This window comes from Pseudomonas sp. BMS12, from assembly GCF_001592875.1.
Lineage (GTDB): Bacteria > Pseudomonadota > Gammaproteobacteria > Pseudomonadales > Pseudomonadaceae > Aquipseudomonas.
Map to the genome: position 1 here is coordinate 47,323 of NZ_LSOF01000006.1, position 57,016 is coordinate 104,338.

Sequence of the window (57,016 nt, forward strand, 5' to 3'; positions counted from 1 at the left end):
AAGGGGCGGCCGCGAGCGTAGCTTGCGGACGTCCAAGTGAGCGGAGCGAACGACTTGAGACAATTGTTAGGCTCGGAGTTGAGCCGAACACTGATGCCGCAAACCCCGCATTTGCTTTACCGCAATGGCCTTGCAGGCGGTGCGACGGCTGCAGCCATGAACTTAATTGACTGCTTATTTGCTGCACGTTTTTGAAGATGGCCTGCGCGCTTTCCATGCGTTTACTTTCCTGATGGCTCTTGTTGCCTAACGTTTGGTTAAGGGGCGGGCTTTAGCCCGTCCCAGCGAGCGGAGCGAGCGATTTGAACCATTTGTTAGAAGCGGCTAAATGACCCACAGAATATCTTGCCCCTCGATAGAAATTTGCATGCATTCATACCCGCCGTTATCTGCCATGAGCTGCATTTCCATTCCATTTTCTAAACGCAAAATAATACTATTTTCTTGCAGCTGCCAGTCGACCATAGCAACGTTAAAAACTTCATAGAAGGTTGCGTCAGGCCATGTACCTTCTTCCCACTGTGCAATAGTTTTGCCATGGGATTTGAGAATTACTTGCGACTGGATAGTAAAGTTAACCTTGCCGAAGCTGAATTGGATATCGAATGGCCCAATGCGTAGCTGCGTTGTGCATTGGCCTATTGCTTCCGACAAGTCTAATTTTGGGGGTATTTGATACATAGCTTCTAACGTTTGGTTAAGAGGCGGGCTTTAGCCCGTCCCAGTGAGCGAAGCGAACGGTTTGAACCATTTGTTAGGCGCTATCTGATGTTGGAATTTCCATAGGGACTCTGGAGTCATACCCCATCTGCATTGTCATTATTTCCCCTTTACGCACGCGGCTATCCATCCAATCCAAAACAGAACGCGTTGGCTCACCATAACGAGCAGGATCAGGATGGCCGGGTACAGGGAAAGGGTGAATCGAAATAGACTGCCCACTCATTTGGGCGTCATGACTCTCAGATGGTAATGGAACTTGAAATACTTCGTTTCCGTAACCAAGAACAAGGAAAGCATACGGGTAACCCGTAACAGTTTTTTTGCGGCGCAAAACTAAAGCTGCAATGAAATCGTTTGGCATAGGCCCCGGCTGGAAGGCGTAAATAACGGGGCACTTGTTCAAGTACGCTTTAGAGTGATCGGTATCCCTAATCCACGCCATTAACCCAATGAAATTGGGAATTTCATCACCAGGCAGCAGCGTAACCCCAATTTTCATGAATGCTTTCAGTACGGCCACAGGAGTATAAGAGTCTCTCCTTAGTTTGAACGTGACCGTTTTGTTCTCCTCATCAACCTCGAAAATTGGATCATTTTCATTGGCCGTGACATTGAGCCTGCTTTGGTCGTATTCGATTCTCCAACCTGGCGCCTTTCCGCCTTTCTTTAGCGTAGGCACGCCACTTTTTCCTCTGATACGAATAAGGGTGCGCATTGGTTTTGACCAGTTCCCTAGATCATTTTCTATTCCTTTACCAAACCCTTCATTGCACGTATCACACTCATAGGAGCTTACAATGCTTTTATTTCCCAATAGCTCAGGTATGGCGTGAGCGACTTTCTTGAAAGTCACTTCCTGCGGCTGTTTTCCACAGAAGCGACACTTACGATTCTCCATGTCACCCAAAATTACTTTATCGCCAGGACGGACCAGCCATTGCCCAACTATGTCGTAGTTCTTTTCATAGAAATCAATGTTCGCCTCTTGACTCTGCATGACTCTTCCCCGGCTATGTGTGGCGTAGGCGCCTAACGTTTGGTTAAGGGGCCGGCTTTAGCCGGTCCCAGTGAGCGGAGCGAGCGATTTGAACCAATTGTTATGCATTAACTATTGGGACCAGAGGAAAAAAATAGAAAAACAACCGATTGCTAGGGGAAAGAAAATGTCTAGCGTATTTCTAGCTAGCGACCAAAATAAAAAGCTGAGACCGTGTCGATGTGTTATTGATGAGTGATTGTTTTTGACATGCTTCATGAAATCTTTATAGCCCATTGACGCTCTTGCGTCAGGAAATTCTGCCTTGTGTGCTTTGTATACAGCCAGCTTTCCGTCTACTTGCATGTATAAGAAAAATTTAACAAGGTAGTAGATAACGATAAGGCCTATAAAATTGGGGATTATATTGAGCTTTTCCTCTGAGATGGTTATTCCGAGAGGTGTAACAGATGTTGGTACAAGATCACCTTTTAATATCATAAAAAGTGATGTTGAGAAGATCAGTAAATTTCTACGAACTTTTCTTGTTAGCTCACTTAATGGGCTATCCAAAAATATTTCTTGGTAATCGCTCATTGCGGTTCCTGGAAAAGCATAACGGTTAAGCTAACGGGCAGACAAAAGCGTAGCTTTTGGCTGTCCGGCGAACGAAGTGAGCGACGTTGAGCGTATTGTTATGTTTCACTCCTGCATGACTCCCCAACCATCTTTCTGGCCACCAAACTTCTTGGCTCCAGCTTCAAGGTCGCTTTCCCATTCTGTGATTTCACTATGGGTTGGGGCGTGCATGATTTTGACTACTACATCCCATAGGTTTTTCTTGTTGGGTTGTACTTTGGCGTGAATTTTGTGTTTCTGCAGCATCGCTGCAAATTGCACTGCAGAATCTTTTGACTCGAAAACATGGTAGTAGTCGAAGATATATTCTTTGTTGAAGTCGAAGTCTGAGTCTTGCATTCGGCGGAGAACATCACCATTTTCGTCATTGGGAAACTGCACGATTCCTCCTTGAAACATAACGCTTTGCTCACCTGCACATACTGCGGAGAACGTTTTTGTGTAAAATGGAGCGCAGCGACAGACACAAAAACGAGCGTAGCAGTATGTGTCAGCGTGTAGCAACTTGTTACATTATTGACCGGCCAACTCTAGTTCGTTTATGAGCCGCATATCTATTCCTGTTATTTCTACAAACTTCTTTTCCGAAATATGAATCCAATTTGGGACAAGATCTTCCGTGAACTGAACGATTGAAAATTCATTTTCCCAAGGTCGTAAGCCTATCGTTTTTGGCCAGTGATCAACCCACATCATGGGAGGGCTCTTAGGCTTACTGCTAGTCTCTTCGTACTTTCTTTTAAAATCCCAAAGAGCCTTTGTAATTTGAACAGCCAAAGTCCAATACTTTTTGCTATCTAGATTTTTAGCCATTTCTTGGACAAGAGTAAACCGCTCTTCAGAGGTAGAATCAGGATTGTCAATACTTTGCTCGAAAAGCTTTGACTTAACATCCACATAAATATGCTCGATGACATTAGTTGTGGAGGTAGTATAATTTTCCGGTAAAGCAGAACAAACACCAACATACCTGGATTCATCTTCATCAGTAAAAATTCTTATCCGGCATATACCCTTGTTTGCAAGAACAAACCCTTCGTACTCATGCCGAAAGTCTTTAATTAATTTCAACCTCTACCTCCATTAGAATGTAACTAGTGTTTATACGACATGCCTAGGACTAGGCATTGTGTTTGATACTGGGTGCTTGTGGGTATTACTGGGCATTCTTGATGTCCATATCTAGGCATTATGTCCGAATGATTCTGCCGGCCAGCCCGAGACTCTCTGCCTCGCTCTGTGCGATCAGCCAGACCTGGTTGTTTTTGTCCCATTTGCCGCCGGCGTTTTTGATCTGGCGCTGCAGGTCGTTCTCGTGGAAGAAGATGCGCAGGGCGACTATGGGATCGGCGGCTTGGGGTTGGGTTTGGAACAGGGCGTATTTCTGTTCGACGATCAATTCGACCGTGGTGTAGCTGGTGTTGGTTTTGCGGTCGAGGCGGTAGCGTACGGCGACGAGTTGGTTGCCGTAGCGTTCGACCAGGCGTTTGGTGCCGTTCTTTCCAGGCTTGAGGGTTTTGACAACATCCATATTGTCACCGGGGGAGTGCGGTTGAGTGAAACCGCAGTCTGCCCCAGTGATGGCCATTTGCTCAAGCCGACGGCGAAGCGGGGCACCGTCGGCTGTGTGGGCGCTCAGTCCTGCAGCTGTGGCAGGTCGCGATAGAGCTCTAGTGCCTGCGGGTTGGCGAGGGCGTCGGTGTTTTTCACCGGTTTGCCGTGCACCACGTTGCGTACGGCCAGTTCGACGATCTTGCCGCTGATGGTGCGAGGAATATCGGCGACCTGGATGATCTTCGCCGGTACATGGCGAGGTGTGGTGTTGGCGCGGATGACCTCGCGAATCTGCGCCTGCAGTTCGTCGTTCAGCATGAGGCCTTCGCGCAGGCGCACGAACAGCACCACGCGCACGTCGCCGTCCCAGTCTTGGCCGATGGCGATGGACTCCAGCACTTGTTCGACTTTTTCCACCTGGCGATAGATCTCGGCGGTGCCGATGCGCACGCCGCCGGGGTTGAGCACGGCGTCGGAGCGGCCGTGGATGACCAGGCCGCCGTGTTCGGTTTGCTCGGCGTAATCGCCGTGGGCCCAGACGCCGGGGAAGGTATCGAAGTAGGCTGCGTGGAACTTGGCTCCATCGTCATCCTTCCAGAAACCGACCGGCATGGCGGGGAAGTGCCGGGCGCAGACCAGTTCGCCTTTCTCCCCTGTGACCGGCTTGCCGTCGTCATTCCAAACCTGCACGTCCATGCCCAGTCCCTTGCATTGCAGTTCGCCACGCCATACCGGCAGCACCGGATTGCCGAGGGCGAAGCAGGAGACGATGTCGGTGCCGCCGGAGATGGAGGAGAGGCAGACATCGCTTTTGATGTCGCGGTAGACGTACTCGAAGCTCTCGTGAGCCAGTGGCGAACCTGTAGAGAGAACGGCTTTCAAGCGGCTGAGCTTGTGCGTCTCGCGTGGCTTGGCGCCGGCCTTTTCCAGGGCGGCGATGAACTTGGCGCTGGTACCGAAGATGCTGATGTCCTCGGCGTCTATCAGGTCGATCAGGCGTTCCGCTGTGGGATGGAAGGGCGAGCCATCGAACAGCACCAGCGTGGCGCCCAGGGCCAGTCCGGAGACCAGCCAGTTCCACATCATCCAGCCGCAGGTGGTGTAGTAGAACAGCGTGTCGTCGCGGTGCAGATCGGTATGCAGCCCCAGCTCTTTAACATGCTGCAGTAGGGTACCGCCGACACCATGGACGATGCACTTGGGCACGCCGGTGGTGCCACTGGAGTAGAGGATGTACAGCGGTTGTTCGAACGGCACCGGGGTGAACCGCGGCTCACCGCCCGCCTGGTAGAAGTCGTGCCACAGGCTGACCTGGGCCGGTGTCTTGAAGTCAGCTGGCGTGGTGGCCTGATTGGAATAGGGCACTACCACCAGGTGCTGCAGGCTGGGCAGGCGTTCGAGGATTTCGTTTAGTTTGCTGGTCAGGTCCAGGTTCTTGCCGGCGTAGCGGTAACCGGCGGCGGCGATCAGCACCTTGGGTTCGATCTGGCCGAAACGGTCGATCACGCCCTGGGTGCCGAAGTCTGGCGAGCAGCTGGACCAGGTGGCGCCGAGGCTGGCGGTGGCGAGCATGCCGACCACGGTTTGCCAGGTATTGGGCATAAAGGCGGCCACTCGATCGCCAACCCCGACACCGGCCGCCTGCAGGCTCTGCTGCAGGCCGGCGACATGGGCGGCAAGTTCGGCGTAGGTCAGTTGCTCGCGCGAGCCATCTTCACCGATAGCCACCAGTGCCGGATGCTCATCACGTCTACGCAGCAGGTGTTCGGCAAAGTTCAGGGTGGCGCCGGGAAACCAATGGGCGCTGGGCATGGTGTTGCCTTCGCGCAGCACGCACTCGGGCTGGGCGCTGAAGCGGATGTCGAAGAAATCGACGATGGCCTGCCAGAAGGTTTCGCGCTGGTTCACGCTCCAGGCGTGCAGAGTCGGGTAGTCGGCCAGTTGCTGGCCATGACGCTGGTTGACGAAGTGGCGGAAAGCATCGAGGCGGGTGGCGGCGATGCGTTCGGCGGAAGGGGTCCAGAGGGGAGCGTTCATCGAGACATCCAATCAGGCAAGAAAATAGAAGCAGCCGGCGATGACGAGGCCGGAGTACACCAGGGCGATCAGGCAGTAGCCCATGATGTCGCGCGCACCGAGGCCGACGATGCCGAGCAGCGGCAGGGCCCAGAACGGTTGAATCATGTTAGTCCAGGCGTCGCCCCAGGCGATGGCCATGGCGGTGACCGCCGGCGCGACGCCGAGGGCCTGGCCAGCCGGTAGCATGATCGGCCCTTGCACGGCCCACTGGCCGCCACCGGATGGCACGAAGACGTTGACCACGCCGGCGCTGAGGAAGGCCAGCAGCGGGAAGCTGTCCGCCGAGGATCCCTGGATGAACAGCTGGCTGATCTGCCCGGCCAGCGACACGCCATCGGCGTTGGTGCCGGTCATCATGCCCATGATCCCGGCGTAGAAGGGGAACAGCAGGACGATGCCGCCGATGCCGCGCACGCTGATGTCCACGGCGCGCATGTAGCGCTCCGGCGAACCGTGCAGCAGCAGCCCGAAAAACAGGAAGATGCCGATCACCGTATTGAGGTCGAGGGCGAACCCCTTGGCCATGAAGTGGCCGATATAGAACAGCGCAGCCATGGCCACCAGGGCCAGACCCAGCAGGCGGCTGTCATCCAGGCGCTGGGCAGGAGTGTCGCGGGGTGGCAGTTCGCCTTCCGGTTCGGCCAGCAGGGCGGGGTCTGCGACCTTGCACTCCGTGGGGCTCGGATGCATGGCGCGGTTGAGCAGCGGCAGGCCGATCACCAGCAAGGCGATGATGGTCAGGTTGAGCGGAGTGAACAGGGTCATGCCGACGCCGATGGGCGCCTCGATCACGCCGCCGCTGATCCTGACCAGGTCGGCCCCGCCGCCGGCCAGCGCCAGCGGAATCGAGCCTGAGAGGCCGCCGTGCCAGATCAGGAAGCCCGAGTAGGCCGAGGCCACCAGCAAGGGGTAATCCACGCCCTTGACCTGACGGGCCAGCGCGCGCGCCATTACCGCGCCGATCACCAGGCCGAAGCCCCAGTTGATCCAGCAGCCGAGCAGGGCGATCAGGGTAATCATCAGGATCGCTTGGGTCGGGCTGCGCGGAATCGACGCCAAACGATCGAGCAGGCGGCGCAGTGGTGGCGCGCTGGCCAGGGCGTGGCCGGTGACGAAGATCAGGCCCATCTGCATGGCGAAGGCCAGCAGGGTCCAGAAACCGGCGTTCCAGTGCTTGACCATGGTCGGCAGGCCTTGCTGGGTGCTGAGCATGGCCAACGCCAGGACAAACAGAGTAAGCAGGGCGGAGAACACGAAGGGCGAGGGCAGGTAGCGCTGAACCAGCTGCACACTCCAGTGGGTGATGCGAGCAAACATGGGATTGACCTCATTTTTGTTGTTGTCGAGCGAAGCATCAGGGCGGCCAGGTTACGCTGCCTGAGCGGCAGCCCCTGCCAGGCCAGGTGGAGTTCAGCGTGCCAGCCAACCTCCATCCATGTTCCAGGCCGCGCCACGCACCTGCACGGCGGCATCGCTGCAGAGGAACAGGGTCAGCTCGCCGAGCTGCTCGGGGGTGACGAAATCCAGCGAGGGCTGTTTCTCCGCCAGCAACTCCTCGCGAGCGCGGGCGCTGTCGCCATCCACGGTGCGGTCGTCGATCTGCTTCTGCACCAGCGGAGTGAGCACCCAGCCGGGGCAGATGGCGTTGCAGGTGATGCCGGTGGTGGCGGTTTCCAGGGCCACGCTCTTGGTCAGGCCGACCAGGCCGTGCTTTGCCGCCACATAGGCGCTTTTGCCGGCGGAGGCGGCCAGGCCGTGGGCCGAGGCGATGTTGATGATGCGCCCCCAATTGCGTTCACGCATGCCGGGCAGAAACAGGCGCGTGGTGTGGAAGGCGGAGCTGAGGTTGATGGCGATGATCGCGTTCCAGCGCTCCACCGGAAACGCTTCGACCGGCGCCACGTGCTGGATGCCGGCATTGTTGACCAGGATATCGACGCCGCCGAAGGTGGCCTCGGCAAAGGCTGCCAGGGCCTCGATTTCCTCGACCTTGCTCATGTCCGCCGGGTGATGCTCGGCCCGCACGCCGTGACTACGCACGGCTACAAGGGCGGCAGCACTGTCACCGAAACCATTGAGCAGCAGGTCGGCGCCGGCCTCGGCCAGTTTCAGGGCGAGGCCCAGACCAATCCCGCTGGTGGAGCCGGTGACCAGGGCGGTCTTGCCTTGCAGGTTCATGTTGCTTCTCCTTGCCGCGCTGCGTAGGAATATTTTGAAAGCCGTCATTCCCGCTCAGGCGGAAATCCAGAAGCCCGTGGCACCTGGGCTCCCGCCTTCGCGGGAGCGACAGCAAGGGTGTTCTGCACACTAGGGGAACGCTGAAATAGTCGTCATTCCCGCGCAGGTGGGAATCCAACCCCCCCTAAGTAACTGAGCTCCCGCCTTCGCGAGAGTGACGGTAAATGGCATGTCAGAAGATCCCTAGACGATACCGGTGGCGTAGAAGGTGGCGATCACCACGAACACCGCCAGGGTCTTGATCAGGGTAATACCGAAAATGTCCTTGTAGGCCTCGCGGTGGGTCAACCCGGTGACTGCCAGCAGGGTGATCACCGCGCCGTTGTGCGGCAGGGTATCCATACCACCGGACGCCATCGACGCCACCCGGTGCAGCACTTCCAGGGGAATATTCGCGGCGTTGGCGGCGGCGATGAAAGTGTCGGACATGGCCGCCAGGGCGATGCTCATACCGCCCGACGCCGAGCCGGTGATGCCGGCCAGCAGGGTGACGGTGACGGCCTCGTTGACCAGCGGATTGGGGATGCTCTTCAAGGCATCGGCCAGCACCAGGAAACCGGGCAGGGAGGCAATCACTGCGCCGAAGCCGTATTCCGAGGCGGTGTTCATCGACGCCAGCAGTGCGCCGCCGACGGCGGTTCTGGTGCCCTCGGCGAGCTTGGCGCGAATCGCGCGGAAACCACAGATCAGCACCAGCAGAATGCCGAGGAGCAGTGCGGCCTGTACGGCCCAGATTCCGGTGAGCTTGGCCACTTCACTGGTAACCGGCTGCGCCATGCCGGCCAGTTGCAGGCTGTGCGTCTTGCCATACAGCTCAGGAATCCAGCGGGTGAACAGCAGGTTGGCGACGCCCACCAGGAGCAGAGGCGACAGTGCCAGCCAGGGGTTGGGCAGGGCGATATCGTCCGGCGTTTCCGGCTCGTTGCGCAGCTCGGTGCCGTAGCCTTCGCCGTTGCGCCTGGCCTTGTTCAGCTGGCGGCGCAGATAGAGCATGCCGCTGCCGAACACGAACAGGGTACCGACCAGGCCCAGCCAGGGGGCGGCCCAGGAGGTGGTGCCGAAGAAGGTGGTGGGGATGATGTTCTGGATCTGCGGCGTACCCGGCAGCGCATCCATGGTGAAGGTGAACGCGCCGAGGGCAATGGTGGCGGGAATCAGGCGCTTGGGAATGTTGCTCTGGCGGAACATCTCGGCGGCGAAGGGGTACACGGCGAACACCACCACGAACAGCGATACACCGCCATAGGTGAGCAGGGCGCAGACCAGCACGATCACCAGCATGGCCTGGCTGGTGCCGAGCAGGTGGATGGCGGCGGCGACGATGGAGCGCGAGAAGCCGGACAGTTCGATCAGCTTGCCGAACACGGCGCCGAGCAGGAATACCGGGAAGTACAGCTTGATGAAGCCGACCATTTTCTCCATGAAGATGCCGGTGAAGGCGGGGGCCACCGCGGAAGGGTCGGTCAGTAGCACTGCACCGAGGGCCGCGATGGGGGCGAAGAGGATGACGCTGTAGCCGCGATAGGCGGCGAGCATCAGCAAGGCAAGGGCCGCGAGGGCGATGATCACACTCATGGAGCTATCTCCTGGCGCCGCGTCGATGCGCAGCATTCATTGTTGTTGTCGGCGACCGGAGCGGGCGCGTAGCAGGGGATAGCGACTTCCATGCCAAATTGCTAAGTCATTGAAAAGTATGATGTATTTTTAATTTAAAACCTGCGGTTCGGCATCTTTGTCTCTATTTTGAGACGGCGACTCCACGGCAATCTTTCTGTACCGCCGTAATCTCGGGCCTGTCTCCGAACGTGGACAAGTCTCTGTTTCAGGACGCCAGGCCCAGGCTAAGCATCTTCTTGTACAGCGTGGATCGACCCAGACCGAGGCGCCGCGCGGCCTCGGGCACATTGTTGGCGGTTTCGGCGAGGGCCTGGCGGATTAGCTCGCGCTCGAAGGTTTCACGGGCTCTGTAGAAGTCGCCAACGGCCGCCGAGTGTGCGGCGCTCGCCACTTTCGGCAGCGGGCTGAGGCGGCCAATGGCGGTGCGCAGGGCGGCCGCGCTCAGCAGCGGCTCGTCGCCAAGCAGGGCGGCACGCTCCAGCACGTTGCGCAGTTCACGGATATTGCCTGGCCAGGCGTGGCTGGACAGCAGGGCCAGGGCGTCGGCATCCAGGTCATGCTGGCCCGGCAGTTCCTCAAGTACGGCTTCGCACAGCGCCGGTAGATCGTCGAGGCGCTCGCGCAGCGGTGGCAGCGGGATCGGCAGCACGTTCAGGCGGTAGTAGAGGTCCGCCCGAAAGCGCCCCTCGGCCACTGCCGATTCCAGGTCCAGCGAGGTGGCGGCGATCAGACGTACATCACTGCGGCGGATCTCGTTGGAGCCGACCGGTTCGAACTCCTTTTCCTGCAGCACACGCAACAGCTTGCTCTGCAGGGGCAGCGGCATGTCACCGATCTCGTCGAGGAACAGGGTGCCGCCCTGGGCAATCTGCAGCTTGCCGGGGCGGCCCTTGCGATCGGCGCCGGTGAAGGCGCCCGGCGCGGTGCCGAAGAACTCGGCTTCCAGCAGGTTCTCGGGGATGGCCGCGCAGTTGACCCCGACGAAGGGCTTGTGCGCTCGCGGTGAAGCACTGTGGATGGCATGGGCCAGCAGCTCCTTGCCGGTACCGGTTTCGCCCAGGAGCAGCACCGGTGAGTCGCTGGTTGCTCCACGTCGTGCGCGCCGCTTGACCTCCAGGCTCGCCGGGCTACTGCCAATGAAGTGGGCAAAGCTGTACTTGGCCTGGCGCGCTTGCAGCAACGAACGGGTCGAGGCCAGCTCCTCCTGGATCTGCATGAAGCGCGTCACCAGCGGCGCCAGGCTCTTCAACTGGTCGAACAGGGCGAAGCCGATGGCGCCGATCACCGTGCCGGCGTCGTCGTGGATCGGCAGGCGCATTACCACCAGCGGGCCGCCCGGAGTGTCGAGCATGTCCAGCAGGATCGGCTGGCCGGTTTCCACCACCTGGCGCAACAGGCTGCTGGGGATGACCTTTTCCACCTCCTGACCGATGGCCTGCGCGGCATCCGCCAGCCCATAACGACGGGCGTAGCGCTCGTTCATCCAGACGATGCGCGCGTCCTTGTCGACGATCACCGTGCCTTCGCTGGACTGCTCGACGATCTCGAACAGCGAACGGATCGCCAGCAGGCGTACGTGCTGGTAGTCGCGCAGGGTGGTGGCGTCTTTCATCGGTACTCTCGGCGGGCGATAGGAGGGGGCAGAGCTTAGCGTTCGCTGGCCATCGGGCAATCTGACCTTGGTCGCAGCGCCGGGGTTCAGCGCGCCGCCAGCCGGGCGCGCGCTACCCGCGAGCCGTTGTCGCGGCCGAGCACCTGACAGATGCGCGCGCCGGCGTCGATCAGCTTGTCCAGGTCGATGCCGGTGTGGATGCCCAGGCCCTGCAGCAGGTAGAGCACGTCCTCGGTGGCGACGTTGCCGGTGGCGCCCTTGGCGTAGGGGCAGCCGCCCAGGCCGGCGACCGAGCTGTCGAACACGCTGATGCCTTCCAGCAGGCTCGCGTAGATATTGGCCAGGGCCTGACCGTAGGTGTCGTGGAAGTGCCCGGCGAGCTTGTCGCGCGAGATGTCGCGGCCGACCACTTCGAACAATTGGCGGGTCTTGCCGGCGGTGCCGGTGCCGATGGTGTCGCCCAGCGAGACTTCGTAGCAGCCCATGGCCAACAGCTCCCGCGCCACCGCCGCAACCTGCTCGGGCGCCACGTCGCCCTCGTAGGGGCAGCCGAGAACGCAGGACACATAGCCGCGCACGCTGATGCCCTGGGCCTTGGCGGCGTCCATCACAGGCACGAAGCGCTCCAGGCTCTCGGCGATCGAACAGTTGATGTTCTTCTGCGAGAAGGCCTCACTGGCGGCGGCGAACACCGCGACTTCCTTGACCCCGGCTTCGACTGCGGCCTCGAAGCCCTTGAGGTTGGGCGTTAGCGCCCCGTAGACCACGCCAGGCTTCTGCTGGATGCCGGCGAACACCTCGGCGCTGCCGGCCATCTGCGGCACCCACTTGGGCGAGACGAAGCTGCCGACTTCGATATAGCCCAGGCCGGCGGCGGTCAGATCGTCAGTGAGACGCACCTTGTCGGCCACGCTGATCGGTTGTTTCTCGTTCTGCAGGCCGTCGCGCGGGCCGACTTCGACCAGACGCACGTGTTGGGGCAGGTTCATGGATTTCCTCGCAAATTGGTTTGGCGCCCCGCTCCAGAGGGTAAGGAGTGGGGCGCCCGAGTAGCAGCTGAGTTGCCTGTTATGCCCTCACCCTAACCCTCTCCCGGAGGGAGAGGGAATAGCGTGTTGCATCAGGCTTCTTCCAGCTCCACCAATACGGTGCCTTCGCTGACCATGTCACCCTCGGCGCAGAACAGCGCCTTGACGGTGCCCGCCTGGGCGGCGCGGATGCTGTGTTCCATCTTCATGGCCTCCAGCACCACCAGCGCGGTGCCGGCTTCCACGGTTTGGCCGGGCTCGACCAGCACGCGGACGATGCTGCCGTTCATGGGGGCGGTCAGGCCGCCATGCTGGGCATGGCTGGCTTCGACCTCGGCGATCGGATCGACGCAGCGTACCTCGTGCAGCTTGCCGCTCCAGTCCAGGTACAGCGCATTGCCGCGACGAATCGCCCGGTGCGCGCGGCGCAGGCCGTCCTGCTCGATCCACAGCTGCTCGCCCTGCAGGTGCGAGCGCAGCGGGCCGCGCAGGTGCACAGTGCTGCGTTGTTCGCCGCAGCTCAGGTGCAGGTCTGTTTCCGTCACCAGGCCGGAGCGCCAGCCGCTATGGCCGCTCCATGGGGAGTAGTAATCCTCGTGGGCACGCCGCGGCGCCTCGCTTTGCAGCCAGGCTTCGGCGGCCAGCTGCCAGAACTCGCCGGGCAACTCGCTCGCGGCCGGCAGCAGCTCGGCCTGGTGGCGTGGGATAAAGCCGGTATCCAGTTCAGCGTTGGCGAAGGCCGGGTGGGCCAGTACGCGGCGCAGGAAGGGCAGGTTGCTGGCGAAGCCGCCGACAGCAGTCTCGTCGAGCATGGCCAGCAGGCGCTGACGGGCCTGCTCGCGGTCCTCGCCCCAGGCGATCAGCTTGGCCAGCATGGGGTCGTAGAAGGGCGAGACGGTGTCGCCCTCGGTCACGCCGCTGTCCACGCGGCGGCCTTCGCCGGCGACCGGCTCGCGATACAGCTTGAGGTCGCCGGAGGCGGGCAGGAAGTCCTGCTCGGTGTCCTCGGCGTACAGGCGCACCTCGATGGCATGGCCATTGAGCGGCACCTGCTCCTGGGTAATCGGCAGCGCTTCGCCACGGGCCACGCGAATCTGCCAGGCCACCAGGTCGAGGCCGGTGATGGCCTCGGTGACCGGGTGTTCAACTTGGAGCCGCGTATTCATCTCCATGAAGAAGAACTGGCCGCGGGCATCCAGCAGGAACTCCACGGTACCGGCGCCGACATAGCCGATGGCCTGGGCGGCCTTGACCGCCGCCTCGCCCATGGCGCGGCGCAGCTCGGGCGACAGGCCCGGAGCCGGAGCTTCTTCGACCACTTTCTGGTGGCGGCGCTGGATCGAGCAGTCGCGCTCGTTGAGGTACAGGCAGTTGCCGTGGCTGTCGGCGAATACCTGGATCTCCACGTGGCGCGGCTGCAGCACGTATTTTTCCACCAGCATGCGCGAGTCGCCGAAGGCCGACTGGGCTTCGCGCTGGGCAGAGGCCAGAGTCTCAGCCAGCTCGGATTCGCGTTCGACCACCTTCATGCCCTTGCCACCGCCACCGGCGGCGGCCTTGAGCAGCACCGGATAGCCGATACGTTCGGCGGCGACGCGGAAGGTTTCCACGTCCTGCGCCTCGCCGTGGTAGCCGGGCACCAGCGGCACGCCGGCGTCCTCCATCAGCCCCTTGGCCGCGGACTTGCTGCCCATGGCGTCGATGGCCGACGCCGGTGGGCCGAGAAATACCAGCCCGGCTGCCTCAATGGCGCGGGCGAAGCCGGCGTTCTCGGAGAGGAAGCCGTAACCCGGATGGATGGCCTGGGCGCCACTGGCCTTGGCCGCGGCGATGATCTTGTCGACCAGCAGGTAGCTCTCGGCCGGCTTGGCGCCGCCGAGGTTGATCGCGATGTCGGCCTCGCGCACATGGCGTGCCTGGGCGTCGATGGCGCTGTGCACGGCCACGGTCTTCAGGCCCTGGGCCTTGGCGGTGCGCATCACCCGGCAGGCGATCTCGCCGCGGTTGGCGACCAGCAGGGTGTCGATGTGCTTGTGGCTCATGCTTGTGGCTCCTGCCAGGCGGGCGTGCGTTTTTCCAGGAAGGCGTTGAGTCCCTCCTGGCCTTCCGGGCTGACGCGGATGCGGGCGATGGCGTTCTCGGTGTAGCGGCGCAGGGCAGGGCTGAGCACGCCGCTGGCCACTTCGCGTAGCAGGTCCTTGCTGGCCTGCATGGCCTGCGGGCTGTTGAGCAGCAGGTTGCCGATCCAACTCTCGACCTGAGCGTCCAGCTCGGCGGCAGGATACGCCTCGGCCAGCAGGCCCAGCTCGCGGGCGCGGCTGCCGGAGAAACGCTCGGCGGTCAGCGCATAACGGCGCGCGACGCGTTCGCCGAGGGCCTGGACCACGAAGGGGCTGATCACGGCCGGGGCCAGGCCGATGCGTACTTCGGACAGCGAGAAAAGCGCATCCTCGCTGCCGATGGCCATGTCGCAGCAACTGACCAGGCCTACCGCGCCGCCGAAGGCTGCGCCCTGGACCACGGCCAGGGTCGGAATCTTCAGGCCGTTGAGGTTGTACATCAGCTCGGCCAGCTCGCGGGCGTCATTCAGGTTGGCGTTGTAGTCGAGCTTGGCGCTGGCCTGCATCCAGGCCAGGTCGGCGCCGGCGGAGAAGTGCTTGCCGCGCCCGCGCAGCAGCAGGAAGCGCAGGCTCTTGTCGGCGCCGATGGCGTCGATGGCGAGGATCAGCTCGCGGATCATCTCGGCATTGAAGGCGTTGTTCTTGTCCGGACGGCTCAGCCAAAGGGTGGCGAAGCCGCGCGGGTCTGTTTCCAGCTGTACGGTGGTGAAGTCGGTCATGGCGGCTCCAGGTATTCGGCTTTTGCTCCCTCTCCCACTGGGAGAGGGTTGGGGTGAGGGTATAGGGCGAGTTGCACATGGCATCCCTCACCCCCGGCCCCTCTCCCAAAGGGAGAGGGGAGTCAAAGGTCTTACATGCGGAACACCCCGAAGGTGGTCGGCTCGATGGGTGCATTGAGGCTGGCGGATAGGGCCAGGCCGAGCACGTCGCGGGTCTGCGCCGGGTCGATCACGCCGTCGTCCCACAGGCGGGCGCTGGAGTAGTAGGCGTGGGCCTGCTGTTCGTACTGGGCGACGATGGGCTGCTTGATGCGCGCCTCTTCTTCGTCGCTGAACGGGTGGCCGGCACGGGCGGCCTGCTCGCGCTTGACCTGTACCAAGACGCCTGCGGCCTGCTCGGCACCCATCACGCCGATCCGCGCGTTGGGCCACATCCACAGAAAGCGCGGGTCGTAGGCGCGGCCGCACATGCCGTAGTTACCGGCGCCGAAGCTGCCGCCGATGATCACGGTGAACTTCGGTACGCGGGCACAGGCCACGGCGGTGACCAGCTTGGCGCCGTGCTTGGCGATGCCACCTTCCTCGTACTTCTTGCCAACCATAAAGCCGGTGATGTTCTGCAAAAACAGCAGCGGGATGCCGCGCTGGCAGGCCAGTTCGATGAAGTGCGCGCCTTTCTGCGCCGCTTCGGCGAAGAGGATGCCGTTGTTCGCCAGGATGGCCACCGGGTAGCCGTGGACATGAGCGAAGCCGCAGACCAGGGTGGTGCCGAACAGAGCCTTGAATTCATCGAATGCGCTGCCGTCGACCACGCGGGCGATAACCTCGCGCACGTCGAAGGGCTGCTTGGCGTCGGCCGGGATGACGCCGTACAGCTCCTCGGCAGCATGCAGCGGGGCGATGGGTTCGCGCGCCTGCAACTGGCCGAGCTTGCGCCAGTTGAGGTTGGCGACGCTGCGGCGGGCCAGGGCCAGGGCGTGCTCGTCGTTCTCGGCGTAGTGGTCCGCCACGCCGCTGGTCTTGCAGTGCACATCGGCGCCGCCAAGTTCCTCGGCAGTCACCACCTCGCCGGTGGCGGCCTTCACCAGCGGCGGGCCGGCCAGGAAGATGGTGGCCTGGTTGCGCACCATGATGGTCTCGTCGCTCATCGCCGGCACGTAGGCGCCGCCGGCAGTGCAGGAGCCCATGACCACGGCGATCTGTGGAATCCCCATCGCGCTCATATTGGCCTGGTTGAAGAAGATGCGTCCGAAGTGCTCGCGGTCGGGGAACACCTCTTCCTGGCGCGGCAGGTTGGCGCCGCCAGAGTCGACCAGATAGATGCACGGCAGGCGGTTCTGCTGGGCGATGGTCTGGGCACGCAGGTGTTTCTTCACGGTCAGCGGGTAGTAGCTGCCGCCTTTCACCGTGGCGTCGTTGGCGATGATCATGCACTCGACGCCTTCGACGCGGCCGATGCCGGCGACCACGCCAGCGGCCGGCACGTCCTCGCCGTAGACCTCATGGGCAGCCAGCTGGCCGACTTCGAGGAAGGGCGAGCCGAGATCCAGCAAGCGATTGATGCGCTCGCGCGGCAGCAGCTTGCCGCGCGAGGTGTGGCGTTCCTGGGCCTTGGCGCCGCCGCCTTCATGAACGCGGGCGAGGAGGGCGCGCAGGTCGTTCACCTGGGCGAGCATGGCGGCCTGGTTGGCGGCGAACTCCGGCGAACGGGTGTTGATCTGGGTATGCAGGATGGCCATTGGGGCGCTCCGAGTTGCAGGCTTTAGCTCCCCTCTCTCGTTCACGGGAGAGGGGCTGGGGGAGAGGGTATTGCAGGCCGCTCCGGCCCTCTCCCTAACCCTCTCCCACAAGTGGGAGAGGGGACTGGTCGTGCATCACTTGGTCTCGTTGAACAGCTCGCGGCCGATCAGCATGCGGCGGATTTCGCTGGTGCCGGCGCCGATCTCGTACAACTTGGCGTCACGCAACAGGCGGCCAGCCGGGTACTCGTTGGTGTAGCCGTTGCCGCCCAGCAGTTGGATGGTGTCGAGCGCCATCTTGGTGGCCATCTCGGCGGTGTAGAGGATTACCGCGGCGGCGTCCTTGCGCGATTCCTCGCCGCGGTCGCAGGCCTTGGCCACGTTGTACAGGTAGGACTTGGAGGCGTTCATGCCGGCGTACATGTCGGCCAGCTTGCCTTGCACCAGTTGGAACTCGCCGATCGACTGCTTGAACTGCTGGCGCTCGTGCACGTAGGGCAGCACCACGTCCATGCAGGCGCTCATGATCCCGGTCGGGCCGCCGGAGAGCACGGTGCGTTCGTAGTCCAGGCCGCTCATCAGCACGCGTACGCCAGCACCCTCGGCGCCGAGGATGTTTTCCTCTGGCACTTCGCAGTCCTCGAACACCAGTTCGCAGGTGTTGGAGCCGCGCATGCCCAGCTTGTCCAGCTTCTGGTGGCGAGAGAAGCCCTTGTAATCGCGTTCGACGATGAAGGCGGTCATGCCGCGCGAGCCGGCGTTGATGTCGGTCTTGGCATAGATCACGTAGGTGTTGGCGTCCGGGCCGTTGGTGATCCACATCTTGTTGCCGTTGAGTACGTAGCGGTCGCCGCGCTTCTCGGCGCGCAGCTTCATCGACACCACGTCGGAGCCGGCATTCGGCTCGCTCATGGCCAGGGCGCCGACATGCTCGCCGGAGCACAGCTTGGGTAGGTACTTGGCCTTCTGTTCGTGAGTGCCGTTCTTGCGGATCTGGTTCAGGCACAGGTTGGAGTGGGCACCGTAGGACAGACCGACCGAGGCGCTGGCGCGGCTGATCTCTTCCATCGCCACCACGTGGGCCAGGTAGCCCATGTTGGTGCCGCCGTATTCCTCTTCCACGGTCATACCGAGCAGGCCCATGTCGCCGAACTTGCGCCACATGTCCATGGGGAACTCGTTGTCGCGGTCGATCTGCGCGGCACGCGGGGCCAGCTCGGCCTGAGCGAACTGGTAAACCGAGTCGCGCAGCATGTCGATGGTCTCGCCGAGACCGAAGTTGAGGGTTGGGTAGCTCATGGTTCCACCTGTGATTATCTTTGTAAGGTTCAGGAAGTAACTTTCTGATTTTTAATGGTTTCTGCCATTGCCAGCTGGCAGCGCTCCTCGGCGGTATCCAGTTCCAGCTGCATCTGGCGGATGTCGAGCATCTGCTGCTCCAACTGGCTGCGGCGCTGGTCGATCTTGGCCATGAAGGTCTCCAGCTGCTTGCGGTTGCCGCTGGCGGGGTCGTACAGCTCGATCAGCTCCTTGCATTCGGCAAGGGAGAAGCCGATGCGCTTGCCGCGCAGGATCAGCTTGAGGGTGACCTTGTCCTTGGCGCTGTAGATGCGCTCCTGGCCGCGCCGCTCGGGGCTGAGCATGCCTTGCTCCTCGTAGAAGCGGATGGCGCGGGTGGTGATGTCCAGTTCGCGGGCCAGGTCGGAGATGGAGTAGGGGGCAGGCATGGAGGTTACCGTCGAGTGCTTTACGTTAACGTAAGGCATGTTTACGTTAACGTCAACGTAATGACGGGGAAGCCGTCTGGAGGAGTGACCAGGACTCAACAGAAATCGCGGCTGAAGCCGCTCCCACGGGTAGGTCTTGTGGGGGTAGAAACAGAAAGCCCCGCAAATGCGGGGCTTTTTATTCAATGGGTTAGCGGAAGGTTATGAGGTTATGCTTTCAGTCTCGGCGCGGGTGACCTGCTGGGAAATCTCGATGATCTGCTCGCGCATCCAGCGGTTGGCCGGGTCCTGGTCGGTGCTTTCGTGCCAGTACAGGTGGGTCTCCAGGGCTGGCACGTCGTTTACCGGCAGCGGCACCTGGTGCAGACCGTGGCGGCGGGCGAAACGCTCGGGCACGGTCATGGCCATGTCGGTGTTGAGCAGTACGCTGCTGGCCATCAGGTAGTGCTGCGAACGCAGGGTCACCTTGCGCTGCAGGCCCATCTTGCCGAGGGATAGGTCGACATAGCCGAGGCCGCTGCGACGGCTGGAGATCTGGATATGGGTCAGCGACAGGTATTCGTCCAGGCTCAGCTTGTCCTTGGCCAGCGGATGGCCGGGGCGCATGGCGCAGATATAGCGGTCTTCCATCAGCTTGACGTGGCGCACCTGTGGGTCGGTGTTCAGTGGAGCATCCACGGCAAAGTCCAGGCGCCCGGCGGCCAGCTCCTTGGTGGTTTCGCGGCGCTTGGCCAGGAAGCTCTCGACCTGCACCATCGGCGCCAGGCGCTTGAGGCGCTGGAACAGCGGCGGCAGGATCACCGTTTCGGTGAGGTCGGTCATGCTGATGCGGTAGGTCTTGTTGGCTTGCAGTGGATTGAACGAGCGACTTTCCTGTACCGACACGCGCAGCAGCTGCAGGGCATTGCGCACCGGGCCGATGATGTTCTGCGCCATGGGCGTGGGCACCATGCCTTGCGCGGTGCGCACAAACAGTGGGTCGTTGAAGGTCTCGCGCAGGCGCGACAGGGCGTTGGACACGGCGGGCTGGGTGATGCCGACGATCTGCCCGGCACGGGTCAGGTTGGCTTCGGTATAGATGGCATCGAAGACGATGAAGAGATTGAGGTCTACCTTGTTCAAGTTCATGGTCCGCTCCGTCGATTCGATGCCAGATCAAGCTTCATCGCATATTGCTTATGAATGTTGATAAGGCAGGAAAATAGCTTAGATAAATCGTGGGTGCTGTTCTAGCATCATTTCCACATCGAAGCCAACCACAAGGTATTCCCATGGATTTCGCCTACTCCCCCAAAGTTCAGGAACTGCGTGAGCGCGTTACCGCCTTCATGGACACCCACGTCTATCCGAACGAAGCCGTGTTCGAAGAGCAGGTCAACGAAGGTGATCGCTGGCAGCCCACGGCGATCATGGAAGAGCTGAAAGCCAAGGCCAAGGCCGAGGGGTTGTGGAACCTGTTCCTGCCGGAGTCCGAATACGGTGCCGGCCTGACCAACATGGAATATGCGCCGCTGGCCGAGATCATGGGCCGCTCGCTGATGGGCTCCGAGCCCTTCAACTGCTCCGCGCCGGACACCGGCAACATGGAAACCCTGGTGCGCTACGCCAGCGAAGCGCAGAAGAAGCAGTGGCTGGAGCCGCTGCTGGCCGGCGAGATCCGCTCCGCCTTCGCCATGACCGAGCCGGGCGTGGCTTCCTCCGATGCCACCAACATGCAGGCCAATGCCGTGCGCGAGGGTGACGAGTGGGTGATCAACGGCCGCAAGTGGTGGACCTCCGGTGCCTGCGACCCGCGCTGCAAGATCATGATCTTCATGGGCCTGACCAACCCGGACGCACCGCGCCACCAGCAGCACTCGATGATCCTGGTACCGACCGACACCCCCGGGGTGAAGATCCTCCGCCCGCTGCCGGTATTCGGCTACGACGATGCCCCGCACGGCCACGCCGAAGTGGTCTTCGAGAATGTCCGCGTACCCTATGAGAACGTGCTGCTCGGCGAAGGGCGCGGCTTCGAGATCGCCCAGGGTCGCCTCGGCCCAGGCCGCATCCACCACTGCATGCGCTCCATCGGCATGGCCGAGCGCGCACTGGAACTGATGTGCAAACGTGCCGTCAGCCGCACCGCCTTCGGCAAGCCGCTGGCACGCTTGGGTGGCAACATTGATCACATCGCCAACTCGCGCATCCAGATCAACCAGGCCCGCCTGCTGACCCTGAATGCCGCGTACATGATGGACACCGTGGGCAACAAGATCGCTGCCAGTGAAATCGCCCAGATCAAGGTGGTGGCACCGAACGTGGCGTTGGATGTGATCGACCGTGCCATCCAGATCCACGGCGGCGCTGGTGTTTCCAACGACACACCGCTGGCTTACTTCTACGCCATGCAGCGCACCCTGCGCCTGGCCGACGGCCCGGACGAAGTACACCGCGCCGCCATCGGCAAGTACGAGATCGGCAAGTACGTACCACGTGATGCGATGAAAGCCAGCCGCTGATCCAGGCTTGGCAATGAACAAGGCCCGCTGATGCGGGCCTTGTTGTTTTCAGGTGGAGCGTGCTCGGGGCGGCTAGCCAGATTGACAGATGGGGCTGCCCCCATTGGATCCCCGCATTCGCGGGGATGACGAGGTATAGGCGGTGCTGCGTGGTCTGCGTCATTCCCGCGTAGGCGGGAATCCAGGCGGTTCAGCCAGCTCGAAGCAACAGGCCGCTCAGCTCGGATGCTCGTCGAGGCTCTCCACCTGAGCCTGCTCACGCAACCAGTCCAGGCGCATATGCAGCTGGGCAGCGAAGGTGCGTGCGGCCAGCTCCTCGTGGAAGCTCAGGGTGTGTCTGCCGAAAGTCACCACCCACAGCGGGCGACCTCGACTTTCGCGTCGTTCGATACGCACATTCGCCATCAGGAATCACCCCGGCGGTTGCGGGTCTTGAGCAGCGACAGCAATACGCCACCGGCCAGCAGGCCAAACGTCACGCCAAGCGAGAGCAGGGCGGGAAGCTTGCCGATCCAGCCGTGCAGGAAGATCTTGCCGCCGATGAAGATCAGCACCAGCGCCAGGGTGTACTTCAGGTAGATAAAGCGGTGCATCAGCGCAGCCAGGGCGAAGTACAACGAGCGCAGGCCGAGGATGGCGAAGATGTTCGAGGTGTAGACGATGAACGGGTCCTGGGTGATGGCGAACACCGCCGGCACGCTGTCCACGGCGAACACCAGGTCGGCCAGTTCGATCAGCACTAGGGCCAGCAAGAGCGGTGTGGCGTAGAGCAGGGGACGGTCGCTGCCGGGTGGCCGCCTGTGCGTGAAGAAATGCCCCTCATGCAGCTCATCGGTGACGCGGATATGCCGGCGCAGGAAACGCAGCAAGGGATTCTGCGCGAGGTCAGGGTGATGCTCTTCGCGGCTGAGCATCATCTTTACCCCGGTGAACAACAGAAAGGCGCCGAAGAGGTAGAGAATCCAGTCGAAGCGCTGCACCAGCGCCGTGCCCAACCCGATCATGATCGCCCGCAGCACGATGACACCGAGGATGCCCCAGAACAGCACCCGGTGCTGGTAGCGCCGGGGAATGCCGAAGAAGCCGAAGATCATCGCCATGACGAACACGTTGTCCATCGACAGCGATTGTTCGACGAGAAAGCCGGTGTAGAACTCCAACGCGCTCTGCGCGCCGAGTTCATGCCAGACCCACAGGCCGAACAACACACCAACGCCGAAGTAGCCGCTGTACAGCAGCAGGCTTTCGCGCATCTCGATCTCGTGCTGGTCGCGGTGCAGGATGCCGAGGTCGAACACCAGCAGGGCGATGACGATGCCGAGGAAGCTCAGCCACAACCAGGTAGCCGTGCCGAGCAGGGGCATGCTGAGGAATTCGAGCAACTGATCCATAGGCCCTCCGTCGCTGTCGGTCAGACAGTGACTCCGACATCGCGGCGAGAGTTCGCCGCCAGAGGGGCCCGGCGTCACTGGCGGCCGCCTTGCGCGGCCGTCCATGAATAAGGCTAGAGCGATTCCTGGGGCTCGGCAATTGTGGGCGTGTGCCGCCGCTAATCTATGGGAGAGGCTGTCCGAGGATCAGGCCCGGAGGAACTTGAGCGTGCCAGCGGGTATCTGTGGAGCGGCTGGGCGGCACTCCGCTTCAGCCGCGATACAGGCGACGCGGAGAAGCGGCTTGGCTCCGTCATCGCGGCTAAAGCCGCTCCCACTCAATACACCCAGACCTCGACGCGGCGGTTCTTCAGGCGTCCGTCGTCGCCATCGTTGGCGGCTACCGGCATCTGTTCGCCGAGGCCGGTGATCTCGCGGAAGATCACGCCGCCCTTGGACAGGTCCCGGCGCACGGCCATGGCGCGCAGCTTGGACAGCAGCGCGGCGCGCTCCGGGTCGCTCTTCACGTCCCCGAAACCGACCAGCACCACCTTGCTGCGCAGCTTGTCGTGCTCCTCGAGGTAGTCCAGCACGCGGCCGATGTCGCGCTGCGCCTTGTTGTCCAGGGTGGCGCTGCCTTCCTGAAAGCGGAAATTCACCGACAGGCGCTGGGCCTCGTTGGCCAGCTTGCGATAGTCCTCGGGCATTTTCTGGCTGGCCGTAACCTTGATTGCCTGCACTGTCTGCGCAATGAAACCGTTCTTCTCGACGATGGCCTGGCCGGCCGGGCTGTGGGCGAACTGCACCAGCGAACGTACCCATTCGTTGGGGGTATTCGGCGGGCTGTAGAGGAACAGGCGCCGTGACAGCGGGTAATCCTCGGTGGCGATCAGCGTGGCCGTCGGTGGCATCGGCTGCGACTCGCCATCGGCAATAGCCAGTGCCTTGCTCTGCCGCACATAGGGCAGGCCGATGAAACCGATGCCGTGCGGGTCCTGGCTGACCAGGTCGGAAAGCTGGTCGCTCGACTCGAAACGCTTGGCGTTCGCCGCCAGGCTCTTGCCGTGGGCGGTCAGCACCAGTTCCTTGAAGGTGTCGTAGGTACCGGACTTGTCGTCGCGAGCGTACACCGTGATAGCGCCCGGAGCACCGCCGAGCTCGGACCAGTCGCGAGCCTCACCGGAGAAGGCCTTGGCCAGTTGTTCGGTGGTCAGCGAGGTCAGTGGATTCTGTGGATTGACGATGATGGCCAGGCCGTCGATGGCGATCACCTGTTCGCCGTCCACGCCTTGCAAGTCGCCGAGGCTTTGCAGCGCCGCCGCTTCGCTGGCCTTGATCGGGCGCGAGGCGGCGGCCAGGTCGGCGCTGCCATCCTGCAGGGCGACGAAACCGGTGCTCGAGCCGTGGGCCGCGACCTGGACCTGCAGGGTGCGGCCGAGTTTGTCTTCGGCCTTCACCAGCTGCTCGTTTTCCGCACCAGCGGGCACGACGCGGATATTGCTGAACCCCTGGCTCTGGAACAGACCGCTGATCAACGCCGGCCCCAGCTTGGCGCCAATGGTGTTGGAGCCCTGGATGCGCATCAGCGTGGTGGGCTCGGCGGCGAACACCGACCAGGGCAGGGCATAGAGGATGAAACAGAGGATGATCCAGGTGCAGGCCTGGCTCAGGAGGGGGCGATCACTGGCTGGCAGGGCGCGCGACATTTAGCAGACACCTTATTCCGTGGGTGAGCTGGCGTGCCGGGGCGGCACGGGCGTTCGGGTGCGCGCAGAATAAGAAGGAATGGTTACGGAAAGATGACGAGGCGCAGCAAGAGGCCCTTGCCAGAGCTGCGCGCGTTATTTCTTCCGTGTTGACTCAGGCAGTTTCCGTTCTGGCCTGCTCGTCCGGGGCGTACTGGCTGATGACAACCCGATTGCGTCCCGATTCCTTGGCCTGATACAGGACACGATCGGCGCTCAGCAACAGCTCGTCGATGTCGGCTGGCGGCTGCAAGGCCACAACCGCACCAATGCTGACTGTGGATTGCACATGTTGGCCATCCTCCAGGCTGATCGGGGCATTGGCGTAGTCCGTGCGGATGCGCTCGGCAATCGCCAGAGCCTGGTTGTGCGAGCAGCCAGGCAGCAGCAGGGCAAATTCCTCACCGCCCAGACGGGCCAGGGCGTCTCCGTCGCGCAGACCGTGACTGGCGAGGCGGGCGAAGGCTTGCAGTACCAGGTCGCCAGTGGCATGGCCGTAGGTGTCGTTGATGCGCTTGAAATGGTCGATGTCGAACATCAGCAGCGCTAGCGGTCGATTGGGGGATAGTTGCCTGGCCTGCTCATAGAAAGCCCAGCGATTGAGCAGGCCGCTGAGTTGGTCATGCGACGCCATGTACTGCATACGCTGCAGCAATTGGTTGCGCACAGCCATTACGCTGGCCACCGTCAGTGGCGCGAAAGCCAGCAAGGTGATGCCGAGACGCAAGGAAAGCAGCACGGGGTGCGAATTCATATCGAACGGCGCTAGCGGAATGCCAACGACAGCCAGCACGACGAGCAAGCTGCTGGTGAAGGCAAAAGTCAGCAAGGCCGTTGTGAAGACGCTATAGCTCAATGCGCACCACAGCAGCGCCGGAACGGGGAAGGCCAGTGCGCCGGGACCGCCCACCATCAGGCAGAGCACGCCGAATACCACCAGGCTGACAGCAGGCAGGGCATGCAACAACCGCTGCCTTGAAGTGAGCAGCCTCTGCCGCCGGTCTTTCAGGCGCTCGGGCCAGTCCGGCATGGTGAGCAGCACCGGCAATATCGCGATGTAGTTGACCAGTTCGGTAACGAACCAGAACGTCAGGCCCGAGAAAGGAGTGCCATCAAACAGCAGGGGGTCGATGATTGCGCCAACCAACCCGGATGCCAGGGAGGCAAGCGTTACAGCCAGCGCCAGATAAGGCACCGAGAGCGGGCTGCGCAGGGAACGGTGTTCCTCACTAAGGCGCGACAACAGCAGATACGCGCTGACCACCCCGGCCAGGTTGGCCAGCGTGAGCATCAGGGTCTTGAGGGGTGCACCGCCGGTGATGCTGTCGGCAATCACATAGGCCGCTACGCCACCCAGCCAGCCAGCGGGCCTGGCCAGTTGCGGGTAACGCACCATCAGGCCGAGCAACAAGGCATTGGCGGGCCAGATGGTTGCCAGGTGGCCCAGCGGGCGGGTGGCAATACCCAGTAGGCAGGCTGTCAGAACCAGCAGGCAGACCAGGCTGGCGATTTTCAGGTCGGCTGACCAGGCTTGCCTGGTAGTGGCGCTCTCCAAGATCTACTCCATCTGGCCTGGCCAGTAACTTCACTTCCTGCCAGGAACTGGCACAACGCTCAGTCTAGCTCCAGCCAGATCGGCGCATGGTCGGAGGGTTTCTCCATGCCGCGTAGCTCGTAGTCGATGCCGGCATCCTTGAAGCGCGCCTGCAGCGGCTGGCTGGCGAGGATCACGTCGATGCGCAGGCCGCGCTTGGGCTCGTCCTCGAAGCCGCGGCTGCGGTAGTCGAACCAGCTGAAGCGGTCGTTCACCGCCGGATTGAGGTGGCGGAAGCTGTCTACCAGGCCCCAGCCCTTGAGGGTGGCCAGCCACTCGCGCTCCTCCGGCAGGAAGCTGCACTTGCCGGTCTTCAGCCAGCGCAGGCGGTTGGGCTCGCCGATACCGATGTCGCAGTCTTCCGGGGAAATATTGATGTCGCCCATCACCACCAGCGCCTGGCTCGGGTCGAAGCGCTCGACCAGCAGCTGCTGCAGGTCGGCATAGAAACGCTGCTTGGCCGGGAACTTCATGGGGTGGTCGCGGCTTTCGCCCTGGGGAAAGTAGCCGTTCATCACGGTCACCGGGTTGCCCTGAGCGTCGGCGAAGGTGCCGTAGATGAAACGGCGCTGGGCATCTTCTTCATCACCGGGGAAGCCCTTGTGCAGCTCCAGCGGCGCCTGGCGCGAAAGCAGGGCGACGCCGTAATGGCCCTTCTGGCCGTGGTAGTGCACGTGGTAGCCGAGCTGGCGGATCTCGTCCGCCGGGAACTGTGGGTCATCGACCTTGGTTTCCTGCAGGCCGATCACGTCCGGCTGGTGTTTCTCGATCAAGGCCTGCAACTGATGAGGGCGGGCGCGCAGGCCATTGATATTGAAAGAAACGATCTTCATGAGAGGCACCGACAGATAAGAAAGGGCCGATGCTAGCCCAGCGCCGGGGCGACGGCCAGCGCCTGGCGGGGGCAGGGCGGCGGTGCTAACGTGGCAGCTGACCCGTAAAACCCTATAACAAATGAGGTCAGCCCGATGCCCCATCGCACCGCCGAAGTTCGCCTGCTCGATCACGGTTACGCCCGCGAGGCCCGCTCGCTGCTGTATCACGCCTATCGCCACGACCCGACCTTCGCCTACCTGTTCGAAAGCGAGCGCCCCGGCTTCGATCAGCGCGTACGCGCCACGGTGCGCGAGCTGGTGCAGCAGCATTTCCTGCAGGATCAGCCAGCCATCGGCCTGCTGATTGAGGAGCGCCTGGTGGGTATCGCCCTGATCGCGCCGCCGCAGCGGCGTCTGGATATCACCGAGAGCTGGGCCTGGCGCCTGCGCATGCTGATGACCACCGGCTTTCGCTGCACCAAACGCTACCTGGAGTACCACGACGCGGTGCTGGCCTGCCTGCCGCCCGGCCCCTACCACGTGCTGCCGCTGCTGGGCGTGCATCCGCAGTTCCAGGGGCAGCACCTGGGCGAGCAGTTGCTCGCCGCCCTGCATGACTGGTGTGCCGAGGATGCCGGCTCGCAAGGCGTCGTGCTGGATACCGGCAACCCGCATTACCTGGAGTTCTACCAGCGCCAGGGCTACCAGGAAATCGGTGAGGTGGCGGTTGGGCCGATCCGCGAGCATGTGTTCTTCCATCCCAACCCGCAACCGGCCAGGCAGGCCAGCGCCTGAACGCACGCTTGCCGTGGCAGTACCGTACGGTCACACTGGCCGGCATTTCTCCCGCTGGGTGCCGTGACCCCGGCATAACACACAGAAGGAACTCGCCAATGGCTCAAGTAACCCTCAAAGGCAACCCCATCCAGGTCGAAGGTCAGCTGCCGCAGGCCGGCCAACAGGCCCCGGCTTTCACCCTGGTGGCCAACGACCTGTCCGACGTGACCCTGGCCAGCCTGGCCGGCAAGCGCAAGGTGCTGAACATTTTCCCCAGCGTCGACACCCCGACCTGCGCTACTTCGGTGCGCAAGTTCAACACCGAGGCCAGCGGCCTGGCCAACACCGTGGTGCTGTGCATCTCCGCCGACCTGCCGTTCGCCCAGGCACGCTTCTGCGGTGCCGAAGGCCTGGCGAATGTGATCAACCTGTCGACCATGCGCGGCGCCAGCTTCCTCAAGGACTACGGCGTGTCCATCGGCAACGGCCCGCTGGCCGGCATTGCCGCCCGTGCCGTGGTGGTACTGGACGAGAACGACAAGGTGCTGCATAGCGAGCTGGTTGGTGAGATCGCCGACGAGCCCAACTACGCCGCCGCGATTGCCGTACTGAAGTAATTTGGGGCTGCTGCGCGTCGGAAAAACTGCGTTGGATGCGGCTTCGGAGTGCTCACTTACTACTTGTAAGCTGCGCTTCCTCAGTCACATCTGCCTGGTTTTTCTCTAGCTCGCGAGCCCCAACGGCTTGATTGCAGAAACGGCCTGCCTGGTGCAGGCCGTTGTCGTTTTTAAATTTCCAACTTCTTGTTACGTCAAAGAAGGGTAAAAAGGCGGTAAAGACCCTTTGCCTGGTTGCTGGGAGTACTTATCGTTCATCCTCCCCAGGAAAGTGATCCCGCACCATGCCCGATTTCTCCAAGTTCCCCCGCATCTCCCGCTTTTGGTGGGTTGCCCTGGCCATTCTGCTTGCCGCTCTGCTGTTGTGGCGGCTGCTGCCTGGCGGCGAGCCCGAGTCAAAGGGCAAGGGACCATTCGGCCCCTGGGATGGCCCGGTGCCGGTGCGCCTGACCAAGGTGACACGCGGCGACTTCAATGTCGAACTCAAGGCACTGGGTACCGTCACTGCGCTCAACACGGTGAACGTGCGCTCGCGGGTGGACGGCGAGCTGGTCAAGGTGCTGTTCGAGGAGGGGCAACTGGTCAAGGCGGGCGACCTGCTGGCACAGATTGATCCTCGCCCGTATGAGGTGGCGCTGCTGCAAGCCCAAGGCACGTTGGCGCAGAACCAGGCGCAGCTGAAGAATGCCGAAATCGACCTGGCCCGTTATCAGGGCCTGTACGCCGAGGACAGCATCGCCAAGCAGACCCTCGACACCCAGGTAGCCCTGGTCGGCCAGTACCGTGGCACGGTCAAGAGCAACCAGGCCGCCGTCGCCGAGGCCCGCCTCAATCTCGACTTCACCCGCATCCGCGCGCCGATCGCCGGGCGTCTTGGCCTGCGCCAGGTGGATGTTGGCAACCTGATCAGCAGTGGCGATACCACGCCGCTGGTGGTGATCACCCAGGTCGAACCCATCGCGGTCAACTTCACCCTGCCGGAGAAGGATCTGCCGCCGGTGCTGGCCAAGGTGCGCGCCAGCCAGCGTCTGCAGGTCGAGGCCTGGGATCGTGATGAGCGCACGCTGCTCAGCGAGGGCGTGCTGCACAGCCTGGACAACCAGATCGATGTGGCCACCGGCACGGTCAAGATCAAGGCGCGTTTCGAGAATGCCGGCGAGAGCCTGTTCCCCAACCAGTTCGTCAACGTGCGTCTGCGTGTGGATACCCGCCAGCAGGCCACCCTGATTCCCTCCGCGGCCGTGCAGTACGGTGCGCGCGGCACCTTCGTCTTCGTCCTGGGCGACGATGACAAGGTGCAGGTCCGCGACATCAAGGTTGGCGCCAGCGACGGCGCGACCAGTCTGATCGATTCGGGCGTCAAGGCCGGCGAGCGCCTGGTGCTGGAAGGCACCGACAAACTCAAGGAAGGCAGCCAGGTACAGGTGATCGGTGAAGAGCCGGGCGCCCTGGCACAGCCTGGCTCCAAGGCCGAGCAGAAGCAGGGCGCATGAACACTTCTCGCCTGTTCATTCTGCGGCCGGTCGCCACCACGCTGCTGATGGTGGCAATCTTCCTCGCCGGTCTGATCGCCTACCGCCTGCTGCCAGTGTCGGCGCTGCCGGAGGTCGACTATCCGACCATCCGCGTGCTTACCCTGTACCCGGGCGCCAGCCCGCAGGTGACCACCAGTTCGGTGACCGCGCCGCTGGAGCGCCAGTTCGGTCAGATGCCGGGCTTGCAGCAGATGTCCTCGGCCAGCTCCGGCGGCGCCTCGGTGATCACCCTGCGCTTCAGCCTGGAAGTTGACCTGGAAGTGGCCGAACAGGAAGTGCAGGCGGCGATCAACGCGGCCAGCAACCTGCTGCCCAGCGACCTGCCGGCGCCGCCGGTGTACAACAAGGTCAACCCGGCCGATACGCCCGTGCTGACCCTGGCGATTCGGTCCAGCACGCTGCCGCTGACCGAAGTGCATGATCTGATCGACACCCGCATGGCGCAGAAGATCTCCCAGATCAGCGGCGTCGGGCTGGTCAGCCTGGCTGGCGGCCAACGCCCGGCCGTGCGCATCAAGGTCAACCCGGAGGCCCTCGCCAGCCACGGCCTCAACCTGTCCGATGTGCGCACACTGATCACCGCGCAGAACGTCAACCAGCCCAAGGGCAACTTCGACGGCCCGACCCGCGTCTCGCAGCTGGATGCCAACGACCAGCTCAAGTCCGCCAGCGAATACCGCGGCCTGATCCTCAAGTACGAAAACGGCGCCGCCCTGCGTCTGCAGGATGTCGCCACCGTGGTCGATGGCGCCGAGAACGAACGCCTGGCCGCCTGGGCCGACCGCAACGAGACGGTGCTGCTGACCATCCAGCGCCAGCCTGGCGCCAACGTCATCGAAGTAGTCGACCGCATCCAGGCGCTGCTGCCGCAGATCACCGCGTCGTTGCCGGCCAGCCTGGAAGTGCAGGTGCTCACCGACCGCACCCAGACCATCCGCGCGGCGGTCAAGGACGTGCAGTTCGAGCTGCTGCTGGCCATCGCCCTGGTGGTGCTGGTGACCTTCCTGTTCCTGCGCAAGCTGTCCGCCACCATCATTCCATCCATCGCCGTGCCGCTGTCGCTGATCGGCACCTTCGGCGTGATGTACCTGGCCGGCTTTTCGATCAACAACCTGACGCTGATGGCCCTGACTATCGCCACCGGCTTCGTGGTCGACGATGCCATCGTCATGCTGGAGAACATCGCCCGTCATCTGGAGGAGGGCGAGACACCGTTCAACTCGGCGCTCAAGGGTGCCAAACAGATCGGCTTCACTTTGATTTCGCTGACCTTCTCGCTGATCGCCGTGCTGATTCCACTGCTGTTCATGGCCGATGTCGTGGGCCGCCTGTTCCGCGAGTTCGCCATCACCCTGGCGGTGGCCATCCTGATTTCCCTGGTGGTGTCGCTGACCCTGACGCCGATGATGTGCGCGCGCCTGCTCAAGGCCGAGAAGGACGAGGAGCAGGGCCGCTTCTACCAGGCCGCGGGTGCCTTTATCGACGACCTGATCGCCCGCTACGCCGTGGGCCTGCAATGGGTGCTGCGCTACCAGGGCCTGACCCTGCTGGTGGCCATCGGCACTCTGGCGCTGACCGTGCTGCTGTACCTGGCGGTACCCAAGGGCTTCTTCCCGGTGCAGGACACCGGGGTGATCCAGGGCATCTCCGAGGCGCCGCAGAGCATTTCCTTCGGTGCCATGAGCGAACGCCAGCAGCGCCTGGCCGAGGTCATCCTGCGCGACCCGGATGTGGCCAGCCTGTCGTCCTATATCGGCGTGGACGGCGACAATCCGACGCTGAACAGCGGACGCCTGCTGATCAACCTCAAGCCGCATGCCGAGCGTGACGTTACCGCCAGCGAAGTGATCGAGCGCCTGCGCCCGGCGCTGGCCCAGGTGCCGGGCATTGCCCTGTACCTGCAGCCGGTGCAGGACCTGACCATCGAGGACCGGGTCAGCCGCACCCAGTTCCAGTTCAGCCTGGAGTCGCCGGACAACGCCCTGCTGGAAGAGTGGACGCCGAAGCTGGTGAGCGCCCTGGGCGAGCGCCCGGAGCTGCGAGATGTGGCCAGCGACCTGCAGAACCGTGGCCTGCAGGTATTCCTCAGCATTGACCGCGACGCCGCTTCGCGCCTGGGCGTGAGCGTCGGCGACATCGACGATGCGCTATACGACGCCTTCGGCCAGCGTCAGATTTCCACCATCTTCACCCAGGCCAGCCAGTACCGCGTGGTGCTGGAAAGCGCCGGCGCCGGCGAAATCGGGCCCAAGGCGCTGCAGCGCATTCATGTTGCCACCGCCAGTGGCGGCCAGGTGCCGCTGGCCTCGCTGGCGCGCATCGAGGAGCGTCCGGCCACGCTGCTGGTCAACCATATCGGCCAGTTCCCGGCGGTGACCCTGTCGTTCAATCTGGGCGAAGGCGTTTCCCTGGGCCAGGCGGTAGCGGTGATCGAGCAGGTACAACGCGACATCGGCCTGCCGATTGCCATCCAGAGCAAGTTCCAGGGCGCCGCAGAGGCCTTCCGCGCCTCGCTGAGCTCGACCCTGCTACTGATCCTGGCCGCCATCGTCACCATGTACATCGTGCTGGGCGTGCTCTACGAGAGCTACATACACCCGATCACCATCCTCTCGACGCTGCCCTCGGCCGGGGTCGGCGCGCTGCTGGCGCTGCTGCTGACCGGCAACGACCTGGGCCTGATCGCCATCATCGGCATCATCCTGCTGATCGGCATCGTCAAGAAAAACGCCATCATGATGATCGACTTCGCCCTGGAGGCCGAGCGGCAGCAGGGCATGGCGCCCGAGGCGGCGATCTATCAGGCGGCATTGCTGCGTTTCCGGCCGATCCTGATGACCACCCTGGCCGCGCTGTTCGGTGCCATTCCGCTGATGCTTGCCTCCGGTTCGGGCGCCGAACTGCGCCAGCCGCTGGGCCTGGTGATGGTGGGCGGCCTGCTGCTCAGCCAGGTGCTGACGCTGTTCACCACCCCGGTGATCTACCTGGCCTTCGATCGGCTGTCGCGGCGCCTGCTGGGGCGCAGTGCGGCGGGAGTGGCGGCGTGAGCGGGAAGGTCTTCTGTGGGAGCGGCTTAAGCCGCGATAGCGTGTTCGTCTGCGTACCTGCATTGCGGCTTAAGCGGGGTGCCGCCCAGCCGCTCCCACATGGGCGCTGCGCATGAACCTCTCGGCGCCCTTTATCCGCCGCCCGGTCGCGACCCTGCTGCTGAGCCTGGCTATTGTCCTGCTGGGCCTGGTGAGCTTTCGCCTGCTGTCGGTGGCGCCGCTGCCGAACATGGACTTCCCGGCCATCGTGGTGCGCGCCAGCCTGCCCGGTGCCAGCCCGCAGACCATGGCGTCGAGCGTGGCCACGCCACTGGAGCGTTCGCTCGGCACCATCGCCGGCATCAGCGAGATGACCAGCCGCAGCAGCCAGGGCAGCACGCAGATCGTCATCCTGTTCAATATCGGCCGCAACGTCGACGCCGCCGCCCGCGAGGTGCAGGCCGCCATCAATGCCGCGCGCAACCTGCTGCCCAGCGGTATGCGCAGCATGCCGACCTACAAGAAGTTCAACCCGTCGCAGGCGCCGATCATGGTGCTGTCGCTGACCTCGCCGCTGCTGGACAAGAGCCAGCTGTACGACCTGGGTTCCACGGTGATTGCGCAAAAACTTGCACAGGTGCAGGGTGTGGGCGAGATCCAGATCGGTGGCAGCTCGCTGCCCGCCGTACGGGTGGAATTGGAGCCGCGCCTGCTCGACCAGTACGGTGTGGCCCTGGATGAAGTGCGCAGCGCCATCGACGCCGCCAACCGTGACCGGCCCAAGGGCGACGTGGCCGATGCCGACCGCCAGTGGCAGATCCAGGCCAACGACCAGATGAAGAAGGCCGCGCAGTACCAGGACCTGATCATCCGTTATCAGAACAACGCCGCCGTGCGCCTCGGCGACGTGGCCACGGTGCGCGATTCGGTGGAGAACCGCTACAACGCGGGCTTCTACAACGACGACAAGGCCGTGCTGCTGGTGGTCAACCGCCAACCGGGCGCCAACATCATCCAGACCATCGAGGACATCCGCGCCGAACTGCCGGCGCTGGAAGCGCTGATGCCGGCCAGCGCCAAACTGGAGGTGGCGATGGACCGCTCGCCGGTAATCCGCGCCAGCCTGCATGAGGCCGAGCGCACGCTGCTGATTGCCGTCGGCCTGGTGATTCTGGTGGTGTTCCTGTTCCTCGGTCGCTGGCGTGCCGCGTTGATCCCGGCGCTGGCGGTGCCGGTATCGCTGATTGGCTGCTTCGCCGTCATGTACCTGCTGGATTTTTCCCTGAACAACCTGTCGCTGATGGCGCTGATCATTTCCACCGGCCTGGTGGTGGACGACGCCATCGTCGTTTTGGAGAACATCTCGCGGCATATCGAGGCCGGCGAGAAACCGCTGGCGGCAGCCTTCAAGGGCACCCAGGAAGTAGGCTTCACCCTGCTGTCGATGAACCTGTCGCTGGTGGCGGTGTTTCTCTCCATCCTGTTCATGGGCGGTATCGTCGGCAGCCTGTTCCGCGAGTTCGCCATCACCCTGACGGCGGCGATCCTGATCTCCATGGCCGTGTCGCTGACGCTCACACCCATGCTCTGCGCCCGTTGGCTCAAGGCCGATGAGCAGGCGCGCGAGGCTGGTCGGGTGGCGCAGTGGGGCGCGCGGGTGCAGAAGCGCGTGCTGGCCGCTTACGGCCGTGGCCTGGACTGGGCCCTGCGCCATTCGCGGCTGACCCTGTTCAGCCTGCTGCTGACCATCATCGGCAACGTCTACCTGTTCGTCGTGGTGCCCAAGACCTTCATGCCAGAGCAGGATACCGGCCAGCTGATCGGCTTCGTGCGCGGCGACGATGGTCTGTCATTCCAGCGCATGCAGCCGAAGATGGAAGAGTTCCGCCGCGGCCTGCTCAAGGACCCGGCGATTCACAGCGTGGCCGGCTTCATCGGCGGCGACAGTGGCATCAACAATGCCTTTCTGGTGATCCGCCTCAAGCCGATTGCCGAGCGCGAGCAGTCTTCCAAGCAGGTGATCGACCGGCTCCGCGCCGAGATGCCCAAGGTGCCGGGGGCGCGATTGATGCTGATGGCGGACCAGGACCTGCAGTTCGGTGGCCGCCAGGGGCGCAGCTCGGAGAACGAGTACGTGTTGCTCGCCAGCGAACTCGATCTGCTCAACCAATGGCTACCCAAGGTACGCGATGCGCTGGCCAGCCTGCCCGAGCTGACCGATATCGACGCCAAGGAGGGCGAAGGCGCCCAGCAGATCACTCTGGTGGTCGACCGTGCCACGGCCCAACGCCTGGGTGTGGATATGGCCATGATCGGCAGCGTGCTGAACAACGCCTTCAGCCAGCGGCAGATATCCACCATCTACGAGAGCCTCAACCAGTACAGCGTGGTCATGGAGATCAATCCCAAGTACGCGCAGTACCCCGAGGCACTGGACCAGATCCAGGTGATCAGCGCCGACGGCGCGCGCGTGCCGCTGTCCGGTTTCGCCCACTGGCAGCGCAGCCTGGAGGATGACCGGGTCCAGCACCAGGGCCAGTTCGCCGCCGAGAGCATCGGCTACTCCCTGGCGCCGGATGTGACTCAGGAACAAGCCAATGCGGCGATTCAACGGGCGGTGGCGCAAGTAAACCTGCCGACCGAGGTGCAGGGCCTGCTCGGCGGCACCGGCGGGCAGTTCGAGAAGGAGGCTCAGGGCCAGCCGCTGATGATCCTGCTGGCCCTGCTGGTGGTGTACATAGTGCTGGGCATCCTCTACGAGAGCTACATCCACCCGCTGACCATTCTTTCCACCTTGCCCTCGGCGGGCGTCGGCGCCTTGCTGGCGATCCTGCTCACCGGCGGCCAGTTCAGCCTGATCTCGCTACTTGGCCTGTTCCTGCTGATCGGCGTGGTGAAGAAGAACGCCATCCTGATGATCGACCTGGCGCTGGAGCTGGAGCGCGAACAGAAGCTCAGCCCGCAGGAATCGATCCGCGAGGCCTGCCTGCTGCGTTTCCGCCCGATCATGATGACCACCCTGGCTGCCATGCTCGGCGCGCTGCCGTTGCTGCTGGGCCAGGCCGAGGGCGCCGAGATGCGCAGCCCGCTGGGCCTGGCCATCGTCGGTGGGCTGGTGCTCAGCCAGTTGCTCACGCTGTTCACCACGCCCGTGGTCTACCTCTATCTCGACCGTCTGCGCCACCGGGTCAACCGCTGGCGCGGCGTACGCAGTGACGCTGCTCTGGAAACCCCGCTATGACGTCTGCATTGCCTCGCGTTTCGACTTTTCTGCTTGCCCTGACTCTGGCTGGCTGCGCCGTCGGCCCCGATTACCTGCGCCCGGCTAGTGCGCCGTCGGCCGAGTTCAAGCAGGCCGCCGGCTGGAAGTCGGCGGCTCCGGCCGACACCGCGCTGCGCACCGACTGGTGGACGTTTTACGACGATGCCGAGCTGAATGCGCTTGTGGAGAGGCTCAATGCCAACAACCAGACCCTGGCCAGCGCTGAGGCGCAGTATCGCCAGGCCAAGGCCCTGGTGCGCGGCGCGCGGGCGGCGTTCTTCCCCAGCGTCGGGCTGAACGCCGGCGTCACCCGCGCCGGACAGGGTGGTGGCGACAGCACCATTGGCACCACCGGCGGCGTGAGTGTCAGCGGTGGGGGCACCTCTACCGTTTCCAAGAGCTATGAGGCCAGCCTCGGGGTGAGCTGGGAGCTGGACCTGTGGGGCAAGCTGCGCCGCCAGCTGGAGTCCGAGCGCGCCGGCCTCGATGCCAGTGCCGCCGACCTGGCCGCTGTGCGCCTCAGCCAGCAGTCCGAGCTGGTGCAGAACTACCTGCAACTGCGTGTGCTCGATCAGCAGAAACGCCTGCTCGACGCGACCGTAGCGGCCTACAAAGAGGCCTACCGCATCGCCGAAAACCAGTACAAGGCCGGCATAGTGCCCAAGTCCGATGTCACCCAGGGGCTGACCCAGCTCAAGGGCACCGAGGCCGAGGCGGTGGATCTGGAGTACCAGCGTGCCCAGCTGGAACACGCCATCGCCGTGCTGGTCGGCGTGGCGCCGTCCGAGTTCGAACTGGCGGTGCGTGAGGAAATTCCGGCGCTGCCCGGCGTGCCGGTAAGCCTGCCGTCGACCCTGCTGGAGCGTCGTCCGGACGTGGCCGCCGCCGAACGCCGGGTGATGGCCGCCAATGCCGAGATCGGCGTGGCCGAGGCCGCCTATTACCCCGAGCTGAGCCTGTCCGCCACCGGCGGCTACCGCAGTGGCGGCCTGGATGACTGGATCAGCACGCCGAATCGCTTCTGGTCCATCGGCCCGTCGTTCGCCCTGAACCTGTTCGACGGTGGCCTCATCCGCTCCCAGGTCGAGCAGGCCGAGGCCAGCTACGACCAGACCGTGGCCGACTACCGGCAGACCGTGCTGGACAGCTTCCGTGAAGTAGAGGATTACCTGGTGCAACTGGCCGTGCTGGAGCGCGAGGCCGGGGTGCAGCAGGAGGCGCTGGACGCCGCCCGCGAATCGCTGCGCCTGCTGCTCAACCAGTACAAGGCCGGCACCGTGGAGTTCACTGATGTGGTCAACGTGCAGACCACCGCGCTGAGCAACGAGCGTACCCGCCTGACCCTGCAGGGCAGCCGCCTGACCGCCAGCGTGCAGCTGATCGCGGCACTGGGCGGCGGCTGGCAGCCCGAGGCGCCAGCCGAGTGATGCCTACTGTTTGATCTGTGCGTCGATGCGGGTGATCTTCGGTTCGCCGTCGATCAGGCGCAGGTTGGCGGTTTCCTGCATGCCGGCGCTCATCTCGTGGCCGCGCATGCTCATGGTTTCGGTCGTGGTGTCCTTGACGGTGGCGCTCTGGCCGTCGGCGGCAATGTCGATCTGCTCGATATCCACCGCCATCTGGTAGCTGTCCAGCCCGCTCCAGCCCTGTTTCAGCAGTTGCCGATACTTGTCGGCGTCCAGCTCCAGGCTGCCCTGGGGTGCGGAGATCTGGATGGTCACGTCAGCGCTCATCAGCCCCAATACACCCTCGATGTCGCGCTGCGAAGCGACGACGACCATCTTGTCGTAGAGGGCACGGATATTGGCCTCGGTCAGCTCGGTGTCGGCATGGGCGAGTGGAGCGAACAGGCAGAGCAGGGATAGTGCGAGCTTCTTCATGGGTCATCCTTGTGTGGCTGCCTTCGGCATGAAGGCCGGGTTCGATCCTAGCGAGATCGCGCGGGTAAAAGAAAGGCTGCGCTCAGCTTCAGCCGCGAATGCGCAGTGGAACCTCTATCGCGGCTAAAGCCGCTCCCACAGGAACGGTGTAGTATGACCCTACCGGTGCGAGGGGCAGGTCTTTTTGGGAGCGGCTTCAGCCGCGATAGGTGCTGCAACCTCTTCAGGCTTTCAATCCCGATCCGGTGCGCCGAGCGGGAAGAAGGCGCGATACGGCCGTGCCTCGTCCACCGCCCTGGCGAAGGAGGGCCGCAGTAGCAGACGCTGGCGGTAAGCACGTACGGTCGGAAACGCCTCACCGATGGGTTGGGTCCAGTCGGCATAGAACAGGAAGGGCGCCGCCGCACAGTCGGCCAGGCTGAAGTGCTCTCCTGCGGCCCAGGTTCTGCCCGCCATCCGCTGTTCCAGCCAGGCATAGGCCGTGTCGAGCATCGCGCGGGCCTCGACCACGCCCTGCGCGTCGCGCAGCTCCACGGGGCGCAGGGCGTCGAACACGCACTTCTGCTGCGGGGTGGACAGGTAGTTGTCGAAGAAGCGATCCATGAAGCGCACTTCCAGCGCCTGCTGCGGGTCGTCCGGAATCAGCCTGATCGGCCCCGGATGACGCAGCTGCAGGTGCTCGATGATGATGCTCGATTCCACCACCGTCTGGTCGTTGTCCCGCAACAGCGGGAAGCGCCGCAGCGGCCACAACTCGGTCAGTCGCTGCATGTTCTGAGGCTGCTCCGCGGCGAGCAGGCGGTACTCGAAGGGCGTGGCGTTCTCATACAGCGCGATCAGCACTTTCTGGCAGTAGGAGGAGAAGGGGTGTGCGTAGAGTTCCAGGGCCATGTCGCATATCTCCGTGAAGGGGTTGCTACTGGTCGAACGGCGAACGCTTCAATCGACAAGCTGCGCCGTTTCCTCCACCAGCCAATCCAGCAGCGCCTTGACCGCCGGCTGGCGTTCGCGCCCCGGCACGCAGAGCGCCAGGTAGCGGGCGCCGGGCAGGCTGATATCGGCGCGGTAGGGTTGCAGCAGGCCGTTGGCCAGGCTGTCCGACACCAGCACCGAGCTGGCCAGCGCCAGTCCCTGACCGGAAATGGCGGCCTGCAGGGCATAGTGCTCGTCGGGGTAGTCGCGGCAAGTGGCTGTGCTTACCCAGGGTTCGCCGGCCAGTTCCGCCCAGTTCTGCCAGGACGGCAGGCCGGACAACGGTGCCTCCCAACCGACCCCGATCAGATCGGCGCCCCCGTTTGCCAGGCGTTCATGCAGCTGCGGGGCGGCATAGGCGGCGAAGCGCTCTTTCATCAGCTCCCGCTGGAACAGTTGCGGGTAGTCGCCCAGCCCGCAGCGGATGGCCAGGTCGATACTGGCATCGCGCTCCAGGTCGACCAGCTCGTGACTGGTTTCGATACGCACGCGAATCCCCGGATGTTGGCGGTAGAAGCGGCCCAGGCGGGGAATCAGCCACAGTGCGGCGAACGCCGGCATGGTCGTGAGGCTGATGCTCTGTTCCCCGGCCTGCGGGCGCAGGGCTTCCAGGCTGTGGTCGATTTCCAGCAGGGCGCCGTGCAGGCTGCGGCGCAGGCGCTCGCCGGCCTCGGTAACGCGCACGCCACGCCCCAGGCGTTCGAACAGCAGCACGCCCAGCCACTGTTCCAGGCCACGGATCTGATGGGACACGGCGGTCGGGGTGACATTCAGCTCCAGCGCGGCGGCGCGAAAGCTGGCCAGGCGCGCGGCCGATTCGAAGGTGCGCAGGGCGGTGAGCGGCAGACGGGCGAACATGCTTGTTCCTGAATGGTGAGTTGAATTCATCTTGGCGAACTATAGGTCATTTGTCCGCGAGGGGCGTCTTCCCTAGAGTCTTGGCCTGTGCGACGCCATTTCCGGCGCGCGGTGAAGAGAGATGAAGTGATGCAAGGGCCAATGAGAAAAGTGACGCAGGCCGTGCTCTACGAGCTGGTCGGGGCGCTGTTCGTGGCGCCGGTAATTGCCCTGGCGTTCGACAAGGGCCTGATGCATTCCGGAGCCCTGGCCCTGCTGTTGTCGCTGCTGGCCCTGAGCTGGAACATGCTTTTCAACAGCTTGTTCGAGTACTGGGAGGCGCGGCAGGCGCGGCGTACCCGTACGCTGGGCCGGCGCTTGCTGCATGCCCTGGGCTTCGAAGGGGGCTTGGCCCTGCTGCTGGTTCCGGTGATGGCCTGGTGGCTGGATATCGGCTGGCTGGAGGCACTCATCGCCGATATCGGTCTGCTGACGTTCTTCTTTTTCTACGCCTTCGCCTTCCAGTGGGCCTTCGACCTGCTGTTCGGCGTGCCGGATTCGGCCAAGGAAACGCTGCTGTGCTCGGGCAAATGCTGAGTCTGGTTCACGCAATCAGGCGCGCCTGAGGCATGCCCTGGCGTCGACCGAGGACGAGGGGTGCAGGCTGGCACCTGGCTGATTACAGGTGAATCAGCGCTGTAGCTCAGCGCGCTGAGCGTGCGTTCTTCGCGGCGATCCACTGCGCCATGTACTGGGTGCTTTTGTGCAGGTGGTGACGCAGCATGCTGCCGACGAAATTGGCTTGGCGCTCGGCCTGCAGGTTGTCGCGCAGGTTATGCAGGCGCTCGATCAGCGCCTGGCCGGACTGCTGGCGGTCGAAACGCTCGGCAAGGATATGGGCGCCGTTGGCCTGGGCCCGTTGCCACAGCGCCTGTTCCTGATACAGCGCCACGGCCGCGTCGGCGAAGGCTTCGGCGTCGCTAGCGATAGTGCCACCCCAGGGCAGTTGGCCATGCATGCCTTCGCTGCCGATCGGCGTAGTTACGCTGGGGGTGCCACAGGCCATGGCGTCGGCCAGCTTACCCTTGATGCCCGCGCCGAAGCGCAGCGGCGCCAGGCACACCCGCGCCTGCACCATTACCGCGTGGGCATCGGCAGCCCAGCCCAGCACATGGAAGCCCTGCTTGCCATTGTGCAGCGCGGTGGCCTTGGGCGGCGGGTAGGAACCGTAGATGTGCAGCTGCGCCTGCGGCAGGCGCTGGCGGATCAGCGGCCAGAGCTGGTGCTTGAGCCACAACACCGAATCCCAGTTGGGCGCATGGCGGAAGTTGCCGATGCTGAGAAAGTGCGCGCGCTGCTCGAACCGCGGCTGCGCGGTGGCCGTGGGAATCAGCATCAGGTTGCAGAGGTGCAGCAGGGTTCCCGGCACACCGAACCGCTGCAGCAGCAGCGCCTGCTCGAAGTCGGAAATCAGCAGCGTCAGGTCACAGCGGTAGATGGCGGCGATCTCGCGCTGGGCCATGTCGTCCGAGGTCATCGCCGCGAACAGCTCTGCAGAGTTGGCGAGCAAGGGGCCTTGCTGCTGTTTCTCCGCTTCGCTGCTACAAGCCTGCTGGGCCGCCTTGAGCAGGCGCTGACGGGCATCGCGCAGGCTATGCAGATCGCTGGTTTCGAGGATGCGCAGGGCATTCGGGCAGTGTTTCTCGACACGCCAGCCGAACTGTTCCTCGCTGAAGAAACGGTCGAACAGCACCAGATCCGGCTGCAATTCGCGAATGAAGGCATCGAAGCTGTCGCAGTTGAGGGTGATCGGCACTTCCGGCACATCGAGTGCCGCCAGGTTGGCGCGATGCTCTGACAGCGCGGCGGCGCTGGCGAAGGTCACCCGCCAGCCCTGGGCACGAAACAGCTCGATCAGCTCGATCATGCGACTGCCGGCGGCGGAGGAACGCGGCTCGGGCCAGACATAGCCGATGATGAGGACGTTGTGCATGCAGCGTGGCTCGCGGGGTGGGGCGGCGATTATAGCGGCAGGCTCGATGGCGAAGGCGCCACCGAGCCCATCCGATGCCGCTTCAGCTGCGTGGCGAACGAATGGCGCGCCAGAGGCTGAACAGACTGAACAGGAACAACCCGGCGACGCCGAGCAGGGTCCAGATGGTGAACGGGATGCCGATGATGGTGTAGTCGTTCTGCCCGCAGATGCCGCCGCTCATGAACACACCCGGCAGGTATTCATGCAGGGGCAGGTAGTCGGAATAGAAGGGGAACGGCCAGCAACTGGTGCTTTCCATGATGCCGATCTCGATCAGCGCCACATGGGCGTTGTCGACCACGGCCATGCCGCTGCTGGCCAGCAGCAGCGGCCAGAGCACGAAGCCCAGCCAGTTCTGCTTCAGCGCCGCCGTGGCGCTCAACAGCAGGGCGAGGATGGCGGCGAGGCTCAGCCACAGGCGGATCTGTACGCACAGGGTGCAAGGGTCCCAGCCCAGCACATGCTGGCAGAACAGCGCGCCGGCCAGCATTGCCACACAGGCCAGGGCGATGAAGAGAGGGAGTACGAGAGCAGGGTTGCGTCGGCTCATTCCAGGTTCCAGAACGTCATGGGGAAAATGCTCGCTGCTTGTACCAGTTGCGCGCCGTAGCGGCAACGCAGCAGTGCTGGTTGGTCGGTTCGGCAGGCCGAGCGTGTCTTCGTTCGATGCCCTGCAGACAAAAAAATCCCCACGGCCAGGAGCTGAACCGCGGGGATGAGCAATGGCCGACAAAGGGCGGTGTCGGCCCAGGAGGAATGGTTGTGGAGCTGGTGTCAGCCCGCAGGCGGCGTCGATGCCGGCTGTGCCTGGCCTACCAGCTGTGGCTGCCAGCCACCGCCGAGGGCCTTGTAGATGGCGACGATGCCGCGATACAGCTCGACCTCGGCCTGAGCCTGGGCATCCTCGGCGGCCAGGCGCTCGCGTTCGGCGTCGAGCAGCACGAGGAAGTCGACCGTGCCTTCGCGGTAACGCACGCCTGCCTGTTCGGCGGCGGCGCGGCTGGCTTCCGACTGCCGCACCAGGGACACCAGGCGTTGCTGGCGCTTGCTGTAGTCGCTGAAGGCGTTCTCCGACTCTTCCAGGGCCAGCAGGACCTGTTGCTCGTAGCTGGCCAGGGCGCCATCGGCATCGGCCTTGGCGCCGCGCAGACGTGCCCGCACGCTGCCCAGGTCGAACGCGGCCCAGGTGATGGTCGGCGCCACACCCCAGGCCCGCGCATCGGCGGCGCCCAGTTGCGAGCCGCGGCCGGCGGTAAAGCCGAGGAAGCCGGAGAGGCTCACCCGCGGGAACAGGTCGGCCGTCGCCACGCCAACATTGGCGGTGGCGGCTGCGAGCTGGCGTTCGGCCACGCGGATGTCCGGGCGGCGGCGCAGCAGTTCGGCGGGGTCACCGATCGGCAGGGCCTTGGCAATCACCGGCAGCGGCTTGGGCGACAGGTCGACGCTGAGCTGCTCCGGCCGCTGGCCGAGCAGGGTGGCGATGCGATGACGTGCGCGGGCCTCTTCGGCCTGCAGTTGCGGTAGGGTGGCTTCGGTGGCCGCCAGGCGCGCATCGGCACGCAGCACGTCCAGTTCGCTGCCGATGCCGGCTACCCGCAGTTGTTCGGTGAGCGCCCGCGACTGGCTCTGGTTCTTCAGGTTTTCCCGGGCGATGTGTTCGCGCAGCTGGGCGCCGCGCAGGTTGCCGTAGGCGTCCACCAGTTCGGCGATCAGGCTGACCTGCAGCTGATACAGCTCGGCCTCGGCGGCTTCGCTCTGTGCCTCGCTGGCTTCGATGGTGCGCTGGATACGGCCGAACAGGTCGAGCTCCCAGGCCATGTCCAGACCCAGGTCGTAGCGCTCCTGACGGATACGTTCCTCGCTGCTCGGCGGTTGTTGGGCCTTGCCGAACTCACCGCTGGCGCGACTGGTGATAACCGGCATCTGGTCGTTGCCCACGTCGTCGCGGATGGCCCGGGCGCTGCGCAGGCGGGCGAAGGCCACGCGCAGCTCACGGTTGTCCTGCAGCGACTGTTGCACCAGCTGGCTCAGGGTCGGGTCGTCGAACTGTTGCCACCAGGCCGCTTCAAAGTCGCTGCGCTGGTAGTCGCCTTGCTCCAGGCTGGTCAGCTCGGCCGGCTCGGTATCCGGGGCCCGGTAATCCGGGCCGACGGCGCAGGCGCTGACTGCAAGGGCGAGGAGGGCGGGGAGCAACGGCTTCATGCATGCACCTCGTGAGCAATCGATTGGGCTTTGCGCGCTTCGCGTTTTTCCACGAAACCGCGGATCAGCACATAGAACACCGGTGTCAGCAGCAGGCCGAAGAAGGTCACGCCGATCATCCCGCTGAACACGGCCACGCCCATGGCATGGCGCATTTCCGCGCCGGCACCGGAGCTAAGTACCAGTGGCACCACCCCCATGATGAAGGCGATGGAGGTCATCAGGATCGGGCGCAGACGCAGGCGGCAGGCTTCCAGTACGGCGCTGACGCGGTCCAGGCCTTCCTCCTGTTTCTCCTTGGCGAACTCGACGATGAGGATGGCGTTCTTGCACGCCAGGCCCACCAGTACGATCAGGCCGATCTGGGTGAAGATGTTGTTGTCGCCGCCGGAGATGATCACCCCGACGATGGCGGAGAACAGCACGGTCGGCACGATCAGGATCACCGCCAGCGGCAGGCTCCAGCTTTCGTACTGGGCAGCCAGCACCAGGAAGGCCAGCAGCACGCAGAGCGGGAAGATGAAGATCGCGGTATTGCCGGCCAGGATCTGCTGGTAGGTCAGGTCGGTCCACTCGAAGGTCATGCCGTTGGGCAGTTCGTCATTGAGCAGCTTGCTGATCGCCGCCTCGGCCTGGCCGGAGCTGTAGCCGGGCGCGGCCGCACCGTTGATCTCGGCGGTGATGAAGCCGTTGTAGTGCATCACCCGATCCGGACCGGAACTGTTGTCGACCTTGACGAAGGTGGACAGCGGCACCATTTCGCCACGGTTGTTGCGCACCTTGAGCTGACCGATCTGCTCCGGCTCCAGGCGGAACTGCTGCTCGGCCTGGACGTTGACCTGGTAGGTGCGACCGAAGCGGTTGAAGTCGTTGGCATACAGCGAACCCAGGTACACCTGCATGGTGTCGAAGATGTCGCTGATGGCAACGCCGTGGGTCTTGGCCTTCTCGCGGTCGATGGCGGCGTCGATCTGCGGCACGTTGACCTGGTAGCTGGTGAACAGCGACATCGGGTTCAGTTCCGGCAGCTGCCGCGCCTTGGCCAGGATGTTCTGGGTCTGCTTGTACAGCTCCTCGTAACCCAGGCTGCCGCGATCTTCCACCTGCAGGCGGAAGCCGCCGATGGTGCCCAGGCCGCGCACCGGTGGCGGCGGGAAGATGGCGATGTAGGCATCCTGGATCTCGGCGAACTGCTGGTTCAGCTCGGCGGCGATGGCCGCGGCGCTCATGCTCGGGTCCTTGCGGTCTTCGAAGGGCTTGAGCGGAGTGAACACGATGCCGCTGTTCGGGCTATTGGTAAAACCGTTGATCGACAGGCCGGGGAAGGCCACGGAGTTCTCCACGCCAGGGTGCTTGCCGGCGATGTCCGACATGCGCTTGATCACTGCCTCGGTACGGTCGAGGGTGGCGGCGTCCGGCAGCTGGGCGAAGGCCACCAGGTATTGCTTGTCCTGCGGCGGCACGAAGCCGGCCGGAGTGCTGGCAAAGCCGAGATAGCCGAGTACCAGCAGGCCGCCATAGACGAACAGGGCGATGCCGCTGCCGCGCAACACGCGCTTCACGGTGCCGACATAGCCATGGCTGGCCCGGTCGAACAGGCGGTTGAAGGGCGCGAACAGCCAGCCGCCGAACAGCTTGTCCAGCACTTTGGAGAAGCGGTCCTTGGGCGCGTGGTGGTCTTTCAGCAGCACGGCGGCCAGGGCCGGCGACAGGGTCAGCGAGTTGAAGGCCGAGATCACCGTGGAGATGGCGATGGTCAGCGCGAACTGCTGGTAGAACTGCCCGGTGAGGCCGGAGATGAACGCGGTCGGTACGAACACCGCGCACAGCACGAGTGCCGTGGCGACGATGGGGCCGGTCACTTCCTTCATGGCCTGGCGAGTGGCTTCCACCGGCGTCTTGCCGAGGCCGATGTTACGTTCGACGTTCTCCACCACGACGATGGCGTCGTCCACCACGATACCGATGGCCAGCACCAGACCGAACAGCGACAGGGCGTTGAGCGAGAAGCCGAAGAGGTGCATCACGGCAAAGGTGCCGATCAGCGACACCGGCACGGCGGCCAGCGGGATGATCGAGGCGCGCCAAGTCTGCAGGAACAGGATCACCACCAGCACCACCAGCACGATGGCTTCGAGCAGGGTGTGCACCACCGCCTCGATGGAGCCACGCACGAAGATGGTCGGGTCATAGACGATTTCGTAGTCCATGCCCTGCGGGAAGTTCTTCTTCAACTCGGCCATGCGCGAACGCACCGAGTCGGAGATGTCGATGGCGTTGGAGCCGGGACGCTGGAACACCGGGATGGCCACGGCCGGCTTGTTGTTGAGCAAGGAACGCAGGGCGTACTGGCTGGAACCCAGCTCGACGCGGGCAATGTCCTTCAGGCGGGTGATCTCGCCATCGTCACCGGCGCGGATGATGATGTTCTCGAACTCTTCCTCGCTGACCAGACGACCCTGGGTGTTGATCGACAGCTGGAAGCTGTTGCCGGCATCCGAAGGCGGCGCACCGAGCGAGCCTGCCGCGACCTGGCGGTTCTGCTCGCGAATGGCGGCGACCACGTCGCTGGCGGTGAGGTTGCGCGAGGCAACCTTGTTCGGGTCCAGCCACACGCGCAGCGAGTAGTTGCCCATGCCGAACAGCTGCACGTCGCCCACGCCGTCCAGGCGCGCCAGCTCATCCTTGATGTTGAGCGCGGCGTAGTTGGACAGGTAGAGCATGTCGTAGCGATCGTCCGGCGACGTCAGGTGCACCACCATGGTCAGGTCCGGCGAGGACTTGTCCACGGTCACGCCGAGGCGCTGCACTTCGGTCGGCAGAGTCGGCATGGTGCGGGTCACGCGGTTCTGCACCTGCACCTGGGCGGTGTCCAGGTCAGTGCCGAGGGCGAAGGTGATGGTCAGGCTCAGCTTGCCGTCGTTGGTCGACTGCGACGACATGTAGAGCATGCCCTCGACACCGACGATGGCCTGCTCCAGCGGCGAGGCCACGGTTTCACCGATGACCTTGGGATTGGCACCGGGGAAGTTGGCGCGCACCACCACGGTGGGCGGCACGACTTCCGGGTATTCGCTGATCGGCAGCTGGAACAGCGAGATCGCCCCGGCGATCAGGATCAGCAGCGACAGCACGGCGGCGAAGATCGGCCGCTTGATGAAAAACTGGGAAAAATTCATGGCGTTCTACCTCAGCCGCGCGGTGCGGTGCGGGTGGGGGCTTGCTGATCGGCCACTTTCGGCGAATCACGGCTGTCCACGGCCTGACGCAGGCGCGCCAGCTGGGCCAGGGTGTCCTCGTCGGCCATGGGTACGCTCTGCGGGTCGACGGTGGCGCCAGGCATGGTGCGCTGCAGGCCGTTGACCACGATCTGCTCACCCTTGACCAGGCCGCTGCGCACGATGCGCAGGCCTTCCAGCTTCGGCCCCAGTTCGATGGCTCGGTATTGCACGGCGTTGTCCTTGTCGAGCACCAGGACGAACTTCTTGCCCAGGTCCGTGCCGACCGCTTCGTCCTTGATCAGCGCAGCGGGGTAGGTGCTGCTGCCGACCAGCTTGAGGCGGGCGTAAAGGCCGGGGGTATAGAAGCCTTCGCTGTTGTCGAACACGGCGCGACCACGGATGGTGCCGGTGCGCGGATTGACCTGGTTGTCGAGGAAGTCGAGGTGCCCCTGATGCGGGTGTCCCGTTTCGCTGGACAGGCCCAGGTATACCGGGCTGTCGCCGCGGGCATCACCACCGGACTTGCGGGCCAGCTCGACATACTTGAGGAACACACGCTCGTCGGCGTCGAAGTAGGCGTAGACCTTGTCGGTGGAGACCACCGAGGTCAGCAGCGACTGGCCGGCGTTGACCAGGTTGCCCTCGGTAATCTCGGCACGGCTGACGCGGCCGTCGATCGGCGAGGTGATACGGGTGAAGCTGAGGTTGAGCTGGGCGTTGTCCAGTTCGGCCTGGGTAGCTGCGACGGCGGCTTGTGCCTCGGCGGCGGCGCTGGCGCGGGCATCGGCCAGTTCGGCGGAGATCGCGTTGCTCTGGCGCAGGCGCTCACCACGACGGGCTTCGCTGGCGGCGCGGGTCTGGCTGGCACGGGCCTGTTGCAGCTGCGCCTGCAGGCGCTTGACCTCGGCCTCGAACGGGCGCGGGTCGATCTGGAACAGCAGTTGGCCTTTCTTCACCAGGCTGCCTTCGTCGAAGGCAACCTTGTCGATGTAGCCGGACACGCGCGGACGCACTTCAACCGACTCGGGCGCCTCAAGGCGCCCGGTGAACTCGTCCCACTCGTTGATCGGCTGTTCGATCACTTCGGCAACGCTGACCTTGGCCGCAGGTGCCTGCTGGCTGGTTTCCTCGGCTTTGCCGCAGGCGCTCAAGACCAGAGCGGCGGCAACGGCCAGGGGAAAGCGCCAGGAAAGAAGATTGTTTGACTGTTCCATGAGTGACTCCGCCAGTCGGATTTGGGAATGGGCGGAGTCTGCTGGGACGAGTTTGATGAGACGAATCGAACAATCCGAAGATGACTATCATCCGGAATGATGATTGCGGCGGTTGCGTTGATAGTTGCGGTAAGGCCCGGCGTAGAGCCTCTGTCGAATCACTCCAGGCTGTCGGGGTCGCCGCAGAACATCTGGATGCGCGAGCGTAGCCAGCGTTCGGCCGGATCGTTGTCCTGGGCGCCGCGCCAGGCCATGTGCAACTCGAACGTGCGCGAGGGCACGGGCAGCTCTTCGGCGCGCAAACCACCAGCAGCGGTCAGGGCGGCAGCGGTGTAGTCCGGCACGGTGGCCAGGATATCTGTGCCGGCGAGCAGCGTACCCAGGCCGTTGAATTGCGGCACAGCCAGGACCACGCGGCGCTTGCGTTCGAGCTTCTCCAGCGCGTCGTCGATAAAGCCGGTGAGGTCGCCGGCGAAGGACACCAGGGCGTGCGGGCGGGCACAGAAGTCGTCGAGGCTGACCGCCCCTGGGGCGCTATCGGCGCGCAACAGCTTGGGTTTGCTGCGGCGCAGGACCTTGCGCTTGGCGTTGGCCGGCAGTTCTTCGGTGTAGCCGACACCCACGGAGATCTCCCCGGAGGCCAGCAGGTTGGGCATCAGCAGGTAGTTGGCGCGGCGTATCACCAGCACCACGCCGGGGGCCTCGCCACGCAAGCGCCGTAGCAAAGGCGGCAGCAGGGCGAACTCCACGTCATCGGACAGGCCGATGCGGAACACCGCATTGCTGGTCGCCGGGTCGAAGTCGGTGGCGCGGCTGACGGCGGTGGAGATGGAGTCCAGTGCCGGGGAGAGCAGGGCGAAGATCTCGGTGGCCCGCGCGGTCGGCTCCATGGTGCGCCCGGTACGCACGAACAGCGGATCGTCGAACAGACTACGCAGGCGGGCGAGGGCGGCACTGATGGCGGGCTGGCCGAGGAACAGCTTTTCCGCCGCGCGGGTCACGCTGCGCTCGTGCATCAGCGTTTCAAACACGATCAACAGGTTGAGATCGACACGGCGCAGGTCGTTGCGGTTCATGTTCCAGCTTCCATCCGGGAGTTCGTGAAAGGTGCGTGCGCGAGCGGCTGGCGTCAAGTCTGCGGCACTGTTCGAGTTGAACCTGCAGGTTTCCGGATCATCCATATTTATGGTGACTATCAATGGCGGCGGGTAGTTTTGCCGGGAAAGCCCGTATAGAGTCCGTGGCCATAGCAATATGAAGGCGAGGTGTTCGATGTCCCGCATGATCCGTTTCCACCAGTTCGGCGATGCCAGTGTGCTGCGCCTGGATGAGGTGCCGACCCCGAAACCCGGTCACGGCGAAGTACTGGTGCGTACCCAGGCTCTCGGCGTGGGCTGGCGCGATGTGTTGTGGCGCCAGAACCTGGCCCCTGACCAACCGGCGCAGTTGCCGGCGGGTGTCGGTTTCGAGCTGGCCGGCGTGGTCGAGGCCGTCGGCCCGGGCGTCGAGGATCTCGCGGCCGGCGTGGCAGTGGCCAGCTTCCCGGCTTTCAGCCCCAACCAGTATCCGGCCTGGGGCGACCTGGTGCTGATGCCGCGCAGTGCGCTGACTCGTTATCCCGAAGTGCTCAGCCCGCAGGAAGCGGCCGTGCACTACACCCCCTACCTGCTGGCCTATTTTGCCCTGGTCGAACTGGCCGAGGTGCAGCCGGGCCAGCGCGTGCTGGTCACCGAAGCCGCGCATTGTCTGGCGCCGCAGGCGGTACAGATGGCCAAGGCACTGGGCGCCACGGTGATCGCCGCGACCAGCGAAGGTGAAACCCGCAGCTACCTGCGTGAACTGGGTGCGGACAAGGTGATCGACACCGAGGAACAGGATCTGGTGCTGGAAGTGGAGCGTTTCACCGACGGCAAAGGCGTGGAAGTCGTGATGGATCAGTGCGCTGGCCCGCAGATGAAGCTGCTCGGCGACGTGGCTGCAACCCGTGGCAAGCTGATCATCTATGGCGTCAACGGCGGCAACGACGCCGCTTTCCCGGCCTGCGCCGCGTTCAAGAAACACCTGCAGTTCTTCCGCCACTGCTTGATGGACTTCACCGGGCAACCCGAGCTCGGCCTGGAGCGTGATGAGGCGGCAGTCCAGCGTGCGCTGACCCGCATCAATCAGATGACCGCAGATCGCCTGCTCAAGCCGACCATTGCCAAGACGTTTGCGTTCGATGACTTCATCGCCGCCAACCAGTTCATGGAAACCTGCCCGGCCGGTGGTCGTGTAGTGATGACGCTTACCCCTTAACCGGGGTGCTGCTGGCAGAACGCCGCCTCCGGGCGGCGTTTGTGTTTCTGCCGATAATTCGACTGCAATGCTTGTAATGATAAATATTATCATTAAGATGCGCATCACGTTGCAGCCGAGGATCGGGCTATGGGAACGTTTCATCGTTGGGGGGAGCCTGCCGGCATGCCGGTATGCCTGGCCTCCGACACCAGGAACAACGGGCTGGAAAGTCTTTACGCCGGCCACCGCCGCGTGCTGATCGACGCGGCCAAGAGCGTGCTCGGCTGCCGTGCCCGTGCTGAAGACGTGGTGCACGACGCCTTTCTCAAGCTGTGGGAGAGCGGCGACCGTCACGCCATCGACGACCCATTGCGCTACCTGTTCCGCATGGTGCGCAACCTGTCCATCGACCGCCTGCGCCGCCAGGCGCTGGAAGGGCGCTACAGTGCCGACGAGGAGCTGCTCGACGAGCTGCCTGCGCCGCAATCCGGCCCTGAGCAGCGCGCCATCGGCCAGCTGGAATGGCAGCGCTTGCAGCATGCCCTTGGCGAACTGCCCGAGCGTACTCGCACCGTCTTCACCATGAGCCAGCTGGAAGGCTATAGCCAGCGCGAGGTGGCCGCCCATCTCAGCGCCTCGCCGACCCTGGTGCATTTCCTCCTGCGCGATGCCCTCAAGCACTGCCGCAACCGCCTCGAATCCGCGGCGGCCTGACGCCTGCGCCGCTCTGGACCCGACATGAAACTGCTCAAGCTGCTGTTCCGTGACAACCGCCTGCCGCTCTCCGGCATCGTTCTGCTCAGCCTGTGCAGCGCGATCCTCAGCGTCGGCGTGATCGCCTTCATCAACCTGCGTCTGATTCGCCTCGAAGGCGAGCTGGGCACGGCCCTGGCCAGCTTCCTCGGTCTGCTGGCATTGCTGCTGCTGTGTGCAGGGGCAGGGCAGATCGCCCTGCACACCCTCGGCCACCGCTTCGTCTACCGCCTGCGCCGCAGCCTGGTACGCCGTGTGCTGGACACCGATATCGAGCGTCTGGAGCAGATCGGCGGAGCGCGCATCCTCGCCAGCCTGTCCAGCGACATCCGCAACATCACCATCGCCTTCGTCTATATGCCGGAGCTGGTCTACGGCCTGATCCTCAGCGCGGCGGCCTTCAGCTATCTGGCTTGGCTGTCGCCGGCGCTGTTCGGCATCACCGCTGCCTGGTTGGGGTTGACCCTGCTGGTCGGCTGGTTCTTCGTCGGCAAGGTCAACCAGCACATTCGCCTGCTGCGTGAGGCCGAGGACCGCCTGTACCAGGACTACCAGGCGATCATCGACGGTCGCAAGGAACTGGCGCTAAACCGCGACCGCGCGCGGCGCCTGTATGACGAGGAGTTCGACCGCGACGCCCGTGCCTATCGTGACAATGTCACCCGCGCCGACATCTTCAATGGCCTGGCCGGCAACTGGGCCAACTGCATGGTGCTGGGTAGCATCGGCATCCTGTTCTTCTGCGCCAGCGGCCTGGGTTGGGCTTCCGGCGAGGTTGCGGCCACCTTTGCCCTGACGGTGCTGTTCCTGCGTGCGCCCATGGTCGCCACGGTCGCAGCGCTACCCAGCCTGCTGGCTGCGCGCATCTCCCTGGACAAGCTGGAGACCCTGGAGCTGGCACCAGAAACCGCCGAGATTGCCGGTGTGAATGCCCTGGGCGCCTGGCAGAGCCTGCGCCTGGCAGGTGTCGAGTACCGCTACCCGGGCGAGGGCGACGAGGCCGGTTTCGATGTCGGTCCCATCGACCTGGAGCTGCGCCGCGGCGAGCTGGTGTTCCTGGTGGGCGGCAACGGCAGCGGCAAGTCGACCCTGGCGCGCCTGCTCACCGGCCTGCATCGCCCGGCCGCCGGTGAGATCCAGCTGGATGGTCGCGCGGTTGAGGCGCACGAATGGCAGGCCTATCGCCAGCTGTTCGCCAGCGTATTCACCGACTTCCACCTGTTCGCCCGCCTGCTCGGCCCGGCCGGTGGCGAGGTGGAGGAGCTGCTGGTAGGCAACTGGCTGGAACGCCTGCGCCTGCGTCACAAGGTGCGTTTCGCCGAGGGTCGCCTGGCCGATACACGCTTCTCCCAGGGCCAGCGCAAACGCCTGGCGCTGATGCTGGCGATGCTCGAGGACCGCGACATCCTGATCCTCGACGAGTGGGCCGCTGACCAGGACCCGCTGTTCCGTCGCCTGTTCTACCGCGAGCTGCTGCCGCAGCTCAAAGCGGCCGGCAAGACCATCGTCGCCATCACCCACGACGACCATTACTTCGACCAGGCTGACCGCCTGCTGAAGATGGATGGTGGCCGCTTGCTGGAGCTGACCGGCGCCGAGCGTGAGCGCGCCACCCAGGATGCGGTGCGCGAGATCGGCGGCTCCATCCCGGCATAAATCCTTCGCGCTGGAGACAGCCTCGCTTGGAGGCGGTCTCGTCACATCCGCGAAATGGAATTAAATGAAAATTATTCGCAGCTTCGCGCGTCTTTAAGTCGTGCAAATCAATCCGAGGTAATCCCATGAGCCTGGACAACCCGCAAACCACTTTCCTGGTGGTGGTCAACGACGAACAGCAATACGCCATCTGGCCGGCCTACAAGGCCGTGCCGGCCGGCTGGAAGGAGGAGGGCGTGCGCGGCGACAAGCCGACCTGCCTGGCGCATATCGCCAGCGTCTGGACCGATATGCGCCCGCGCACTCTGCGCGAGGCCATGGACGCCTGATGCAGCTGTTCTGCCTGGCTCATGCCGGCGCCAGCGCCATGCCTTACGCACGCTGGCGCAAGCGCCTGCCGCGCTGGCTGGAAGTTTGTCCGCTGGAGCTGCCAGGCCGCGGCGCGCGCGACAGCGAAGAGCTCTGTCAGGAGTTGCCGGCATTGCTGGCCGACCTCAAACAGGCCTGGCACCGCGAGTGTAATGGGCCGTATCTGCTGTGGGGGCACAGCCTCGGCGCGATGCTGGCCTTCGAGCTGGCCCAGGCGCTGATCGCCGGGGGCCATGAGGCGCCGCTGGCGCTATTCGCTTCCGCCTCGCGTGCGCCGTCACGACGCCTGCAGGCGCCGCGCATGACGTTGCGCAGCGACGGTGAGCTGTTCGCCAGCCTCGATGGCTTTGCCCGGCTGCCGCGCGAGCTACTGGCCGACCCGCTGTTTCGCCACGAGCTGCTGCCGGTGCTGCGCAGCGACTTCGCCCTGGCCGAGAGCTATCGCTACCAGCGCCGCGCGCCCCTGCCTTGCGCGCTGCATGTGCTCGGCGCACGGCGCGACAGCCTGAGCGAAGACGACCTGCGCGCCTGGCGCCGCGAGACGCGTAGTGATTTCACCCTGGAGTGGCTGGATGGCGACCACGCCTATCTGCGTCCCCAGGAAGACGAACTGCTGTCCCTGATCGAATTCCATGCCTCACGCCTGCTGCGGCGCGAGGCGGCCGGCATGCCTCTGGGCGCCTAGGCCATTTTTGCGAGGTTCTGCCATGAACGCACCTGTCCCGACCAACATTGCCCTGCAATGGGCGCCGCTGTCCTTCGCCCAGCAGCGGTTGTGGTTCTTCAGTCACCTGGAAAGTGCCAGCACCGCCTATAACATCGGCGGCCTGCTGCGTTTCGAGGGCGCGCTGGATGTGGACGGCCTGCGTCATGGCCTGGACCAGGTGTGTGCCCGTCATGCGGCGCTACGCACCCTGCTGCGCGAACACGATGGCCTGGCCCAGCAGGCCGTGCTGCCGGTCGGCCCGATGCCACTGGAGATCATCGATCTGCGTGGCGACGCCGAGCAGGTCGAGGCGCTGGCCCGCGACTTTATCGAGCGCCGCTACGCACTCACCGAAGGCCCACTGGTGCGCTGCGCGCTCTATCGCCTGGGTGAGAACAGTCATGCACTGGCGGTGGGCATGCACCACATCATCTCCGACGCCTGGTCGGTACGGCTGTTGGTGGAGGAGGTGGCCGAGTTCTATCGCGCGCGCCAGCAGGGCCGTCAGCCGTTCATGACCCCGCAGCCGCTGCAGTACAGCGAATACGCCGTCGGCCAGCGTGAGTGGCTGGATAGCGAGGCAGGTCTGCAACAGATGCAGTTCTGGCGCGAGCGCCTGGGGGGCGAGCAACCGCCGCTGAGCTTGACACCCGATTACCCGAACAACGCCCAGGCTGCCCGTCGCGCGGCGTATCGCATGTTGCAGTTGGACCCAGCCCTGGTGGCGCGCCTCAGCGACCTGGCCAAGGCCAATGGCGCCACGTTATTCACCGTGCTGCTGGCGGCCTTGCAGCTGCAACTGGCGCGCCTGTCCGGCCAGCGCGAAGTGCGCATCGGCGTACCGGTGGCCGGCCGCACCAAGGGTTATGAGCGCCTGGTCGGTTTCTTCGTCAACACCCTGGTGCTCAAGGCCGAGCCACGTCCCGAACTGTCGGTGGCGGATTGGCTACAGCAGACCCGTGCCGGGCTCAAAGAGGCGCAGGCCCACCAGCAGATGCCGTTCGAGCGCCTGGTGGAGGAGCTCGCGCCGAGCCGCAGCCTGGGCCAGCAGCCGCTGTTCCAGGTGGCCTTCAACTACCGGCGCCAACACCCGCTGGCGGCTGACTGGCTGCCGGGCATCGAGACCGCCCTGGACGAAGTACCGTCCAGCCAGATTCCCTTCGACCTGGCACTGGACGCGGTGCGTGACAAGGGCGATCAGCTGTCGATCAACTTCGCCTACGCCGCCGACCTGTTTGCCGAGAGCAGCATCGAACGGCTGATCGCCGGTTTCGTCGAAGTGCTCGAGGGTTTCGTCAGTGCACCACAGGCGGCACTGGGCGAGCTGCAGCTGGTCAGCAGTGGTGAGCGCCGCTTGCTGGCGGAGTGGAACAAACCGCGACAGGCCTTCGATGCCTCGCGCCTGCTGCCGGAGCTGATTGCCGAACAGGCTCTGTTGCGCCCTGAGGCCATCGCCCTGGCGCATGGCGCCGAGCGGATTTCCTTCGCCGAGCTGGAAGTCCGATCCAATCGCCTGGCCCAGCTGCTGGTTTCCCACGGCGTGCGCCCGGAATCCCGCGTCGGTGTGTCGCTGGAACGTGGCAACGCGATGATCGTCGCCATGCTGGCGGTGCTGAAATCCGGCGGCGCCTTTGTGCCGCTGGACCCGGATTACCCGCGCGAGCGCCTCAGCTACATGGTCGAGGATTCGGGCCTCAAGTGGCTGATCACGTCTTCCGATCTGGCCGAGCGCCTTCCGCTGGGCGAGGGCGTCGATCCGCTGTATCTGGATCAGCTGGATCTCGCTGCCTTCGACGCTTCAGCTCCAGCCATTCAGCTGCATCCGTTGAATCTGGCCTACCTGATCTACACCTCCGGCTCCACCGGCCAGCCCAAAGGCGTGGCGGTGAACCACCTCGGCCTGAGCATGCATGTGCAGACCATCGGCCAGCGCTACGGCATGACGCCGGACGATGTGGAACTGCACTTCGCCTCCATCAGCTTCGACGGTGCCCTGGAGCGCTGGACCGTGCCGCTGGCCTTCGGCAGCCGCCTGGTGATTCGCGATCAGGAACTGTGGAGCGCCGAGAAGACCTGCCAGGTGATTGTTCAGGAAGGCGTGACCATCTCCTGCCTGCCGCCCAGCTATGCCCAGCAACTGCTGGACTGGGTAGAAAGTCAGAACCTCAAGCTGCCGGTGCGTTCCTGGACACTGGGTGGCGAAGCCTTTACCCGCGAGACCTACGAGCGCCTGCAACGCGTGCTCGAACCCAAGCGCATTATCAACGGCTACGGCCCGACCGAGACTGTGGTTACGCCGCTGATCTGGGAGGCCTATCCGGGCGACTCTTTCGAAGTTGCCTACGCGCCGATCGGCAACCCGGTGGGCCCGCGCAGTCTGTATGTGCTGGATGCCGAACTGAACCTGCTGCCCATTGGCGTGGCTGGCGAGCTGTATATCGGCGGCGAAGTCGGTCTGGCACGCGGTTACTTCCAGCGCCCGGAGCTGACCGCCGAGCGCTTCCTACCCGATCCGTTTGGCACAGCCGGCGAGCGCATGTACCGCACCGGCGACCTGGTGCGCTGGCGTGAAGACGGCACCCTGGACTATCTGGGCCGGGTGGATCATCAGGTAAAAATCCGTGGCTTCCGTATCGAACTGGGCGAGATCGAGAGCCAGCTGCTGGCCCTGGAAGGCGTACAGGAAGCGGCGGTGATTGCCCGTGAAACCCCTACCGGCAAACAGCTGGTGGGCTATGCGGTGCTGAAACACCCCTCTCCCTCTGGGAGAGGGGAAGGGGGTGAGGGAGATTCCGAGCTGCACGGTGAGTCTGAGTCGCACGCCGAGACCCTCACCGGTACGCCGGCCGCCCCAGCCCTCTCCCAAAGGGAGAGGGGGCTA

At 63.9% G+C, this 57,016-nt stretch carries 47 protein-coding genes; 14 read left to right on the forward strand and 33 right to left on the reverse strand.

Features of this window, described 5'->3' with window-relative positions; all coding sequences use genetic code 11:
* The 19 genes from AYB31_RS21960 to AYB31_RS06455 form a co-directional block, all read right to left on the reverse strand.
* A partial coding sequence (locus tag AYB31_RS21960) for a hypothetical protein (protein ID WP_236715510.1) occupies positions 1-217 on the reverse strand: 217 nt, incomplete at its 3' end.
* 107 nt (positions 218-324) lie between these two features.
* Positions 325-681 carry a hypothetical protein gene (locus tag AYB31_RS06385; protein ID WP_068826926.1) on the reverse strand — a complete coding sequence of 119 codons (357 nt, stop codon included), beginning with the start codon at positions 679-681 and terminating at the stop codon, positions 325-327.
* Positions 682-754: 73 nt separating this feature from the next.
* A complete protein-coding gene (locus AYB31_RS21050) occupies positions 755-1,720 on the reverse strand; it encodes an HNH endonuclease (protein WP_082805221.1) in 966 nt (321 codons plus the stop codon).
* A gap of 111 nt (positions 1,721-1,831) precedes the next feature.
* Positions 1,832-2,296, reverse strand: a complete 465-nt coding sequence (locus AYB31_RS21360) for a hypothetical protein (protein WP_153020653.1) — start codon at positions 2,294-2,296, stop codon at positions 1,832-1,834.
* Positions 2,297-2,401: 105 nt separating this feature from the next.
* Entirely contained in the window at positions 2,402-2,719 is a 318-nt protein-coding gene (locus tag AYB31_RS06390) for a ribonuclease E inhibitor RraB (protein ID WP_161489375.1), read from the reverse strand.
* A gap of 132 nt (positions 2,720-2,851) precedes the next feature.
* A complete protein-coding gene (locus tag AYB31_RS21365) occupies positions 2,852-3,409 on the reverse strand; it encodes a hypothetical protein (protein WP_153020654.1) in 558 nt (185 codons plus the stop codon).
* A gap of 118 nt (positions 3,410-3,527) precedes the next feature.
* Positions 3,528-3,869: a hypothetical protein gene (locus tag AYB31_RS06395; RefSeq protein ID WP_068826930.1), complete on the reverse strand. Its 342-nt coding sequence runs from the start codon at positions 3,867-3,869 to the stop codon at positions 3,528-3,530.
* Positions 3,870-3,973: 104 nt separating this feature from the next.
* Entirely contained in the window at positions 3,974-5,929 is a 1,956-nt protein-coding gene (locus AYB31_RS06400) for an acetoacetate--CoA ligase (RefSeq protein WP_068826932.1), read from the reverse strand.
* A 12-nt stretch (positions 5,930-5,941) separates the two neighbouring features.
* Positions 5,942-7,288, reverse strand: a complete 1,347-nt coding sequence (locus tag AYB31_RS06405) for a short-chain fatty acid transporter (RefSeq protein ID WP_068826934.1) — start codon at positions 7,286-7,288, stop codon at positions 5,942-5,944.
* Between the two features lie 93 nt (positions 7,289-7,381).
* A complete protein-coding gene (locus AYB31_RS06410) occupies positions 7,382-8,149 on the reverse strand; it encodes a 3-hydroxybutyrate dehydrogenase (RefSeq protein WP_068826936.1) in 768 nt (255 codons plus the stop codon).
* A 243-nt stretch (positions 8,150-8,392) separates the two neighbouring features.
* On the reverse strand, positions 8,393-9,784 hold the full coding sequence (locus tag AYB31_RS06415) for a GntP family permease (RefSeq protein ID WP_068826938.1): 1,392 nt from the start codon (positions 9,782-9,784) through the stop codon (positions 8,393-8,395).
* A gap of 247 nt (positions 9,785-10,031) precedes the next feature.
* A complete protein-coding gene (locus AYB31_RS06420; protein ID WP_068826940.1) occupies positions 10,032-11,438 on the reverse strand; it encodes a sigma-54 interaction domain-containing protein in 1,407 nt (468 codons plus the stop codon).
* 86 nt (positions 11,439-11,524) lie between these two features.
* Positions 11,525-12,427: a hydroxymethylglutaryl-CoA lyase gene (locus AYB31_RS06425; RefSeq protein WP_068826942.1), complete on the reverse strand. Its 903-nt coding sequence runs from the start codon at positions 12,425-12,427 to the stop codon at positions 11,525-11,527.
* A gap of 131 nt (positions 12,428-12,558) precedes the next feature.
* Positions 12,559-14,508, reverse strand: coding sequence for an acetyl/propionyl/methylcrotonyl-CoA carboxylase subunit alpha (locus AYB31_RS06430; protein WP_068826944.1), 1,950 nt, complete (start codon positions 14,506-14,508; stop codon positions 12,559-12,561).
* Positions 14,505-15,305 (reverse strand): gamma-carboxygeranoyl-CoA hydratase, encoded by an 801-nt coding sequence (locus AYB31_RS06435; RefSeq protein WP_068826946.1) that lies wholly within the window; start codon positions 15,303-15,305, stop codon positions 14,505-14,507. The genes AYB31_RS06430 and AYB31_RS06435 overlap by 4 nt, the downstream gene beginning before the upstream one ends.
* 131 nt (positions 15,306-15,436) lie before the next feature.
* A complete protein-coding gene (locus AYB31_RS06440; RefSeq protein WP_068826948.1) occupies positions 15,437-17,044 on the reverse strand; it encodes a carboxyl transferase domain-containing protein in 1,608 nt (535 codons plus the stop codon).
* A 135-nt stretch (positions 17,045-17,179) separates the two neighbouring features.
* Positions 17,180-18,343, reverse strand: coding sequence for an isovaleryl-CoA dehydrogenase (locus AYB31_RS06445; RefSeq protein WP_068826950.1), 1,164 nt, complete (start codon positions 18,341-18,343; stop codon positions 17,180-17,182).
* 29 nt (positions 18,344-18,372) lie between these two features.
* The gene (locus tag AYB31_RS06450) at positions 18,373-18,771 is read right to left on the reverse strand and encodes a MerR family transcriptional regulator (RefSeq protein WP_068826952.1); all 399 of its coding nucleotides are present in this window, start codon (positions 18,769-18,771) and stop codon (positions 18,373-18,375) included.
* A gap of 201 nt (positions 18,772-18,972) precedes the next feature.
* Positions 18,973-19,899, reverse strand: coding sequence for a LysR family transcriptional regulator (locus tag AYB31_RS06455; protein WP_068826954.1), 927 nt, complete (start codon positions 19,897-19,899; stop codon positions 18,973-18,975).
* Between the two features lie 143 nt (positions 19,900-20,042).
* On the opposite strand from AYB31_RS06455, the gene AYB31_RS06460 reads away from it, so the two are divergent.
* A complete protein-coding gene (locus AYB31_RS06460; protein WP_068826955.1) occupies positions 20,043-21,272 on the forward strand; it encodes an acyl-CoA dehydrogenase in 1,230 nt (409 codons plus the stop codon).
* Positions 21,273-21,488: 216 nt separating this feature from the next.
* Here the strand turns inward: AYB31_RS06460 and AYB31_RS06465 are convergent, their stop codons facing one another.
* From AYB31_RS06465 to xthA, 5 genes are all read right to left on the reverse strand, one after another.
* Positions 21,489-21,677 (reverse strand): hypothetical protein, encoded by a 189-nt coding sequence (locus tag AYB31_RS06465; RefSeq protein ID WP_068826957.1) that lies wholly within the window; start codon positions 21,675-21,677, stop codon positions 21,489-21,491.
* The gene (locus AYB31_RS06470) at positions 21,677-22,663 is read right to left on the reverse strand and encodes a TerC family protein (RefSeq protein ID WP_068826959.1); all 987 of its coding nucleotides are present in this window, start codon (positions 22,661-22,663) and stop codon (positions 21,677-21,679) included. Before AYB31_RS06470 ends, AYB31_RS06465 begins: the two co-directional genes overlap by 1 nt.
* A 317-nt stretch (positions 22,664-22,980) precedes the next feature.
* Complete coding sequence (locus tag AYB31_RS06475) at positions 22,981-24,348, reverse strand: phosphate ABC transporter substrate-binding/OmpA family protein (RefSeq protein WP_068826960.1); 1,368 nt, start codon at positions 24,346-24,348, stop codon at positions 22,981-22,983.
* Between the two features lie 154 nt (positions 24,349-24,502).
* Positions 24,503-25,942 carry a GGDEF domain-containing protein gene (locus AYB31_RS06480; protein ID WP_082805222.1) on the reverse strand — a complete coding sequence of 480 codons (1,440 nt, stop codon included), beginning with the start codon at positions 25,940-25,942 and terminating at the stop codon, positions 24,503-24,505.
* A 59-nt stretch (positions 25,943-26,001) separates the two neighbouring features.
* Positions 26,002-26,814 carry an exodeoxyribonuclease III gene (xthA, locus tag AYB31_RS06485; protein WP_068826962.1) on the reverse strand — a complete coding sequence of 271 codons (813 nt, stop codon included), beginning with the start codon at positions 26,812-26,814 and terminating at the stop codon, positions 26,002-26,004.
* 135 nt (positions 26,815-26,949) lie between these two features.
* Between xthA and AYB31_RS06490 the strand changes: the two genes are divergently transcribed.
* The 6 genes from AYB31_RS06490 to AYB31_RS06515 all read left to right on the forward strand — a co-directional run bounded on the left by AYB31_RS06490 (position 26,950) and on the right by AYB31_RS06515 (position 37,440).
* Positions 26,950-27,591 (forward strand): GNAT family N-acetyltransferase, encoded by a 642-nt coding sequence (locus AYB31_RS06490; protein WP_068826964.1) that lies wholly within the window; start codon positions 26,950-26,952, stop codon positions 27,589-27,591.
* Between the two features lie 98 nt (positions 27,592-27,689).
* Positions 27,690-28,190 (forward strand): thiol peroxidase, encoded by a 501-nt coding sequence (gene tpx / locus AYB31_RS06495; protein ID WP_068826966.1) that lies wholly within the window; start codon positions 27,690-27,692, stop codon positions 28,188-28,190.
* Between the two features lie 284 nt (positions 28,191-28,474).
* Complete coding sequence (locus AYB31_RS06500) at positions 28,475-29,683, forward strand: MdtA/MuxA family multidrug efflux RND transporter periplasmic adaptor subunit (RefSeq protein WP_068826968.1); 1,209 nt, start codon at positions 28,475-28,477, stop codon at positions 29,681-29,683.
* Positions 29,680-32,772, forward strand: a complete 3,093-nt coding sequence (locus AYB31_RS06505) for an MdtB/MuxB family multidrug efflux RND transporter permease subunit (RefSeq protein WP_068826969.1) — start codon at positions 29,680-29,682, stop codon at positions 32,770-32,772. The genes AYB31_RS06500 and AYB31_RS06505 overlap by 4 nt, the downstream gene beginning before the upstream one ends.
* A 112-nt stretch (positions 32,773-32,884) precedes the next feature.
* Positions 32,885-35,992, forward strand: coding sequence for an efflux RND transporter permease subunit (locus tag AYB31_RS06510; protein WP_068826971.1), 3,108 nt, complete (start codon positions 32,885-32,887; stop codon positions 35,990-35,992).
* Positions 35,989-37,440: an efflux transporter outer membrane subunit gene (locus tag AYB31_RS06515; RefSeq protein ID WP_068826973.1), complete on the forward strand. Its 1,452-nt coding sequence runs from the start codon at positions 35,989-35,991 to the stop codon at positions 37,438-37,440. The genes AYB31_RS06510 and AYB31_RS06515 overlap by 4 nt, the downstream gene beginning before the upstream one ends.
* A 3-nt stretch (positions 37,441-37,443) precedes the next feature.
* Here the strand turns inward: AYB31_RS06515 and AYB31_RS06520 are convergent, their stop codons facing one another.
* The 3 genes from AYB31_RS06520 to AYB31_RS06530 form a co-directional block, all read right to left on the reverse strand.
* The gene (locus AYB31_RS06520) at positions 37,444-37,893 is read right to left on the reverse strand and encodes a nuclear transport factor 2 family protein (protein ID WP_068826974.1); all 450 of its coding nucleotides are present in this window, start codon (positions 37,891-37,893) and stop codon (positions 37,444-37,446) included.
* Between the two features lie 231 nt (positions 37,894-38,124).
* Positions 38,125-38,784, reverse strand: a complete 660-nt coding sequence (locus tag AYB31_RS06525) for a glutathione S-transferase family protein (protein ID WP_068826976.1) — start codon at positions 38,782-38,784, stop codon at positions 38,125-38,127.
* Between the two features lie 48 nt (positions 38,785-38,832).
* On the reverse strand, positions 38,833-39,723 hold the full coding sequence (locus tag AYB31_RS06530) for a LysR substrate-binding domain-containing protein (protein WP_068826977.1): 891 nt from the start codon (positions 39,721-39,723) through the stop codon (positions 38,833-38,835).
* Positions 39,724-39,852: 129 nt separating this feature from the next.
* Between AYB31_RS06530 and AYB31_RS06535 the strand changes: the two genes are divergently transcribed.
* A complete protein-coding gene (locus AYB31_RS06535; RefSeq protein WP_068826979.1) occupies positions 39,853-40,299 on the forward strand; it encodes a PACE efflux transporter in 447 nt (148 codons plus the stop codon).
* A 106-nt stretch (positions 40,300-40,405) separates the two neighbouring features.
* Here the strand turns inward: AYB31_RS06535 and AYB31_RS06540 are convergent, their stop codons facing one another.
* The 6 genes from AYB31_RS06540 to AYB31_RS06565 form a co-directional block, all read right to left on the reverse strand.
* Positions 40,406-41,695, reverse strand: coding sequence for a glycosyltransferase (locus tag AYB31_RS06540; RefSeq protein ID WP_068826980.1), 1,290 nt, complete (start codon positions 41,693-41,695; stop codon positions 40,406-40,408).
* A gap of 82 nt (positions 41,696-41,777) precedes the next feature.
* Positions 41,778-42,287, reverse strand: a complete 510-nt coding sequence (locus AYB31_RS06545; protein WP_068826982.1) for a disulfide bond formation protein B — start codon at positions 42,285-42,287, stop codon at positions 41,778-41,780.
* Positions 42,288-42,511: 224 nt separating this feature from the next.
* The gene (locus tag AYB31_RS06550) at positions 42,512-43,939 is read right to left on the reverse strand and encodes an efflux transporter outer membrane subunit (RefSeq protein ID WP_068826983.1); all 1,428 of its coding nucleotides are present in this window, start codon (positions 43,937-43,939) and stop codon (positions 42,512-42,514) included.
* The gene (locus AYB31_RS06555) at positions 43,936-47,118 is read right to left on the reverse strand and encodes an efflux RND transporter permease subunit (RefSeq protein ID WP_068826985.1); all 3,183 of its coding nucleotides are present in this window, start codon (positions 47,116-47,118) and stop codon (positions 43,936-43,938) included. The genes AYB31_RS06550 and AYB31_RS06555 overlap by 4 nt, the downstream gene beginning before the upstream one ends.
* An 11-nt stretch (positions 47,119-47,129) precedes the next feature.
* Positions 47,130-48,374: a multidrug efflux RND transporter periplasmic adaptor subunit MexE gene (mexE, locus tag AYB31_RS06560; protein WP_068826987.1), complete on the reverse strand. Its 1,245-nt coding sequence runs from the start codon at positions 48,372-48,374 to the stop codon at positions 47,130-47,132.
* Between the two features lie 158 nt (positions 48,375-48,532).
* On the reverse strand, positions 48,533-49,450 hold the full coding sequence (locus AYB31_RS06565; RefSeq protein ID WP_068826988.1) for a LysR family transcriptional regulator: 918 nt from the start codon (positions 49,448-49,450) through the stop codon (positions 48,533-48,535).
* Between the two features lie 196 nt (positions 49,451-49,646).
* Between AYB31_RS06565 and AYB31_RS06570 the strand changes: the two genes are divergently transcribed.
* From AYB31_RS06570 to AYB31_RS06595, 6 genes are all read left to right on the forward strand, one after another.
* Entirely contained in the window at positions 49,647-50,669 is a 1,023-nt protein-coding gene (locus AYB31_RS06570; protein ID WP_068826990.1) for a zinc-dependent alcohol dehydrogenase family protein, read from the forward strand.
* Between the two features lie 129 nt (positions 50,670-50,798).
* The gene (locus AYB31_RS06575) at positions 50,799-51,365 is read left to right on the forward strand and encodes a sigma-70 family RNA polymerase sigma factor (protein ID WP_153020655.1); all 567 of its coding nucleotides are present in this window, start codon (positions 50,799-50,801) and stop codon (positions 51,363-51,365) included.
* Between the two features lie 24 nt (positions 51,366-51,389).
* Positions 51,390-53,060, forward strand: a complete 1,671-nt coding sequence (locus AYB31_RS06580; protein ID WP_068826994.1) for a multidrug ABC transporter permease/ATP-binding protein — start codon at positions 51,390-51,392, stop codon at positions 53,058-53,060.
* A 125-nt stretch (positions 53,061-53,185) separates the two neighbouring features.
* Positions 53,186-53,389 carry an MbtH family protein gene (locus AYB31_RS06585; RefSeq protein ID WP_068826997.1) on the forward strand — a complete coding sequence of 68 codons (204 nt, stop codon included), beginning with the start codon at positions 53,186-53,188 and terminating at the stop codon, positions 53,387-53,389.
* Positions 53,389-54,114, forward strand: a complete 726-nt coding sequence (locus tag AYB31_RS06590) for a thioesterase II family protein (protein ID WP_068826999.1) — start codon at positions 53,389-53,391, stop codon at positions 54,112-54,114. Before AYB31_RS06585 ends, AYB31_RS06590 begins: the two co-directional genes overlap by 1 nt.
* A 22-nt stretch (positions 54,115-54,136) precedes the next feature.
* Positions 54,137-57,016: amino acid adenylation domain-containing protein (locus AYB31_RS06595; RefSeq protein WP_201787424.1), on the forward strand; the 2,880-nt coding region annotated here is incomplete at its 3' end.

Excerpts from the sequence above, each read along its gene's own strand:
- AYB31_RS06385 (WP_068826926.1), bottom strand. The coding sequence starts at position 681 with ATGTATCAAATACCCCCAAAATTAGACTTGTCGGAAGCAATAGGCCAA.
- AYB31_RS21050 (WP_082805221.1), bottom strand. The coding sequence starts at position 1,720 with ATGCAGAGTCAAGAGGCGAACATTGATTTCTATGAAAAGAACTACGAC.
- AYB31_RS21360 (WP_153020653.1), bottom strand. The coding sequence starts at position 2,296 with ATGAGCGATTACCAAGAAATATTTTTGGATAGCCCATTAAGTGAGCTA.
- AYB31_RS06395 (WP_068826930.1), bottom strand. The coding sequence starts at position 3,869 with ATGGATGTTGTCAAAACCCTCAAGCCTGGAAAGAACGGCACCAAACGC.
- AYB31_RS06400 (WP_068826932.1), bottom strand. The coding sequence starts at position 5,929 with ATGAACGCTCCCCTCTGGACCCCTTCCGCCGAACGCATCGCCGCCACC.
- AYB31_RS06405 (WP_068826934.1), bottom strand. The coding sequence starts at position 7,288 with ATGTTTGCTCGCATCACCCACTGGAGTGTGCAGCTGGTTCAGCGCTAC.
- AYB31_RS06410 (WP_068826936.1), bottom strand. The coding sequence starts at position 8,149 with ATGAACCTGCAAGGCAAGACCGCCCTGGTCACCGGCTCCACCAGCGGG.
- AYB31_RS06415 (WP_068826938.1), bottom strand. The coding sequence starts at position 9,784 with ATGAGTGTGATCATCGCCCTCGCGGCCCTTGCCTTGCTGATGCTCGCC.
- AYB31_RS06420 (WP_068826940.1), bottom strand. The coding sequence starts at position 11,438 with ATGAAAGACGCCACCACCCTGCGCGACTACCAGCACGTACGCCTGCTG.
- AYB31_RS06425 (WP_068826942.1), bottom strand. The coding sequence starts at position 12,427 with ATGAACCTGCCCCAACACGTGCGTCTGGTCGAAGTCGGCCCGCGCGAC.
- AYB31_RS06430 (WP_068826944.1), bottom strand. The coding sequence starts at position 14,508 with ATGAGCCACAAGCACATCGACACCCTGCTGGTCGCCAACCGCGGCGAG.
- AYB31_RS06435 (WP_068826946.1), bottom strand. The coding sequence starts at position 15,305 with ATGACCGACTTCACCACCGTACAGCTGGAAACAGACCCGCGCGGCTTC.
- AYB31_RS06440 (WP_068826948.1), bottom strand. The coding sequence starts at position 17,044 with ATGGCCATCCTGCATACCCAGATCAACACCCGTTCGCCGGAGTTCGCC.
- AYB31_RS06445 (WP_068826950.1), bottom strand. The coding sequence starts at position 18,343 with ATGAGCTACCCAACCCTCAACTTCGGTCTCGGCGAGACCATCGACATG.
- AYB31_RS06450 (WP_068826952.1), bottom strand. The coding sequence starts at position 18,771 with ATGCCTGCCCCCTACTCCATCTCCGACCTGGCCCGCGAACTGGACATC.
- AYB31_RS06455 (WP_068826954.1), bottom strand. The coding sequence starts at position 19,899 with ATGAACTTGAACAAGGTAGACCTCAATCTCTTCATCGTCTTCGATGCC.
- AYB31_RS06460 (WP_068826955.1), top strand. The coding sequence starts at position 20,043 with ATGGATTTCGCCTACTCCCCCAAAGTTCAGGAACTGCGTGAGCGCGTT.
- AYB31_RS06465 (WP_068826957.1), bottom strand. The coding sequence starts at position 21,677 with ATGGCGAATGTGCGTATCGAACGACGCGAAAGTCGAGGTCGCCCGCTG.
- AYB31_RS06470 (WP_068826959.1), bottom strand. The coding sequence starts at position 22,663 with ATGGATCAGTTGCTCGAATTCCTCAGCATGCCCCTGCTCGGCACGGCT.
- AYB31_RS06475 (WP_068826960.1), bottom strand. The coding sequence starts at position 24,348 with ATGTCGCGCGCCCTGCCAGCCAGTGATCGCCCCCTCCTGAGCCAGGCC.
- xthA (WP_068826962.1), bottom strand. The coding sequence starts at position 26,814 with ATGAAGATCGTTTCTTTCAATATCAATGGCCTGCGCGCCCGCCCTCAT.
- AYB31_RS06490 (WP_068826964.1), top strand. The coding sequence starts at position 26,950 with ATGCCCCATCGCACCGCCGAAGTTCGCCTGCTCGATCACGGTTACGCC.
- tpx (WP_068826966.1), top strand. The coding sequence starts at position 27,690 with ATGGCTCAAGTAACCCTCAAAGGCAACCCCATCCAGGTCGAAGGTCAG.
- AYB31_RS06500 (WP_068826968.1), top strand. The coding sequence starts at position 28,475 with ATGCCCGATTTCTCCAAGTTCCCCCGCATCTCCCGCTTTTGGTGGGTT.
- AYB31_RS06505 (WP_068826969.1), top strand. The coding sequence starts at position 29,680 with ATGAACACTTCTCGCCTGTTCATTCTGCGGCCGGTCGCCACCACGCTG.
- AYB31_RS06510 (WP_068826971.1), top strand. The coding sequence starts at position 32,885 with ATGAACCTCTCGGCGCCCTTTATCCGCCGCCCGGTCGCGACCCTGCTG.
- AYB31_RS06515 (WP_068826973.1), top strand. The coding sequence starts at position 35,989 with ATGACGTCTGCATTGCCTCGCGTTTCGACTTTTCTGCTTGCCCTGACT.
- AYB31_RS06520 (WP_068826974.1), bottom strand. The coding sequence starts at position 37,893 with ATGAAGAAGCTCGCACTATCCCTGCTCTGCCTGTTCGCTCCACTCGCC.
- AYB31_RS06525 (WP_068826976.1), bottom strand. The coding sequence starts at position 38,784 with ATGGCCCTGGAACTCTACGCACACCCCTTCTCCTCCTACTGCCAGAAA.
- AYB31_RS06530 (WP_068826977.1), bottom strand. The coding sequence starts at position 39,723 with ATGTTCGCCCGTCTGCCGCTCACCGCCCTGCGCACCTTCGAATCGGCC.
- AYB31_RS06535 (WP_068826979.1), top strand. The coding sequence starts at position 39,853 with ATGCAAGGGCCAATGAGAAAAGTGACGCAGGCCGTGCTCTACGAGCTG.
- AYB31_RS06540 (WP_068826980.1), bottom strand. The coding sequence starts at position 41,695 with ATGCACAACGTCCTCATCATCGGCTATGTCTGGCCCGAGCCGCGTTCC.
- AYB31_RS06545 (WP_068826982.1), bottom strand. The coding sequence starts at position 42,287 with ATGAGCCGACGCAACCCTGCTCTCGTACTCCCTCTCTTCATCGCCCTG.
- AYB31_RS06550 (WP_068826983.1), bottom strand. The coding sequence starts at position 43,939 with ATGAAGCCGTTGCTCCCCGCCCTCCTCGCCCTTGCAGTCAGCGCCTGC.
- AYB31_RS06555 (WP_068826985.1), bottom strand. The coding sequence starts at position 47,118 with ATGAATTTTTCCCAGTTTTTCATCAAGCGGCCGATCTTCGCCGCCGTG.
- mexE (WP_068826987.1), bottom strand. The coding sequence starts at position 48,374 with ATGGAACAGTCAAACAATCTTCTTTCCTGGCGCTTTCCCCTGGCCGTT.
- AYB31_RS06565 (WP_068826988.1), bottom strand. The coding sequence starts at position 49,450 with ATGAACCGCAACGACCTGCGCCGTGTCGATCTCAACCTGTTGATCGTG.
- AYB31_RS06570 (WP_068826990.1), top strand. The coding sequence starts at position 49,647 with ATGTCCCGCATGATCCGTTTCCACCAGTTCGGCGATGCCAGTGTGCTG.
- AYB31_RS06575 (WP_153020655.1), top strand. The coding sequence starts at position 50,799 with ATGGGAACGTTTCATCGTTGGGGGGAGCCTGCCGGCATGCCGGTATGC.
- AYB31_RS06580 (WP_068826994.1), top strand. The coding sequence starts at position 51,390 with ATGAAACTGCTCAAGCTGCTGTTCCGTGACAACCGCCTGCCGCTCTCC.
- AYB31_RS06585 (WP_068826997.1), top strand. The coding sequence starts at position 53,186 with ATGAGCCTGGACAACCCGCAAACCACTTTCCTGGTGGTGGTCAACGAC.
- AYB31_RS06590 (WP_068826999.1), top strand. The coding sequence starts at position 53,389 with ATGCAGCTGTTCTGCCTGGCTCATGCCGGCGCCAGCGCCATGCCTTAC.